We start from the raw sequence: 57,671 nt of genomic DNA, 5'->3' as shown, positions 1-57,671 counted from the left end.
GCCGAGCGCGACTGGGGGGACATACGCGGCGCCGCGATCGAGACGGTGCGCGTCATCGTGTCGAATACCGGCGACGCAGGCTATCGCGCCGATCCGCGCGACGCCGCGAACCTGCTGGCCCACCCGGAGCACGCACCGCACGGCTTTCCGGCGAAGCTGCTCGCGCTGCTGCATGCGCGCTGGCAGGTGCGGCCCGAGGACGGCATTTCCGTCCTGCCGTGCGAACTGGTGACGAACAACGGCGACACGCTGCGCGACATCGTGCTGGGCCTCGCGCGCCAGTGGCGGCTGCCCGACGCGTTCGCCGACTATCTGGGTAACCGCTGCACCTGGGTCAACTCGCTCGTCGACCGCATCGTGTCCGAGCCGCTGCATCCGGTCGGCGCGATCGCGGAGCCGTATGCGCTGTGGGCGATCGAACGGCGTGCCGGCATGACGCTGCCGTGCGAGCACGCGCAGATCGACGTCACCGACGATTTGCGCAGCCACGAGCGCCTGAAGCTGTTCTTCCTCAATCTCGGGCATAGCTGGCTCGCGGAGCAGTGGCTCGCGGCCGGGCGCGACGCAGCGGAAACGGTGCTGGACGCGATGAACGATGCGCGACTGCGCGATGGGCTCGAAGCCGTGTGGCGCGAGGAAGTCGCGCCGGTATTCGTGGCGCTGGGCTTGCGCGAAACGGCCGAACGCTACGTCGACAGCGTGCGCGAGCGCTTGCTCAATCCGTTTCTCGCGCATCGCCTCGCCGATATCGCGGTCAACCATCGCGAGAAGGTGGCGCGGCGGATCGCGCCGCTGCTCGCGCTCGCGGATTCGCTCGCGCTGCAGGCCGAACAACCGCGGTTGCGGCAACTCGTCGCTCGCCATGAACGGGCAGCCGGCATCGCAATGACAGGGAGAGAGGCATCGTGAAGCAACCGGCAATCGTGATCCTTCACGGCAACGACAACGTCGCCGTCGCACTCGACGCGCTGGCGCCGGACGTGCCGATCGACGTGCACGGCGCACCGCTGCGGCCGGCGGACGCGATACCGGCCGGCCACAAGGTCGCCACCGCGCCGATCGCGCGCGGCAGCGCGATCGTCAAATGCGGGCAGCCGATCGGCGTCGCGCTGCGCGACATCGCCGCGGGCGAGCACGTGCACGTGCACAACGTCGGGATGCCCGAGCGGCATGCGCATGACGGCGCGCCGGTCGGCGACGCGCATGAGGTCGAGACGGATCGCCGCGATACCTTCGACGGCTTCGTGCGGCCCGACGGCAGCGTGGGGACCCGCAACTACGTCGGCGTGATCGCCAGCGTCAACTGTTCGGCGAGCGTGTGTCATGCGATCGCCGATGCGTACCGGCACGGCGCGCTCGATGCATTCGGCCAGGTCGACGGCGTCGTCGCGATCACCCATCAGAGCGGCTGCGGCATGTCGGCAACCGGGGACGGCATCGAACTGCTGCGGCGCACGCTCGTCGGCTATGCGCGCAACCCGAATTTCGCCGGCGTGCTGCTCGTCGGCCTCGGCTGCGAGGTCAACCAGGTCGGCGCGCTCGCGCAACGGCTCGACGCGGCGGCGCCGGGCACCGTGCGCACGCTGGTGATCCAGGACGAGGGCGGCGTGCGCGACACCGTGGCCAAAGGCGTGTCGATCGTGTGCGAACTGGTGGAGGCGGCCGACGGCGCGCGTCGCAGCGCCGTGCCGGCCTCGCGGCTGACGGTCGGCCTGCAATGCGGCGGATCCGACGGCTACTCGGGCATCACCGCGAACCCGGCGCTCGGCGCGGCCGTCGATCTGCTGGTCCGCAACGGCGGCACCGCGATCCTGTCCGAGACGCCCGAGATCTATGGCGCCGAGCACCTGCTGATCGCGCGGGCGGCCTCGCGCGACGTGGCCGGGCGTTTGCTCGGCCGGTTGCAGTGGTGGGCGCGCTACGTTGCCGACAACGGCGGCGAAATGAACAACAACCCGTCGCCCGGCAACCTCGCCGGCGGCATCACGACGATTCTCGAGAAGTCGCTCGGCGCGGTGTCGAAGGGCGGCCGCTCGCCGCTGCGCGCGGTCTACGATTATGCGGAGCCGGTGCGGCAAGCCGGGCTCGTGTTCATGGATACGCCGGGTTACGACCCGGTGTCGGCCACCGGGCAGATCGCCGGCGGCGCGAATCTCGTGTGCTTCACGACGGGCCGCGGTTCGGTGTTCGGCTCGAAGCCGGTGCCGACGATCAAGATCGCAACGACGACCGGCCTGTTCGAGCGGATGCGATCGGACATGGATTTCGACAGCGGTGGGATCGTCGCCGGTTCGCTCTCGGTCGGCGAAGCGGGCGAGCGGCTGTTCCGGCTGATGCTCGACGTCGCGTCCGGGCGGCCGTCGCGAAGCGAGGAGAACGGTATCGGCGACCGCGAATTCGTGCCCTGGCTGCGCGGCGCGATCATGTGACGCGCGACGCGGTCCATGGCCGCCCCGCGCAATCGGACTGGGAAGGAGATCTTGCGATGGAAACCATCATGCGCAAGCCGGCGACCGGCGAAGCCGGCCGCGGCGATCAGCTGTCGGAACTGGAGAAGGGCCTGCTCGGCGAGGCGCTGCGCTTGCTCGCCGAGACGCGGGCGCGTGCGCTGCAACTCTGTGTCGAGGTGAACCGGCGACAGGGCGGCGCCACGCCGGATGTTCACGATTTCAACCTGCCCACGATCATCGAGTTGCAGCGACGCTTCGGTACGCGGTCTTGCCCGTCGGGCGAAGCCGGCACGGCGGTGCCCGCCAGCTTCGCGTGAACCCAAGCCCAAGCCCAAGCCCAAGCCCAAGCCCAAGCCCAAGCCGCCCTCGTGCGGCCTCGCTACCAGGATCGACGCCCGCTGCGTGCTACGCCGCCGACAGCGTGACCGACACACCCGTCGCGGTATAAACCGGCGTGGCCTTGAACCCGTCGACCGTCACCGTCGCGAACTTCGCGGCGGCCGCCGCGCCGTCGATCAGCGCGATGGTGTCGCCGGCCTTCGGCGTGTAGCCGTTCACGAATTTCACGCGCAGCGTGCCGCCCGTGACGGTGAGCGGGCCGCCCACGCGCAGGCGGCCGCCGCCGTTGCCGTCGATGTCGAGTTCGAGCGTCGTGTTGTCGAGCTGCGTATAGCGGGTCGCGATCGTCACCGGTGCGTTGGCCGCGATCTTCACGCCGCCGCCCGAGCCGACGTACACGTCGCCGTTGCCGAACGCCGTCGCCGACGCGGCCGCGAGCGTGCCGCCGCTCACCTGCGTGCCGCCCGTGTAGCGGTTGTTGCCCGCCAGCGTCAGCGTGCCGCTGCCTTGCAGCGTCAGCTTGCCGGCGCCCGCGACGTCGTTGCGCCACAGGTCGGCCGCATTGAGCCCGCCCTGCGACGCATCCATCGACACGACCACGTTGCCGTTGAACGCGCCGTAGCCGTCGGCGGCCGCGAACAGGTTCAGGCGGCCCCAGCCTTCCGCATCGTCCATGACCGGATAGCCGGACGGCAGTTCGGTCGTCTTCAGCACGACGCGCCGCTGGTCGGCGCTCAGGTACGGGAAGCGCGTCTGCAGCAGGATCTCCGCGCCCTTCGGCACGACCGGCGGCGCGTCCGTCGATTCGAACGCGCCGAAGCCGAACGTCATGCGGCGCAGGAACGCGGCCTTGTTCGTCGTGTAGTCGGCGAACCGGTCGGTCGTCGTCGTGCCGGAGTGGGCAAAGGCGGAGAACGTCGTGGCGCTCGTCCCCGTCAGTTGTTGCAGCGTCTGGTGGGCTTGCGTGTACGCGGCCTGCGCGTCATTGGCGTACGCGGTCAGGTTCGCCGCGCTGACGGCCAGCGCGAGCATGCGGCCGCCGATCACGTCGAGCGGCGAGTGCATGCCGGCGAGGATCCGGTTCTCGCCCAGTTCGAGGCCGCGGCTGACCATTTCCTGGAAGCGCTCGGGCACGAGCCACGCCATCGTCGTCGCATCGCGCACGGCCTCGGCCGTGTGGCCGCTGATGAAGCCGCCGTCGGTCGCGGGCGTCGCGCTTTCCGCCGGCACGAGCGTCGGCGCGACCACCACGCTCGTGCTCCAGCGGTACGGGCGCGCATATTTGAAGAAGCGCTTCGACGGTTCGGTCGACGCGTTGTTGCCCATCTCGTTGAGCAGGTCGACGACCTTCCCGAAGCTGGCGTTGCCGCTGCTGCTGCCGACGCCGACGTTGTTGCCCGAGTCGTTGTACAGCACGGTCGTCGCATCGGCGGGCACGCTGGTGATGCTGGTCGTCTGCTGGGCCGCGGTGCGCCACGCGGCGGTGAGCGGGCCCATGCCGTCGGTCACGCTGTATCCCTTGCCGCGCCGGTCGTCGTAGTACGCGGCATCGGCCTGCTGCGGCGTGCGGGCGGTCGTTGCGTTGACCACGTACTGCACGTTGGCCGACAGCACCGCATCGTTCAGGATCGTGCCGCACGACACGCCGCTGTTCGGCAGCCCGGAGCAGGTCGACGGCGAGATCGCCGGGAACGCGCCATTTGCCGGCGCGCTCACGCCCGCGTCGACCAGCATCGTCGCCGGTTGCCAGAGATCGAGGAAACGGCTCACCACGCGCACCGCGGCATTGGTCGACAGCGTCGCATAGCGTGCGTCGCCACGCTGGTTGGTCGCGATGGTGTCGACGAACGCGGGCACGCTCGGGAGCGGTGCGCTGTCGACGAAGCCGGGGTCGGCGGGCGGCGCGGGAACGGCCGCCGCCAGGGTGCTGGTCGACGCGACATCATCGCCGCCGCCGCAGGCAGCCAGCACGATCGCACTCGACAAGGCTGCGACGTGCAGCGGGAAACGGCTTCGTGACGCAAACATGCAAGACTCCATCCTGATGGTCGAAGATGGCGAATTGTGGTGATGAATCGTTACGCGGCCGTTACGGATTTGTTTCGCGTCGGATTCAATGCGCGCGAATTCCCACTATCTGGTTAATTCCGAATGCTGAGCATGTCGGGCGCCGGATTCGATGCGTCCATCGAGGGCACGCGCGCGGCGGGAGGCTATGCGCCGCCCGCCCGCGTGTCGAGCCGGAACAGCGATACCGCCTCGGCAAGCCGGCCGCCCTGTTCCTCGAGCGACTTCGATGCGGCGGCGGCCTGTTCGACGAGCGCCGCGTTCTGCTGGGTGACTTCATCCATTTGCGTCATGGCCAGATTGACCTGCTCGATGCCGCGGCTCTGCTCGTTCGACGCGGCCGCGATCTCGCCCATGATGTCGGTTACGCGCGTAATCGCATGCGTGACCTGGGTCATCGTCTCGCCCGCGTTGTTCGCGATCTGCGAGCCGTCCTGGATTTTCCGGACCGATTCCGAGATCAGCTCGCGAATTTCCTTCGCGGCGCTCGACGAGCGCTGCGCGAGACTGCGGACTTCGCTGGCCACCACGGCAAAGCCGCGGCCCTGTTCGCCGGCGCGGGCGGCCTCCACGGCCGCGTTGAGCGCGAGGATGTTGGTCTGGAAGGCGATCCCTTCGATGATCGCGGTGATCTCGGCGATCTTGGCGGAGCTGGCGCTGATGTCCGTCATCGTGTCGACCATCAGGCCGACTGCCGTGCTGCCGCGCTGGGCGACTTCCGATGCGTTGTTGGCCAGCCCGCTCGCCTGCTGCGCATTGTCGGCGTTCAGGCGCACGGTGGAGGTCAGTTGCTCCATGCTCGATGCGGTCTCCTGCAACGAGGCGGCCTGCTGTTCCGTGCGGGAGGAGAGGTCCTGGTTGCCGGACGCGATTTCGCCGGCGCCGGTCGCGACATTGCCGGATGCCATGCGGACTTCCGAGATCAGGCGGGTCAGGTTCGCCTGCATGTCGCGCATGGAAGCCAGTACGCTGCCGGCCGGCGCGGCACCGGTCGACGATTCCATGCCAAGATCGCCGGCCGCGATACGGCGCGCGATGTCGCTGAGCGCGGCAGGCTCCGTGCCGAGCGCGCGCAGCAGCCCGCGGGTGATGAAGACGCCCAGGATCGCGGCGGCGGCTGCCGCCGCGATACACATGACGATCAGCATCAGTCGTCGCGATGCATAGCGGTCGGCCGATTCCGTCACGCGTTGCGCGCCCCGCGTGCGGGCGTACGTCGCATAGGCGTCGGTGGCGGCGACGAGCCTGGCCAGCAGCGGCCGACACTGTTCGTTGATCATCGTGATGGCTTGATCCCGGCGGTTGTTCGCCGCCGCGTCGACGATGGCGCGCGCCACGGGGCCGTACTGCGCTTCGACCGCGCCGATTTGCCGGACCAGTTCGCGGGACTTGTCGGATGCGCCGCTCCCCTCGCGGACCGCATTCGTCAGTTCGCCGAGCAGCGCGCCGACCTCGCGGTCGGCCTGCAGCGCCGCTTCCTTCTCGAGGTCCGCGTCGCGTGGCGCGGTCGCAAGCACCTGGTTGCGGGCGGCGATCGCGCGCCGGTCGACCGCGACGCGGACCTTGTCCGCCAGGGTTGCGCGGGTGTTGGTGCCGTTGACGTAATTTTCGAATGCCGCGTTCGCATTGCCGAGCGAGACGACGCCGAGAATGGAGACGAGCAGAACCATGCACGTCAGGAGGCTGAAAGCCAGGGTCAGCTTCGTGCGAACCGTTAATCGTTGATCATTCATGTGAGAAGTCCAGTGCATTGAGATCGAGTAGTTTTCCTTATTATCGGAACGGTGCATGAACAATTGAGGACTGGCGTATTACGCAATCGTTTGCGGGTCGCCGGCCGCCGAAAAAAAGCAGACCCGACCCGTGCCCGGTCAAGCCACGCGAACGTGTTGCTCGATTTCCGCGCAACACACGCGATTCCTGCCTTCGCGCTTCGCACGGTAAAGCGCCATGTCCGCCTGATGCGACAGCGCGTGCACGGACGGGGGGCGTGCGCGATGGCCGGTCGCGCAGCCGATGCTGACGGTGAAGGCCGGCACGGTTTCCGCGAACCCGTCGAGCCGGTTGCGTTCGACTTCGCGGCGAATCGCCTCCGCGACCTGCGCGGCACCGCTTTCGTCCGTATCCGGCAGCACCGCGACGAACTCCTCGCCGCCGTAGCGCGCGGCGAGATCGCCGCGCCGTCGCGTGTGGGCGCGGATGCATTCGGCGAGAAAACGCAGTGCCGTGTCGCCCATCGCATGGCCGTGCCGGTCGTTGTACTGCTTGAAGTGGTCGGCATCGATGAACAGGATCGACAAGCTGCCGTTGCTGCCCCGCTGCAGTCGTTCCCATTCGTCGCCCAGCGCGATATCGAGCGCGCGGCGGTTGCACAGGCCCGTCAGCGGATCGGTCCGGGTGAGGTCCATGAGCAGCGTCTGCTTGCGCAGGTTGTCCCGCAGCGCAAACGCGAGCAGCCAGACCACCGCGCAGAAGAGTGCGCTGATCACGGTGGCGGATACGCCGACCGTCCACGACAGGCGCGTGATGCTCGCCAGCACGTCGCGCTCGGCCGGCGCGACGACGGCGATCAGCGGCGTGCCCGGCACACGCTGGTACGTATACAGCCGCATGGTGCCGTCGATGGTCGAACGCGCGGGGTAGAAGCCCGATTCGCTGTGCACCATCCGGTCGAAGGCTTTCGAGCGGCGCAGGTGGTTCATCTGGTTGTCGTTCAACGACGGATTTCTCGCGAGGATCGTGCCGTCCGCGCGCAGGATCGCGCTGACCCCGTTCGGCCCGACATCGAGACCGGACAGGAGCTGCTCGAAATAGGCAATGTCGAGGGCGACCACCGCGATGCCGTTGAACGTATGGTCCGGCCGGTCGATGCGCCGCGACAGCGCGATCGATTCCTTGCCGCCGCGCGAGCGCGCGCGATAGGCCTCGGACACGTAGAGGCCGACGTTGTCGGCATCGCGATGGACCTTGAAGTAGTCGCGATCGCTGAAATCCCAACGATGGGTCGTGCCGCAGCAGCCGTCGATCAACTGGCCGTGCCGGTCGGTCACGCCCATGCCGGTCACGTATTGCGCGGCGGTGCGCTCGAACAGCAGGTCATGCCGCAGCCCGGCATCCATGCGCCGCACCGCGGGCTTGCCGAGATCGGACGCGAGCGCGACCAGCGCGTTGTTCGACGTTTCGACGGTGCGCGCGATCTGGCTCACCAGCACGGCGGCGACGTTGCGCGACGTCTCGTGGGCGTGGTCGATCACTTCGCTGCGCCCGATCCACAGGGTCGCCGCGCTGATCCCGAGCGCCGCCAGCGACATCAACGTGCCCAATGCGCCGACGACAAGATGGTTGCGTCCGGCCCAGTCGGCGATTTTCTCGATCGAGGTGGTTGCGGCCATGCTCGTGCTCGTGTGGGATGCCGGCGGCAGTGGGGCCGGCGCGGGTCAAACCTGGGTTAACGGCACGGTTAACAGAAAATCGAGGCCCTGCAGGGCGCGCCCGTGGGCGCGAGCGATCGCACACGGGAGCGCAAACGTGTGCGAGGCCGCCCGGCTGTTCCTGTCAAGCCCTGCATCGGGCGTTCGCCGCACGCGGAACGAAACGATGCGCGGCGACACGCGCCGCCGGTACGTCGATTGATAACCCATCGACATCAATCCTTCCAAAAATTGCACTTATCGTTTGCCCGGCGACGAGCGAACATGCCGGAAAACGACAATCGATCCACCCCTCCCGCCTATTTCCGGATTTTCAGGAGACACCCGATGCACCCCTCGTCCAGCCTTCCGAACGCCCGTTCGAAGGCCGCTGCGGTTTTCCGCGTCACCGCCGGGAATTTTCTCGAGCAGTTCGACTTCTTCCTGTTCGGCTTCTACGCCACGCAGATCGCCAACGTTTTCTTTCCCGCGCAAAGCGAGTTCGCGTCGCTGATGATGACCTTCGCCGTGTTCGGCGCCGGCTTCCTGATGCGGCCGCTGGGCGCCATCGTGCTGGGCGCGTACATCGACGACGTCGGCCGCCGCAAGGGCCTGATCGTCACGCTGTCCATCATGGCGAGCGGCACCATCCTGATCGCGTTCGTGCCGGGCTATGCGACGATCGGCCTGCTGGCGCCCGCGCTCGTGCTGCTCGGGCGCCTGCTGCAGGGCTTCTCCGCCGGCGCGGAACTGGGCGGCGTCTCGGTGTATCTCGCCGAACTGGCGACGCCTGGCCGCAAGGGCTTTTTCACGAGCTGGCAATCCGCCAGCCAGCAGGTCGCGATCGTCGTCGCGGCGGGCCTGGGCTTTGCACTCAATCAATGGTTGAGCGCGTCGGCCATCGCCGCATGGGGATGGCGCGTGCCGTTCTTCGTCGGCTGCATGATCGTGCCGTTCATCTTCATGCTGCGCCGTAACCTCGAGGAAACCCAGGAATTCAAGGCGCGCAAGCATCGCCCGGGCATGAAGGAAGTGTTCGGGACGCTGGTGCAGAACTGGGGCGTCGTGGTAGCCGGCATGATGCTGGTCGCGATGACCACCACGAGCTTCTATCTGATCACGGTCTACGCGCCGACCTTCGGCAAGACGGTGCTGCACCTGAGCACCGCCGACAGCCTGCTCGTGACGCTCTGCGTCGGCGTGTCGAACTTCGTGTGGCTGCCGATCGGCGGCGCGCTGTCCGACCGGATCGGCCGCCGGCCGCTGCTGGTCGGCATGACGGTGCTCACCGTCGTGACCGCCTACCCGGCGCTGTCGTTGCTTGCTCACGCGCCGTCGTTCGTCAACATGCTGCTCGTCCTCCTGTGGCTCTCGTTCATGTACGGGATCTATAACGGTGCGATGGTCGTCGCGCTCACGGAAGTGATGCCGGTGCAGGTGCGCGTCGCGGGCTTCTCGCTCGCGTACAGCCTCGCGACGGCCGTGTTCGGCGGCTTCACGCCCGCGATCTCGACCGCGCTCATTCATGCGACGGGCGACAAGGCCGCACCGGGCTACTGGATGAGCTTTGCCGCGGTGTGTGCGCTGCTTGCGACGTTCGCGCTCTATCGTCGCCGCACGGCGACGCTGACGCCGGCGCATTGATGCCCGGTCCATCCGGAATGCTTGCCAACACAGACGAATCCGCACGACCACGACCACGACCATGATCATGAGAAACCTGCTCCCGAAATTTTGCGCGGCCGCGCTCGTCCTGGCCACGGCAGTGGCCGCCAACGTGCAGGCCGCCGAACTGCACGTGATGAGCTCGGGCGGCTTCACCGCCGCCTACAAGCTGCTGGGCCCCCGGTTTGCCGCCACGACGGGTAACACGCTCGCTACCGCGCTCGGCCCGTCGATGGGCAAGTCGCCCGAGGCGATTCCGAACCGGCTCGCGCGCGGCGAGCCCGCCGACGTAGTCATCATGGTCGGCTATGCGCTGGACGACCTGATCAAGCAGGGCAAGGTCATCCCCGGATCGCGCGTCGAACTGGCCGACTCGCGCATCGGCGCGGTCGTGCGCGACGGCTCGGCAAAACCCGACGTCGGTTCCCCCGAAGGTCTCAAGCAGGCGCTGCTGCACGCGAAGTCGATCGCCTACTCGGACAGCGCGAGCGGCGTGTATATCGAACGCGAGTTGTTCAGGAAGCTCGGCATCGAGGACGAGGTGAAGTCGAAGGCGAAGATGATTCCGCGGATTCCGGTGGCATCGGTCGTCGCGAACGGCGACTACGAGATCGGCTTCCAGCAGGTGAGCGAGCTGCTGCCGGTCAAGGGGGCGACCTTCGTCGGCAAGATCCCCGAATCGCTGCAGTCGGTCACGCGCTTCGCGGCCGGCATCCCCGTCGGCGCGCAGCATCCGGCGGAAGCGAAGGCGCTGCTCGACTATCTTGCGTCGCCCGACGTGCAGGCCGACGTGAAATCGACCGGGCTGGATTCCGTCTCCGCTCATTGAGCCTGATCGACGGGAAGGTTGGCGTCAGACCGCCTTCCCGTCGCCGTCACCCTTGCCGCCGGCCTTCGTGGCGGCACGGTCCGCATCGACCCCGTTCGGGGCGACCGGCCCCCCGGCAGCGAGCCGCTGCACAAGGCGCGTGCGATCGCATGCGCGTTCCCACATCGACACGAAGATCACCGCGCACGCATTGCTGATCACGCTCGTCAGCGCACGCGCCTCGGACATGAAGCGATCGATGCCGACCAGCAGTGCCACGCCGGCGACGGGCAGGTCGCGCATGACGGCGAGCGTGGCGACCAGCGCCACCAGCCCGCTGCCGGAAACACCGGCCGCGCCCTTCGACGTGAGCAGCATCACGGCGAGCATCACGGCGATCTGCGACGCGGAAAGGGGCACGTCGCATGCCTGCGCGATGAACAAGGCCGCGAGCGTCAGATAGATCGCGGTGCCGTCCAGATTGAACGAATAACCCGCCGGCAGCACGAGCCCCACGACGCCCTTGTCGCACCCGAGCGATTCCAGCTTGACGATCAGGCGCGGCAGCACGGGCTCCGACGACGACGTCGCGAGGACGATGAGCAACTCTTCGCGCAGGTAGCGCAACAGCCGCCACAGCGCGAAGCCGTGCAGGCGCGCGAGCGGCGCGAGCACCAGCGCGACGAACAGCGCGCAGGCCGCATAGAAGGACACCACCAGCTTCGCGAGCGAGCCGACCGAACCGATCCCGAAGCGACCCACCGTGAAGGCCATCGCGCCGAACGCACCGAGCGGGGCGAGCCGCATGATCATCGCGAGCGCGCGAAAGACCACCTGGGCGACCCCGTCGATCAGCGCAAGCACGGGCTGGCCGGCCCGCCGGTGCGCATTCAGCGAGAAGCCGAACAGCAGCGACAGCAGCAGCACCGGCAACACCTCGCCTTGCTGGAACGCGCCGAGCATCGTCTCGGGGATCACGCTCAGCCCGAATGCCACGAGCCCGCGCGGCTGTGCGTCCTTCGCGTACTGCGCGAGGATGCTCGCATCGAGATGGTGAACGTCGATGTGCAGGCCGGCGCCGGGGCGCAGCACGAACGCGATGACGAGCCCGACGGCGAGCGCGACGGCGGTCAGCAGATAGAAGAGCGCCAGCGCCCGAACGATCGTGCGGCCGATGGCTTTCCCGTTCGCCAGTGACGTGATGCCCGAGACGATCGTGCAAAAGACGATCGGCGCGATGGTCATCCGCACGAGGCCGACGAACGCGTCGCTGAGGGGTTTGAGCATCGCGCCTGCGGCCGGCCATACGTGACCGACGGTCACGCCGAGCAGCATCGCGAGCAGAACCTGCACGTAAAGCGATTTGAGCAGCCTGGCCAACCTCACGGAACGGTCTTCCTTCGTGTCGCTTGTGTTGTTGTCACGCCGAGGCATCGGTGCTTGCGATGCCATCACGCTTCGCGTCGACGATCATCCGGTGAAAGGCTTCGGCGGCCGGCGTGAGCGGCCGTCCGCGCCGCTTGACGATGCCTACGCGCCGTTTGACGACCGGCTCGACGAGCGGCACGCTCGTGAGAATGGGGTGGTCGTGCCCGGGCATAGCCATCGAGGGCACCGCGGCGACGCCGAGCCCCGCCTCGATCAAGCCGAGCAGGGTCGTCACGTGGCGCGCTTCGCACACGCTCGGCCCACGCGGCGCCACGGCGGCCAGCGCCTGGTCGAGCAACAGGCGGTTCCCGGAAGTCTTGTCCACCGACACGTAATCGTGCTCGTACAGTTCGTTCCAGGTGACGCGCTTCTTGCGCGCGAGCGGATGATCGCGGCGGCACGCGGCGACGAACCGCTCCTGGAGCAGCATCTTGAACTCGATCTCGGCTTCCTGGCTGCCCATGAAGCTCACGCCGAAATCGGCCTCGCCGCTGATGACGGCGCCCAGCACCTCGTTCGCGCTCGCGTCCAGCAGCTTGACCCGGATGCGCGGAAAGCGCCGATGATAGCGCGCGATGATGGCCGGCAGAAAGTAGTAGGCGACCGAGGGCACGCACGCGATGGTCACATGGCCGAGGCGGCTCGACGACACGTCGCGAATGCCGAGCAGCGCCGCGTCGAGATCGTCGAGCAGCTGTTCGGCGCTCTGCGCGAACACGCGGCCGACCGTGGTGAGCGCGACGCGACGCGTGGTGCGCTCGAACAGGCGCACGCCGAGCGCTTCCTCGAGCTTGTCGATCCGGCGGCTCAACGCGGGCTGGGAAATGCTGACCGATTCCGCGGCCTTTCGGAAGCTGCCCGTTTCCACGACCGCGCGAAACGCCTGCAAGTCGTTCAAGTCGAAGTTGATCCCCACGGGCGCGTCTCCGCATCTCAGATGGGGCGTATTTTGCATGATTTCGCCGGGCGGCCGCATCGGCGCGGCACGCATCCGCGCCACCCTTGATCGCGACCGCGTGCGTGCGTGAGCGTGCGGCCTGGCCGTCGATCCGCCGCGCGTCGATGTCGATGGGGGCGTCGCGGCCCCGGGCGTTACGGTGCAAGCAGGCCGCGTGCGGCCAGGTTCGCATACAGCGCGCGCACGCCGAAGGTCCACGGCGCGATCTCGGTGCACAGCCGCACGGTGTTGACGAGTGCGCCGAGCGCCGGCGTGGAGATCGTGACGCGGTCACCCAGGTGATGCGTGAATCCGCCGCCGGGCGCGTCGCGGTCCTGGATCGGCGAAAACATCGTGCCGAGGAACAGCATGAAGCCGTCCGGATACTGGTGATGTGCGCCGCAGGTCTGCGCGACGAGGTCGAGCGGGTCGCGGCTGATCTCGCGCATGTGGCTGATGCCGTCGAGGACGAAGCCGTCGTCCGCGCCTTCGACGCGCAGCGACACGCTGGCCTGCCGGACATCGTCCAGCGTGAAGCCGTCGTCGAACAGCCGCACGAACGGGCCGATTGCGCACGAGCCGTTGTTGTCCTTGCATTTGCCGAGCAGCAGCGCCGAGCGGCCTTCGATGTCGCGCAGGTTTACGTCGTTGCCGAGCGTCGCGCCCACCGGCCGGCCGTCGCTGGCAACCGCGAGCACGATCTCCGGTTCGGGGTTGTTCCAGACCGATACCGGCAGCAGCCCCACGTCCGCGCCGAAGCCCACCGCCGACATCGGCTGCGCCTTCGAGAACACCTCGGCATCGGGGCCGATGCCGACTTCCATGTATTGCGACCACGCGCCGCGGCGCTCGAGTTCCGCCTTCAGCCGCAGCGCGGCGTCCGAGCCCGGCACGATCTTCGACAGATCGGTGCCGATGGTGGCCGCGATGGTCGCGCGCACGTCCGCCGCTTTCACGGGGTCGCCGCCGGCCTGTTCCTCGATCACGCGCTCGATCAGGCTGACGGCGAAGGTCACGCCGCAGGCCTTGATGGCCTGCACGTCGCACGGTGCGAGCAGGTGCGTGGCCCCGGGCGCGCCATCCAGCGCCGCCTGCAGCAGCGGCTCGACGCGGCCGAGCGATTCGCCGGGCGTCGTGCGCGCGAGGGCGGCGGCGTCGGGGCGGTCGAACAGGTCCGCGGTGGTCGGTACGGTGCGCGTGATGTCGATCACCTCGCCGTCGCGCACGGCAACGACGCTCGGGCCCGCATGGGCGCCGTCGTGCCGCCACACACGGCCGATCAGCAGCGCTTGCGCCAGGTCGTGCGGCAGGCAGTCGGAAACGGAAAGAGTACGCATGGTCAGCTCGGCAAGGGTCGTGGGCGGGGAGGGTCAGTGCGAATGGCGCGGGTTGCCGCGTTGTTCGATCACTTTCAGGTACAGCGTGGCCGGTTCGAGGCAGCCGCCGGTGGACAGCTGGCCGACGAACTGGCGATAGAGTGCCTGCCATGGCGTTTGCGCCTGCGGCACCGTGCAGCTCGCCGTCTCGCGACGGCGCGCGAGTTCATCCTCGTCCACGAGCACGTCGACGCTGCGGCGATTCAGGTCCACGCGAATGCGGTCGTTCGTGCGCAGCAGCGCGAGGCCGCCGCCGACCGCCGCCTCGGGCGACACGTTCAGGATCGACGGGCTGGCCGACGTACCGCTCTGGCGTCCGTCGCCCAGGCAGGGCAGCGAGCTCACGCCGCGTTTCACGAGTTCGGCCGGCGGCGCCATGTTGACGACTTCCGCGCTGCCCGGATAGCCGACCGTGCCGCAGCCGCGAATCACGAGGATGCAGCGCTCGTCGATGTTCAGCGCGGGGTCGTTGATGCGCGCGTGGTAGTCCTCGGGGCCTTCGAACACGATCGCGCGGGCCTCGAACGTGTTCTCCGCACCCGGCTCGGCCAGATAGGTCCGGCGGAACGCTTCACCGACCACCGACATCTTCATGATCGCGCTGTCGAAGAAGTTGCCCGACAGCACCATGAAGCCCGCGCCATGCTTGAGCGGTGCTTCGGGCGTATGGATCACGTCGCGGTCGGCGTCCTGCGCCGTGTCGGCGATCTCACCGATCGCGCGGCCGGACACGGTCGCGCAGTCGCGCCGCAGCAGGCCGGCCGCATCGAGCTGGCGCAGCACCGCAGGCACACCGCCGGCGCGGTGGAAGCTCTCGCCGAGGTATTCGCCTGCCGGCATGCAATTCACGAGCAGCGGCACGGATTCACCGAGGCGCTGCCAGTCGTCCAGGCTCAGTTCGACGCCCATGTGGCGCGCGATCGCGATCAGGTGCGGCGGGCAGTTGGTCGACGCGCCGAGCGCGGACGCGACGACGATCGCATTCTCGAACGCCGCGCGCGTCATGATCGTCGACGGCCGCAGGTCTTCCCGAACGAGCTCGACCGCGCGCTTGCCGGTGGCGTACGCCATCTGGCCGCGCTCGCGATAGGCGGCGGGAATGCTCGCACACCCTGGCAGCGACATGCCCAGCGCCTCGGCCAGGCTGTTCATCGACAGCGCGGTGCCCATGGTGTTGCAATGGCCGATCGACGGCGACGAAGCCGTGGTCAGCTGCATGAAGCCTTCGTAGTCGATCTCGCCGGCAGCCAGCAGGTTGCGGGCATGCCAGATCACGGTGCCCGAGCCGACGCGCTTGCCGTCGTGCCAGCCGTCGAGCATCGGGCCGCCCGACAGCACGATCGCCGGCAGGTCGACGGTTGCGGCCGCCATCAGGCAGGCGGGCGTGGTCTTGTCGCAGCCGGTGGTCAGCACCACGCCGTCCAGCGGGAAGCCGTGCAGCACTTCCACCAGCCCGAGGTAGGCCAGGTTGCGGTCGAGCGCGGCGGTCGGCCGGCGGCTTTGCTCGGCCAGCGGATGCACGGGGAATTCCATCGGAATGCCGCCCGCGTCGCGGATGCCCGCCTTCGTGCGCTCGGCCAGTTCGATGTGGTGGCGGTTGCACGGCGCGAGGTCGCTGCCCGTCTGCGCAATGCCGATCACGGGGCGGCCCGACTGCAACTCCTCGCGCGTCAATCCGTAGTTCATGAAGCGCTCGACATAGAGCGCGGTCATGTCCGCATGCGCGGGATCGTCGAACCATTCCTGGCTGCGCAGGCGGCGCGGGGGCTGTGACATGGCGGGCTGTCTCCGAAGGGCCTCGTTCATTATTGCGTACCGGATTGGTACCGGTAACATCGAGCGGATGTTAGCACGGGGTTTTTGCGCGGCGGAAGGGAATTTTGTGTGCGGGTGGCGCAGGGGACGGAGCAAGCGCTGCGCGCGATGCTCCGGTTTCCATCCAGTCGAACGGCCCGTATCGACGCGCATCGGCCGTCAACCCGGCCTTTCGTTCATGCGATGGCGGGGCGGCGTAAGGGCAGGGGGGCGGTACGCAATCGCGTGGTTCGCGAGCGCCTCGAGCGCACGCCGGTTCTCGCCGGGCGCGACCGGCCCGGTCGCCGGCCCGTCACGCGCTTTCCCGCGCGACGATCGTGTAGTCGATACGGATGCTTTGCGAATCGACCGGCTCGCCGCCGTCGCGCGCCTGCAGTGCCGCCAGCAGCGCCTCGCCGGTGCGCAGGCCGATGCCGTATGCGTCGACCGATACGGTCGTGATGGCAGGGTGGCAGCACGTCGCCACTTCGAAATTCCCGAAGCCGGCCACCGCGATGTCCTCGGGCACGGACAGGCCGCGCCGGTGGCATTCCATGATCGCGCCGAATGCCGACATGTCGCTGACGCACATCACGGCATCGGTGTCCGGCCACTGCGCGAGCAGGGCCGCCATCGCGGGCCCGCCGTGGCTCATGGTGATCGGCGATTCGCCGAGCCGCACGATGCGCGGCTCACCCAGCTTCAGCGCCTTGATCTCCGCCTGGTATCCCTTGAGCCGGTCGAGGCCGCGCCGATCCAGCTCGCTCGCGCCGCCCAGAAAACCGATGCGCCGGTAGCCGCGCTCGGCCAGGTGCCGCACCATCGCTCGTGCGGCGCGCACGTTCGAGAAGCCGACGGCGGTGTCGATCGGATGCGTGGGCAGGTCCCACATCTCGACCACGGGAATAGCCGAGCGTTCCAGCACCTTGCGTGTCGCATCGGTGTGCTGCGCACCGGTCAGCGCGATGCAGCGCGGCTGGTGACGCAGCATCGAACGGACCAGGCGCTCCTCGCGTTCCAGGTCGTAATCGGTGTCGCCGAGCAACAGTTGCAGGCCATGCGGTTCGAGCGCATCGGTCAGGCCGCGCACGGTGTCGGAGAAGTTGGAGCTCGACAGCGACGGCACCAGCACCGCGACGAATTCCGATCGCCCGGACGACAGCGCGCCGGCCGCCGCGTCCGCCACGTAGCCGAGCTGGTCGATCGCCGCGCAGACCCGCGCGCGCGTCTCGGCGGCCACGCTGTGGCCGGCGAGCACGCGCGACACCGTCATCTTCGATACGCCGGCGAGGCGTGCTACGTCGGACATGCGGGGCGGCCCGGCAGGCCGGACGGCGGTGGGACTGGGCATCGGAATCGCGAGCGGACGAAAGCTGGAAAGGCTACATCATACCGGTGCCGCATCCGCGTTCATGCGTGCCGCGGTGCCCCGTCGCGGCGATGCGCGTACTAGGGAAACCACGTGTTCGACGGCACTGTACGCGCCTGTTGACGCGTGCTACCTTCCGATTCGTTACCGGTATCAGTGTGCCGATTGCTCCCGCTGCCTCGTCGGCGTTTTTTTTGCCACGGAATGTTATCGGTAACATCGATGTGTCGAAGAACCCGCCGGTACGAAGAAGACCTACACAATCAGGAGACAGACCGATGCCATCCATTACGCAGGCCGCTGCCGCCCCGGCCGCGGCCGATTCGTCCGACGACGCCCTGTATCGCAAGGTGATGCGGCGCATCCTGCCGTTGCTGCTGCTCTGTTACGTCGTAGCCTACCTGGATCGCGTGAACGTCGGCTTCGCGAAGCTGCAGATGCTCGACGACCTGAGCCTGAGCGACGGCGTCTATGCGCTCGGCGCCAGCATTTTCTTCTGGGGCTATTTCCTGTTCGAGATGCCCAGCAACCTGTTGCTGCACCGCTACGGCGCGCGCTTCTGGATCGCGCGGATCATGATCACGTGGGGCATCGTGTCGTCGTCGATGGCGTTCATCGTGCCGCTCGCGCAGTTCTTCCACGTGCAGACGACCACCATGTTCTACACGCTGCGCTTCCTGCTGGGCCTGTGTGAAGCCGGCTTTTTCCCGGGCGTCATCCTGTACCTGAACTACTGGTTCCCGGCGCGTCGCCAGAGCGTGGCCATGTCGGGATTCCTGGTGGCGATCCCGCTGAGCCTCACGCTCGGCAGCGTGGTCTCCGGCTGGCTGATGGAGCAGACGCACGGTTTGTCGGGCATGAGCGGCTGGCAATGGATGCTGCTGCTCGAAGGGCTGCCGTCGATCGTGGTGGCGTTCATCGTGCTGGCCTGCCTCGGCGACGGCCCGCAGTCGGCGAAGTGGCTGTCCGCGGACGAAAAGGCGCGGCTGGCGCGCAACCTCGAAACCGAAGCCGCGCACAAGTCGCACAGCATCGGCGCCGCGCTGCGCAGCCCGCGCGTCTGGCTGCTCACCTTCATCCTGCTTACCTTCAATACCGGCTTCTACGGGCTGGCGTTCTGGCTGCCGTCGATCATTCGCGCGTCGGGCGTGCAGAGCCCGCTGCATATCGGTGTCCTGACCGCCATTCCGTACCTGACGGCCATCTTCGCGATGGTGTGGAACGCGTCGCACTCGCGCAAGACCGGCGAGCGCCGCCTGCACGCGGCGATTCCCGCGCTGATCGGCGGGGTCGGCCTGATTGCGAGCGCGGCGCTGGCGCACAACGTCGCGCTGTCGATCGTATTCCTGACCATCGCGACGTGCGGCATCCTCGCGCTGATGCCGATCTACTGGACCTTTCCGGGGCAGATCCTGTCAGGCACCGCGGCGGCGGCCGGCATTGCGCTGATCAACTCGGTGGGCAACCTGTCCGGGTTCACGGGCTCGATGATCACCGGCATCGCCAAGCAGATGACCGGCGACATCAACAACGGCACCTATGCACTGGGCGCGTGCCTGCTGATCAGCTGCGCGCTGATCGCGGCAATTCCGCGCGACATCCTGCAGCCGCCGGCAGGGCGGTAGGGCGTTCGGCCGGGGCCGGGCATCGCGCTGCCCGGCGTCGGATGTCTCACGGCACGTGGATCGTCACAAGCGGGGCTTTCGGCAAAAGCAGGATCTCGCGTGAGTTCGCTCGACCCTCACACGCGGCATGCCGGATGCCTCGAGCCACGGACACCTGGCGCACGACCCGGCTGTCTCGTAGGCGGCCGTCATGCGTCCTCCAGTGCGACACGCACCTTGTTTCCGAGCGTGCGCAACCGTTCGACCGGTTCGTTCGAGAACACGAAACGGACGTACTGCTCGCCGTGTGCGACGCCCCATCCGGTCATCGCCGTCGCACATACGCCGCGGCGCAGCAGCCGCTCCGACATCTGCGATCCGGTCAGGCCGAAGTCGGAGACACGCAGCAGCATCGACCAGCCGCCCGCCGGCATGCCGAACGGGAGCCCGGACAGTTCGGCGGCGATCGTGTCACGCCGCCTTTCGAGTTCGCTCACGTAGCCGGGCAGATCGGACGCGGAATGTTCGAGCGCAACCGCCGCAGCCTCCTGGGCAATGCCGACCGGTACCACGACATTGGCGAGCGACACGGCCACCAGATCGGGAATCAGCCATTCCGGCGCGACGATCCAGCCGACCCGCCAGCCAATCATGCGCAGCTCCTTCGACGCCGCGCCGACCGTCACCGTGCGCTCGGCCATGCCGGGCAGGCCGGCGGGATGGATGACCGTGCGTCCATCGAACAGCAGCCGCTCCATCGCGTTGTCGAGGATCAGCAGCAGATCGTTCCGTACACACAGGCTCGCGATCAGTTGCCAGTCCGAAGCATCGAAGACACCGCCCGAAGGCATCGACGGCGACATCAGCAGCATGGCCCGCGTTTTCGGGCCGATTGCCGCCTGCAGCGCGGCCTGGTCGAGCCTCCATTCGCCGCCCGGCGTGAAGGCGAACGGGACTTGCCGCGGCACGCCGCCCGCCAGGCGGACGCGGTTCAGCAGGCCCGCGTAGGTCGGATCGGTGACGATCACTTCGTCGCCGGTCTCGACGGTGGCAAGCAGCGTGTTCAGAATGCCGGAGAGCCCGCCCGCCGACACCACCACCTGGTCGGCCGTGAAGCGCTGCCCCGAAAGCGCCGACACGTGGGCGGCGGCGCTCGCGCGCAGCCGATCCTGACCGACGAACGGCAAATAGGAGTTGGCCGAGTCTCGCTCGATGGCCTCCCGGGTGAAGGCGAGCGCCTCCGCAGTGGGCGGGATGTCGGTATCGAGATTTTCGAGCCGCAACAGGTCGACGTCGGCATGATCGGCGATCGAACCCATGCGATCGACCCCGATGCCGGCAATGTGCTGCAGACGCACAGGACGGTGGTGGCGCATCGAGCCTCCGGTTTTGTTACAATTTAATAGATAATATATGCATGGTGGTCGGCATGAACTTTGAAGTCAAGGAAGATCGCTCGCTGGCCGATCGGATCGCTGCCGCCTTGGCGGACCGGATCATCTCGGGCGTCATCGCGCCGGGGGAGTGGCTGCGCCAGGACCACATCGCCGCCGAATTCGGCGCGAGCCATGTGCCGGTACGCGAGGCGTTCAGACGGCTGGAAGCGCAAGGGCTGGCCGTGGTGGAACCGCGAAGGGGCGTGCGGGCGGCGCCGCTCGAGCCGGCGGGCGTGCTTGAATTGGCAAAGATGCGCGCTGCTTTCGAGGCGCTGGCGCTGCGCGAGGCGATTCCCGCTCTCGACTCACGTGCGCTGGAGGAACTCGATGCGATCCTCGATCAGGAGTCGGCGGCGCGTGGCATCGCCGTGCTCGGCACGCTGAATCTCAGGTTTCATCGCGCATTGACCGCGCGGTGCGGGATGCCGCGGCTCATCGACGCAATCGGCGACATGCATCGGGCCAGTTCGCGGCATTTGTACGCGACGTGGCAGCAACTCGACTGGCAGGATCGCTCGAACGACGAGCACCGAAACATCGTCCGGGCGATACGCGACGGCGATGTGGACGCAGCGTGTGCGGCGCTGTCCGCGCATATTCTGGCTGCGGGAGATGCGCTGGCTCAGGCGTTGGGTAGTCGGTAGGCATGCGGCTGCGACTCGGTCGCCGCTCGCCGCTACCGATAAACAGCCCGTGGTTGCACTGACGGGGCGACAACGAAATTGACGCGAGCAGAATCATGCGCCTAGCTAACTGTGCGTCACGCCACGAGCAGACAAACGGCAGCGTGTACCTTAGACTCTTGCCGCAATGACCATCGAGTGGCTGGAGGCTTCGTCAACGAGCGCATCCGGGAGACGCATCCGGTTCAGGGACGACATCGCCTTTGTCCATGTGATCAGCATCCGAGCGAGTCCCGAAAGGTTGGGCAACCGTATGGAAGCGTTGCTGCGGCAAAGCCGCTCGGCCGACGCGGTGAAGCCTGTAAAGGATGGAAGTATCTAAGGATGCTGTATGGCGACCAAGCTGTCATTTGAAGTTCTCGAAGTTTTGGATGCAATTGACCGGACCGGTACATTCGCCGATGCGGCCGAGTGGTTGCATAGAGTTCCGTCGACGCTCACTTACCTCGTGCAAAAGCTGGAAAGCGACATGGATGTCGAGCTGTTCGATCGCAGCGGCAGACGGGCGAGACTCACGGAGGCGGGTCGTGCTGTTGTGGAAGATGGGCGTCGACTTTTAGACGCGGCTCGACGCTTGGAGGTCAAAGCAAAAGGTACTCGAGACAGTTGGGAATCGGAGCTTCGACTGTGCGTCGATGCAATCTTGCCGATCCAGTCCTTATGGCCGTATGTCCATGGCTTCTACGACCTGGAGATGAATACCCAGCTCAGTCTTTCCACCGAGGTGCTTGGGGGCGTGTGGGATGCCCTCGTTACGCGGCGTGCCGATCTCGCGATAGGGGCGTTCGGCGAGCCGCCGCATGCCGCCAATATTGCGGCCCGGCCAATCGGAACCCTCCGGCACGTTTTTGTCGTGGCACCGGACCATCCACTCGCCCGCATGCCCGAGCCGTTGGAGAGCGAAACGATCGCAAGATATCGAGGTGTCGTCATCAGTGACACTTCTCGCGAACTGCAACCCCAATCTGTGGCTACCCGTGACGGACAGCCTCTGATCATCGTGCCGACGCTCGCAGCTAAATTGCAAGCACTGTGCGAAGGTATCGCTGTCGGGATGCTGCCCGATCTCGTCGCGAAAGAACCGATACACGAAGGCAGGCTGGTCGCGCGTCGCATTGTGGGTGTGCGCGAGTTCACGAATGGCTACCTCGCTTGGCGCGAGGACAAGGTAGGGAACGCTTTGAACTGGTGGATTGCGCAACTGGACAGCGCCGATCTGCTCGAACGGCTCCTGACGCCGCGTCAAGAGAGTAAAGGGCCGCCCGGGGCGCCCGGATCTGGTGACAATCTCAGCCGTTCTGCTTGTTTAGCCACGTAGATCCGCGATGAATCTCAACGAAAGATTAATCGAAATGGCCCGACAGTCGGCTTGGTGTATGTCTGCGCTGTCGGCGGCACGTGCAATGGACCTGAAATCCTGGTGCATTGGTGCAGGGGCCATTCGTAATTTGGTCTGGGACTCGCTTCACGGATATGTGATACCGACACGCCTGGCCGACGTCGATTTGGCCTACTTCGACCCGTCCGATTTGTCGTCGATTCGCGATGCCGAAATCCAGCGCAGCCTCACGGCGCAATGTCCCGAAATTCCGTGGGAGGTCACAAATCAGGCCGCTGTTCATCTCTGGTTCGAGAGCACCTTTGGGCATCCGGTGCCCCCCTTCAGTTCACTGGCTCAAGCCGTTGCGTCGTGGCCGGAGTACGCGACGACGGTAGGACTAACTTTGCTGAGTGACGGGACAATTGATGTCTGCGCACCATACGGGCTCGACGACCTTTTTTCCATGGTGGTACGACGCAATCCGGCGCGTGTCAGCATTGATACCTATCTTCAGCGAATCCAGCAGAAAAGATACGAGGACCGCTGGCCCCGTGTGACCGTCATCGTTTAGAAATGCCGCGGGCAGCCAACGGGCGTGTTGCCGACGGAAGTCGACCATAACTGCAGCCACGGTGACGGCGACGGCGCCCCGTGGCGTGCATCTTCATCTCGATCGACGGCTCACGACGCGCTGCGTCGCCCCCGCCGCAACTGCAGCCACAGTGCCGATATCAGGAAATAGGCGGCGCCTACCGCCGCGTAGCCCGCGATCTTCACGATGGCGGGCGGCATGGACGCGTGACTTTGCGCGATGAACAGCACGCCGGCGAGCGCGGATTGCGCGCCGCTCAGGATCATCGCCCACTGCGCGCCGACCTGTTTCCAGCGGCGCAGCGACGTGCCGAGCTGCAGCAAGCCGGAAAGAATCGCCCAGATGCCGAACACCGTGAGCACCGCCTGCATGCCGGCATTCAACGCAGGAAAAACCGCCAGCGTCGTGGCCGCGCTGATCGCGACGTTGACCGCCTGGGTGCGGTTCGTCGCCGCTCCGCCGCTGCGGGTGAGGTCGGCGAAATTGGCGAGCGCATCCCACGCCGGATAAACGATCAGCAGGATCGCCGCGCCGGCCGCGCTCTGCCGGCCGACGGAAAATGCCAGCGCGACCCAGAGCAGCGAGAATATCGCCCGGGAAAAGTAGTACCGTTTCAGCCATTGTGCGTCGGCGGGGGCACGGAATTCGGGGAAGTGGTCAGCCATTTGCATTCCTTCGTAAATCGGATCGTCGTTCCGGCCGGCGTGCAGCGTGTCCGCCGTGCGGAGGTCGTGCCGACCGGATCTCCAGTGCACCGAGTATCGCCATCGTGACGGCCGCCCGCCATCGGTCGGATGTCCGATGGCGAAGGCGCGCCCGTCACGCGCACGGGTAGCAGCCGACATCGCCTCGGGCCGCGTGCGGCGCGCAGCCGATCCGCACGCGCATGCACGGCGCGACGTCGTCGCGTATGATCGTTTTCCCGTTCTCGTGAATGCCCGCACCCCATCCGATGCCCGACGCCGAAGCCCGTCACACCCCGTTGCGCAGATTCGACGCCGTCCGCGCGCTGGCCTTCATCGGCGATCTCAGCATGGGGCAGCCGACCGATCATTCGCTGCGCACCGGCTGGCTGGCGGCACAGCTCGCGCACGCGGCGGGATTCGACGCGTCGGTGTGCGACACGGCCCGCGAAGTGGCGCTGTTGCGCTGGTCAGGCTGTACCGCGAACGCCGCGGGTTTCGCTCAGGCGTTCGGCGACGATGTCGCGATCCGCGCCGCCATGCTCGAGAACCGGCCCGGCCTCGCCGAAGCGGTCGGCCGCGTCGGCGCCGCGATGATCCCGCTCGCGCAAATCCATTGCGAAGTGTCGGGCGAAGTCGCGCGAATACTGGGCCTCTCCCACGCCACGGAAACCGCGCTGCGGCACATTTTCGAAAGCTGGGACGGCAACGGGCTGCCCGCGCGGCTCGCGCGGGAACAGGTGCCGGCCGCCGTATCGATCGTCACGCTCGCGGGCGATCTCGATGTATTCAGCCGCACGTACGGCATCGAGCAGGCCATCGAATGGATCGGGCAACGCGCGGGCGCACGCTATCCGAGCGTGCTCGTCGAGGCGGCCGCGCACGACGCCGCGCGCTGGCTCGCGGCGCTCGATCACCTGTCGCCCGACGGTCTCGATGCCGCATTGGCCACGCCCGATATGCAAGGCGCGACCTGCGCCGAATTGATCGCGGACGTCATCGATCTGAAACTGCCATGGATGACCGGGTTCTCGCGCTCGGTCGCCGTGACGGCGGCCGCGTGTTACGAGCGCCTGTCACCAGATGCGGCCGCGCGCGAACGCGTCTACCGCGCCGGGCTGATTCATGGCATCGGCAGGGCCGCGGTGCCGAACGACGTGTGGAACCTGCCGACGCGCCTGCCTGCAAGCGCATGGGAAAAAGTGCGGCTCGTGCCGTACTGGACGGAGCGCGCCGGCAGGCAGACCGGCGCGCTCGGTGAAGCGGCGGTGCTTGCGTCGTATGCGTACGAGCGGCAGGACGGTTCGGGATATTTTCGCGGCGTGCGCGATGCGGCGCTGACGCTGGAAGCGCGCGTACTCGCGGCATCCCTGGCGTGGGTCGCGTTGCGCTCGGCCCGCCCGTGGCGGGCGGCGCTCGACGATGCGGCCGCCGCCGGCCAATTGCAGGAAGAAGCGGCGCGCGGCCGGCTATGCGGCGACGTGGTCGCGGCGCTCGTCACGGGTGGCGCGCCCGCGGCCCGGCGCATGGCCGCTCGCGCGTCGCACGACGGCCCGCGCCTGTCGCCACGGGAAATCGACGTCCTGCGGGCCATCTCTCGAGGGGCGAGCAACAAGCAGGTCGCGCAGGCGCTCTCGATGAGTCCGAGCACGGTGCGCACCCATGTCGAGAAGGCGTTTCGCAAGCTCGAATGCTCGACACGCGCCGCAGCGACGCTCAAGGCATCGGCGATGGGGTTGCTCTGACGCGACGCACGAAGCACGAAGCACGAAGCACGAAGCACGAAGCATGGCGCATGGCGCGCGATGCGCATCCGTGGATGCATCGACGCACGACCGGGCCGACATGAGGTTCAAGGTTTGCCGGTCCTGCCGTGTACGTCGTGAATCGAAAAATCGCGTTGCGCCATTCAGGTAGGCCAGTCGTTCGTCGGCCCCCCGCGACCGGCGGCATTCACTCAACGCGCGAGAACACATCCGTGATGTAGCGATCGGGCGTGATGTCGGTGAACGCGTCGATATCGGCCATGATGTCCGCCGTCTCCGCGGACGCGAACGCGGCGTCGAGCGCTGCCCGATCCGCGAAGCGGCACATGGCCACGACGGCCACCTCGCTGTCCTGCCGTGCGGGGAAAAACGCATCGACGTATTCGAGCCCGTACGGTTTCCACGCCTTTTCCACCAGAGGAATGTGCTGCTCGACGTAGTAGCGGGCATCGAATCGCGCACCCACGGCGCGGCGATAGGAAACGACGAAAACCATGAGAAACCTCCGCGTTGGACGGATGCAACGTTGAATGTCGATACGGGCGATCACGGTCGTTTGCGCGCCGGGCCGAAGGCCGGCTGGCCGGCGGAGCGCACCGACGACGGCGCGGCCGGTGCACGTGCCAGCGAGATGCCCAGCGCGGCGCCGACGGCGAGGAACACCGAGATCGACAGGAGTGCGACGATAAACGCGTGCGCAATGGCAGCCGGATCCTGGCGCGCGCCGAGAACCGTATAGAAAATCCCGCCGATGATCGCGACGCTGAGCGACGTGCTGACCTGCAGCGTCGAGCTGGCGATACCGGCGATCATCCCCGACACCGCGGGTGCGACGCGCCCCGTCACCATGCGCATCAGCGTCGGCAGCGCGAGGCCTTGTCCGAACCCGATCACGAAGAGCGCGGCGGCGAGCGGCGCGGACGCGAGCGGCATCCCGATCGGCGTCGTGTCGATCAGGCAGGCGAGTCCGACGAGCCCCACGATCTCGAGGCCGATGCCGAGCGGATTCACATAAGCGCCGATTGCACGCGTGCACAAGGGCGTCGACAGCGGGCCGAGCAGAAACCCCACGCCGAACGGCAGGAACACGAGGCCCGCGCTCAACGCGTCGACGTGCAACGCATTCTGCAGATACACCGAAAACAGCAGGAAGAACGCGCCGATCGCGTACAGCAACAGCGCGATCAGCAACGCGCGGCCGAGCCCCGGTGCGCGCAGCGCGGCCGGATCGAGCAGCGGTGCGCCGCCGCGGCGGCCCAGCCGGCTCTCGTAACGCCAGAAGCCCCACGCGAGTGCCGGCGCCGCGATCAGCGATACCCAGGCCCACACGGGCCAGCCCGCCTCGCGCCCTTCGATCAGCGGCACGATCAACGCGCCGAGTGTCAGCATCGACAGCGCGGTGCCGCCGAGGTCGAGCTTGCGCGCATGTTGTGCACGCGTTTCCTTCAACAGCGGAATGCCGAACACGACGACCAGCATCGCCAGCGGCAGGTTGACGAGGAAGATCGTCCGCCAGCCGAGGTTGAACAGGTTCAGCGAGATCAGGATCCCGCCCAGCGCTTGCCCGATGACGGCGGCGAGGCCGAAGACCGCGCCATACAGGCTGAGCGCGAGCGGCTTTTCCGATTCCGGGAAGATCGCCTGGATCGACGCGAGCGCCTGCGGCGCCATGATCGCGGCCGTCACACCCTGCAACGCTCGCCCGGCGATGAGCATCCCCGGCGAACCTGCGAGGCCGCACAGCGTCGAGGCGATGGCAAAACCGATCAACCCGAGGAAAAACACGCGGCCGCGACCGTACAGGTCGCCCAGCCGCCCGCCGGTGATCAGCGTGACTGCGTACAGGCCGGCATACGACGAAATCACCAGTTGCTCGGCGGACGACGACGCGCCCAACTCCGCGCGAATCGACGGCAGCGCGACATTGACGATGAAGAAATCCAGCGGTGGCAGAAACGCGCCGACGAGCAGCACCGCAAACATGGCCCACCGGCGCGGGTCGGGCGATACGGGATCATTCCGTGACATGAACGGCTCTCCATACGGAACCAATCGGTTCCAAAGTGGGTAAAAAAATTTCAATCGAGAACACGCATCGTGCGGTCGACCAGCGCGAGCATGTCGGCCTCGGGCACGCCGGTCTTGCCCAGCACGCGCATGCCCTCGACCTGGCAGACGAGCAAACGCGCCAGCACCTGCTCGTCCTGCTCGGCGATCTCGCCGCTGGCCTGGCCGCGCACGATCGCGCCGGCATAGAGCTGCTGCAAGCGGCGGAACATGCGCCCGGTACGCTCCGCGACATCCGGGTCGCGTGCGGCCAGTTCAGTGGTCATCGCGACCGCGAGACAGCCGCGCCGGCCGGCCTCGCCGACGGACAGGCGCGCATAGCGCAGCAGCGAGTCCCGAATGGCCGTTTTCACCGTGCCGGGTTGCGACAGGATGTCCGCGGTTGCCTTGAGCCCGTCGGCCATATACAGGTCGAGCGCCGCCAGCAGCAGCGCCTTCTTGTCGCCGAAGGCCTTGTACAGGCTGCCGCGCGACAAGCCCGTGCCGGCAATCAGGTCGGGCAGGGACGCGCCTTCGTATCCGTGGTCCCAGAAGACAGCCATCGCGTCGCGCGCGGCATCTTCAAGTTCGAATTCGCGAGGGCGGCCCACGCCGGCAGAATTGGCCATTGATCGGTTTCGCAAACGATGCGGTGTCCAGGAATGGATCGCATTATAAGAACCGATCGGTTCCTATGTCAACGCATGCTTTCGGGCCGGGCAGCGCGAGGCCGCCCTCGCGGACGGCACGCGGTCGCCCCGGTCAATCCAGCCCGCCCTGGCACAGATACTTGATCGACAGGTAGTCGTCGAGCCCGTAGCGCGAGCCTTCGCGGCCGTAGCCCGATTCCTTCACGCCGCCGAACGGCGCGGCCTCGCTCGCGAGCGCGCCTTCGTTGATGCCGACGATGCCCGTTTCGAGCCGCGCCGACACACGCGCGATGCGCCGCACGTCCTGCGTGTAGAAATACGCGGCGAGGCCGAACGGCGTGTCGTTCGCGGCGTCGACGGCGTCGTCCTCGGTGTCGAACCGGAACAGCGCCGCCACCGGGCCGAACGTTTCCTCGCACGTGAGCTGCATGTCGGCGCTCGCGTCGGCGAGCACCGTCGGCGCGTAGAAGTTCGGCCCCAGCTCGGTGAGGCGCTTGCCGCCCGTCAGCACGCGTGCGCCGCGCTCGACGGCATCGCCGACGTGCCGCGCGATCTTGTCCACCGCGCGCGCGTTGATCATCGGGCCGATCTGCGCGGCCGGGTCGGTCGCCGGCGCGACCTTCAGCGCGGCGACGCGCGCCGCGAGCTTCGCGGCGAACGCGTCGTACACGCCGGCCTGCACGTAGATGCGGTTCGGCGATACGCATGTCTGCCCGCCATTGCGGAACTTCGCGGCCATCAGCCCGTCGACCGCGGCGTCGAGCTCGGCATCGTCGAACACGATGAACGGCGCATTGCCGCCGAGCTCCAGTGACAGCTTCTTCAGCGTCGCGGCCGAATCGCGCGCGAGCAGCTTGCCAACGGCCGTCGAGCCGGTGAACGTGATCTTGCGCACGCGGCTGTCGGCGAGCCAGTCGGCGGCCGCGTCGATGCCGCGCTCGCGCGACGCCGTGATCAGGTTCAGCACGCCCGCCGGCACGCCGGCTTCCTGCGCGAGGAACGCGAGCGCGAGCGCGGTGAGCGGCGTGTCCTCCGCGGGCTTCGCGACGACCGTGCAGCCGGCCGCGAGCGCCGGCGCGATCTTGCGCGCGATCATCGCGAGCGGGAAGTTCCACGGCGTGATCGCCGCGACGACGCCGATCGGCTCCTTCACCGCACTCAGCCGCTTGCCGCGCTGCTGCTGCGGAATGATGTCGCCGTACGTGCGCGTCGCTTCCTCGGCGAACCACAGCACGTAGGACGCGCCGTACGCGACTTCGCCGCGCGCTTCCGCGAGCGGCTTGCCCTGTTCGCGCGACATCAGCTTCGCGAGATCGTCGGTATGCGCGACGATCGCGGCGTGCCAGGCTCGCAGGATCGCCGCGCGGTCGCGAGCGGGCGTCGCGCGCCACGCGGGCAGTGCGCGGACCGCCGCATCGGTCGCCGCGCGCGCATCGGCGGCGCCGCTGTCGGGTGCATGGGCAACGGTGTCGAGCCGTGCCGGATCGGTCACGGGGAAGCGGCTGCCGTCGAGCGCGTCGCGCCACGTGCCGTCGATCAGGTTGGCGGAGCGCAGGAGTTCGGTGCGGGTCAGCGAAAGCGGCATGGCAGGTCCTTGGATGAAGCGGTTCGGCGGCGACGGCGGCGCGGCACGCGCGCGACCGTCCCGTACGGACAGCGACGCTGCCGTATTCGCGGGGGCCGCGCGCGGTGCGTCAGTGACGTTCGCCGAACAGCGATTCGAGCGGGTAGTGCCGTTTGACGAACGGCGATTTGATGATCACGTAACTGAAATACTTCTCGATGCCGATGTTCTGCTCGAGCAGCCCTTCGACGATCGTCTGGTAATGGCTCACGCTGCGCGTGATGAACTTCAGCAGATAGTCGTAGCCGCCGCTCGCGAGGTGGCATTCGACGATCTCGTCGACGTTGCGGATCGCCGCGACGAAACGGTCGAAATCCTCGCGTCGATGGTCGGCCAGCGTGACTTCGGTGAACACGACCTGCACGTCGCCGAGTTTCTCGAGCTGGATGTGCGCGCCGTAGCCGCCGATGTAGCCGGCCTTCTCGAGCCGCTTCACGCGGATCAGGCAGGGACTGGGCGACAGCCCGACCGCATCGGCCAGTTCGACGTTGGTCATGCGGCCGCGCTTCTGCAACTGGGAGAGGATGCGCAGGTCGATGCGATCCAGCTTGCTGTCCGTCATGTTCACGTGAGTCGGGAGTCGGAAAAATGGAATGTCCGGTTACTTTAGAGTCGAAAGATATCCGCTACAAGCCCGGCTTTCCCTTGGCCCGTCAGGCCGGCTGCGCGTGCGCGACATCGAGCGCGCGCTGTACGCCCGAATCGGCCAGCACGTCGTCGAGCGTCTTGCGCACGCGCTCGAACAGCAGGTCGAACTCGCCCGCGGTGAAGCTCAGCGCCGGCGCGAAGCCGAGCACGCCGTCGCCGAACGCGCGGAAGATGATGCCGTTCGCATAGGCGGCCGCCGCGATCTTGTCGGGCACGTTCAGTGCCGCATCGAAGCGCGTCTTGTGCGCCTTGTCGGCCACCAGTTCGAGCGCGCCGAGCAGGCCGACCGAACGCGCGTCGCCGACGAGCGGATGCGCGCGCAGCGCGTCGAGGCCCGCGGCAAAGCGGGGCGCCATCGCCTGGCCGTTCGCGAGCAGCCCGCCGTCGTGATAGAGCTTCAGCACCTCGAGGCCGATCGCCGCGCTCACCGGATGCGCGGAATACGTATGGCCGTGGCCGACCACCGGCGAATCGGCGCGGCTGCCCGCGATCCCTTCGTAGATCTCGTCGGACATCAGCACCGCGCCCATCGGCGCATAGCCGGCGGTCAGGCCCTTCGCGACGGTCATCAGGTCAGGATCGACCTGTTCGGCCTCGCAGGCGAACAGCGGGCCCGTGCGGCCGAAGCCGGTGATCACCTCGTCGGCGACGAACAGGATGCCGAGGCGCCGGCACGCATCGCGCATCGCCTTCAGCCAGCCGGCCGGCGGCACGATCACGCCGCCGGAACCCTGCACGGGCTCGCAGAAGAACGCGGCGACGTTGTCCGCGCCGAGTTCGGCGACCTTCGCTTCGAGCGCGGCGACCGACGCGGCGATCAGCGCCTGCGGATCGTCGCCGAGCGGATGGCGATACGGGTACGGCGACGGAATGTGGTGCTGATCGGCACGCGGCAGGTCGAAATGGCGATGGAACGCCGGCAGCGCGGTGAGGCCGGCACCGATCGACGACGAACCGTGATAGCCGCGCTCCAGCGCGATCATCTGCTTTTTCGACGGGCGGCCGGTCGCGTTGAAATAGTGCGTGATGAAACGGATCGCGGAATCGACCGCGTCCGAGCCGCCGAGCGTGAAGTACACGCGGTTCAGCGACGGCGGCGCGAGCGCCGCGAGCCGTTCGGCGAGTTCGATCGCCGGCTGCGAGCCGAAATGGAAATAGCCGGTTGCATACGGCAGCTTGGCCATCTGGTCGGCGGCGGCTTTCACGATGCTGTCGCGGCCGTAGCCGACGTTCACGCACCACAGACCCGAGAACGCGTCGAGCAGCGTATGGCCGGCGGCATCGCGCAGGAACACGCCGTCCGCGGATTCGAGCACGGTGACGCCGCGCGCTTCGTGCGCACGGTAATTGACGACGGGGTGGATCAGGTGTTGACGATCAGCTTCGATCAGCGCGGCTTGGTTCATGGCAGGCAGGACTCTCGTCAGGTGTCAGCGGTGAGGTCATGCTAACGGGCGAGAAATCCGGATGCGTCTTCAATTTGCGGCCCGAAACGTATGCGCGCGGCGTTTGCACGGGGCGCTTCGGCATTTTCTGCTGCGCGTCCCGTGCGGCCGGACCAGGACGTCAGTAGCCGCGCGCGCGATCGACGACGCCGATCATCGGCTGGCCGGCGCGATGGCGCGCGAGGTTCGCGAGCACCGCGTCGACCGCGGTGTCGGGCCGTGTCGCGCTCGCGATGTGCGGCGTGATGCGGATGCGCGGATGGGCCCAGAACGGATGGCCGGCCGGCAACGGTTCGGGGTCCGTCACGTCGAGGATCGCGCTGTCGACGCGGCCGCTCGTGAGCGCCGCGAGCAGCGCGGCTGCATCGAGCTGCGGGCCGCGCCCGACCTGCACGAGCGACGCGCCGGCGGGCAGCGCATCGAACACGCGTGCGCCGAGCAGCCCGCGCGTGCTGTCGGTCAGCGGCAGCAGGCAGATCAGGATGTCGGTGCGCGCCAGGAAAGCGTCGAGCGCGGCGTCGCCCGCATAGCACTCGATGCCGTCGAGCGAGCGCGGCGTGCGGCTCCAGCCGGCGCACGGGAAACCGAAGCGCCGCAGCGTATCGAGCACGGCCTGGCCGAGCGTGCCGAGCCCGAGCACGCCGACGCGCCGCGATGCCGCCGCGCGCACCGGTTTCTCGTGCCACACCTGCTCGCGCTGCTGCGCGGCATAGTCGAACAGGTCGCGATGGATCGTCAGCACGGCCTGCGTCACGTATTCGACCATCCCTTCGACGATGCCCGGCTCGATCATCCGCACGACGGGGATGTGCGACGGCACGCGCGACAGGTCGAACTGGTCGATGCCGGCGCCGACCGAGAACACGACTTCGAGATTCGGCAACAGCGCGACCGGATCGTCCGGCGGCTGCCAGGCGGCGAGATAGCGAACGGCCGCGGCGTCGCCGAGGTCCGGCCAGATCCGGAACGGCAGATCGGGCGCCTGTTGCGCGAAGCGTGCGGCCCATTGCGCACCGCGCACCGGGTCGGCCTTGTAGAGAAAGCTCATCGTGTGTCCCTTTCAGCCGAGCGCCTGGCTCACGATCGCGAACGCGCGCAGCGCCGGGTCGCGCGCGGGCGTCGTGCCGCGCGCCATCGCGACGACGGTATCGACGCGCGGCAGCCCGAGCCCGTCCAGCCAGTCGGACAGCCCGCTGTCGCTCGGCAGGTCGAGCCGCACGAACATCCCTTCGTTCAACGCGAGCCAGTGACTGATCAGCGCCTGCGCGCGCAGCGCATCCGGCGCGATCACCGGGCCGATCACGTGGCCCGGGCCGAAGCGGCGGAACAGCGCGAAGCCGAGCAGTTCGCCGTCGCGATCGAGCGCGATGCCGTTCGCGACCTCGAGCAGCGCGTCGGTCACCGCGCCGCGTTCGTAGCCGGCCGCGCGCGATGCGAGCGCGGCGAGGCGCGGCCCGTCGTTGGTGCCGAGCGGGCGCAGGCGCTCGCCGGGCGGCAGCGAGATCAGCGGCGGCCGGAACGCCGCGCCCTGATGCTGGTTGATCGTATCGATCGGCTCGAAGCCGAACGCCGCGTACAGCGGCTCGCGCCCCGGCATCGCATGCAGAAACACGGTGCGGGTGCCGAAGCCGTCGAGCGCGCGGGCGAGCAGCTCGCGCTCGATGCCGCCGCCCGCGCGCTCGGGCGACACGATCAGCATGCCGAGCGCCGCGTGCGATTCGCCGAGGCGCCAGCCCAGCGCGGTCCCCACGACGCCGGTTTCGTCTTCGGCCACGATGCCGCCGCCGAGCTGGAGCACGAAGCGCCAGTCCTCGAGCCGGTGCGGCCACTTGACCGCCTCCGACAGCCGATGGGCGGCGGGCAGGTCGGTGTCGGCGAACGGGCGATAGGTGAGCGTGCGGGAAGGGTTGAGGTCGGACACGCCGGACTCCGGATGGGTGGAAATGACGCAGTCACTCTGCCAGCGCGGGTGCGGCGCGGATAGGACGATTCGCCTGTTTTCCGGCGGGGACGGGCCCGCCCGCGAGATCGACGCAAACCCGTTCGATCGACGCGGACGAACGCGCGGATCGTGCCGGCGCGGCCGGTCAATCCCGCCACTCGTGCTGTGCGAACAGCACTACGATGAATGCACGGCGGCGCTGCCGCCTGCCGGCGGGCCGTGCTGACAGGCGCGCCCGCTGCGGCAGCGCGGCGCCCACCGGCCGGCCCTGCCGCGCCGCGCCCGATCGCGCCGCAGATCGTGCTGCATGGGGCGGGCAACTTGCGGCGATTGTGCGTTTTGAGCGGCGCCGAACGATGCGCGACCGATTTTTTGCCCTGATTCAATTTCGTTGAACCCAGCCCATCCCCGGCCCTCCCGGGGCTTCACACCGACAGGACCTGACCATGATCCAGTTTGAACCGAAGTACATCACCTTCGACTGCTACGGCACGCTGACCCATTTCCGGATGGCCGAGACGGCGCGCGAAATCTACGCGGACCGGCTGTCGCCGGCGACGATGGAGGCCTTCGTGCGCGCGTTCGCCGCCTATCGGCTCGACGAGGTGCTGGGCGCATGGAAGCCGTATCGCGACGTGGTCGTCAACTCGGTCCGTCGTACCTGCGCGCGGCTCGGCGTGACGTTCGACGAAGCCGAGGCCGAGCTGTTCTATCACGCAGTGCCGACCTGGGGCCCGCACCCGGACGTGCCGGCCGGGCTGTCGCGGCTGGCGTCGAAGTACAAGCTGGTGATCCTGTCGAACGCGATGGACGACCAGATCATGAGCAACGTCGACAAGCTCGGCGCGCCGTTCCATGCGGTGTTCACCGCGCAGCAGGCGCAATCGTACAAGCCGCGCATGCAGGGCTTCGAATACATGTTCGACAAGCTCGGCTGCAAGCCGGAGGACGTGCTGCACGTGTCGTCGAGCCTGCGCTACGACCTGATGACGGCCGAGGATCTCGGGATCAGGCACAAGGCGTTCGTGAACCGCGGCCACGAGCCGGGCACGCCGTTCTACAACTATTACGAAGTGTCGGACATCGGCCAGCTCGCGACGCAACTCGGGCTGTAAGGCGCCTGCGCCGGCCGATTCGTCGATCGGCGTGACGGGGCGGGACGGGACGCGGCCGCGATGTCGCCGCGTCCATCGCCACCCGTCGCGCGTTCGATCAGCGTACGAAACGAGGGTAATTACCGATATCGAGTCGTTCAAGGCGGGGCCGCCCGGGCCGATATATGTACCGAACGGTTAACATCTCGAGGCCCCCGCATGAAGTTGTCCACCAAACTGCTGATGCTCGTCGCCGCGGCGCTGCTCGGCGTCGTCCTGCTCGCCGCGTTGTCGCTGCACACGCTGCGCGACGCGCTGATCGACAGCCGTCGCGACGAGATCGTCATGCTGCTGACCAAGGCCGAGCACCTGGTCGATTCGTATCGCGCGATGCAGACGAGCGGCACGCTCACGCAGGAGCAGGCGCAGCAGCAGGCCAAGGCCGCGCTGGCGGCGCTCAACGCGAATTCGAAGAGCTACTTCTGGGTCACGACGGCCGACGGCGTCAACCTCGTCCACCCGAACGCGAAGTTCATCGGCACGCGCGCGAAAGGCAACCGCACGACCAGCGGCCTGACCGACAGCGAGGCGTACCGCGCGGGCATGGCGCAGTCGCATTTCGCGCTCGTCGACGTGCTGATCAAGCGCAGCCCCGACGCGGACCTGGAGCCGAAGCTGCAGGGCGTGGTCGCGATCCCGGACTGGGACTGGTGGATCGGCACGGGATTTTTCTACGACGACATCAACGCGGCGTTTGCCCGGCTCGCGACGGTGCTCGGCGCGATCACGCTCGTCATCGCCGCGGCGCTCGCGGCCATCGCATGGGGCGTGCTGCGCAGTGTCAGGCGCACGCTGGGCGGCGAGCCCGCGCATGCGACGCAGATCGCCGCCCGGATCGCCGCCGGCGAACTGGACGTGCAATTCGATACGGCGCACGCCGCGCCCGGCAGCCTGCTCGTCGCGCTCGGCGACATGAAGGCGCGGCTGACCGACACCATCGCCGAAATCCAGACCACGACCCACTCGATCGCCACCGGCACCGGCGAGATCGCCCAGGGCAACCTGGACCTGTCGCAGCGCACGGAGCAGCAGGCCGCGTCGCTGCAGGAAACGGCCGCGAGCATGGAGCAGATGACGTCCACGGTCAAACAGAACGCGGACAACGCACGCCAGGCGAATGCGCTCGTGGGCCAGGCGAAGGCGGCGACCGAACTCGGCGGCGCCGCCGTGCAGGCGGTCGTCGAAACGATGCGGCAGATTTCGGACGGGTCGGTGCGGATCGCCGACATTACCGTCGTGATCGAAAGCATCGCGTTCCAGACCAACATTCTCGCGCTCAATGCCGCGGTGGAAGCCGCGCGGGCCGGCGAGGAGGGACGCGGGTTCGCCGTCGTCGCATCGGAAGTCCGCTCGCTCGCGCAACGCAGCGCCGCGGCCGCGAAGGACATCAAGGGATTGATCGACGCGTCGGTCGAGCGGGCCGGCAGCGGCAGCCGGCTCGTCGAGACGGCGGGCGAGCGCATGACGGAGATCGTCCGGTCGATCGACCGCGTGGCCGACATCATGGGCGAGATTTCGGCGGCATCGGCCGAGCAGAGCACCGGCATCGAACAGATCGGGCTGGCGGTCGCGCAAATGGACGAAGTCACCCAGCAGAACGCCGCGCTCGTCGAGCAGGCGGCTGCGGCCGCGTCGTCGCTGGACGAGCAGGCGGCGCGCCTGCGGGCCGCCGTATCGGTATTCCGCCTGGCTGCGTGACGGCTTCGCGCCGCCCGCCCGCGGCCGGCGCATCATCCTGCCTGACTGCCTGACTGCCTGACTGCCCGACTGCCCGACTGCCCGACTGCCGTCGGCGCGCCGCGCCGGCATACGCCCGGTGAGCGCGCCGACATGCCGGTGATGGACGCGTCGCCGCCTGGCGGCGCGGTTCCTGACGGCTGCACGGGCCCCGTTTCCGGGCAGTTTCGTCATCCTCCCGTGTTCCCCCAAAGCCGTTCCGATCGAGCGGCATTCTTCCGAACTTTCCCGCGCGACGTGCCGTCGCGATCCCCACCGCCGACGCCCGTGCGTGCGGCGATCTGCCGCAACCAGCCGCTCGTTTCGGCCGTCGTCGGCCGGCGCGCACGCATTCGACACAAACGTGCGGTTTGCGCGAGCCAAACGCGCGCCGGATGCGGAACGGGTAATTTTGTCGGCGCAATCTGCGGCGGCTGCGGCCTTACGATTTCCTGCATCGACACGGGTTGGGCAGACGCCGCGACGCGCCGCCGGGCACACGGCGACACGTGCGCGCACGCAGCAAATCATGCTGCGCAGGCTACCCAAAACGGTCGATTCGTATCGTGCAGGCCGCCCGAATCGCGACAAACCGCATTTTGGCGATGCTTAAATGAATTGCATGGACACGACGCCCCACCCGCTACCAGCAAGCGGGCGCGGCGGGATTGAACAATCACGCTGGACCCTTGGACCCACTTTCCACAGTCAGGAGCAGTTCGGATGAGCGACGATATCGACAATGGCGGCAAGGGCGGCATCACGCGCCGCGACATGATGAAGGTCATGGCGGCGGGCGGCATGATGGCCGCCGGCGCCGGCGGACTGCTGATGACTCCCGGCGCTGCGTTCGCCGCGCCCGCGCCGAAGCGCGGCGGCAAGATCCGGGTCGCGAACGAAGCCGGCTCGACGGCCGATACGCTCGACCCGGCCAAGGGCTCGACGGGTGCGGACTACACGCGCTTCTTCATGTTCTATAGCGGCCTCACGCAGCTCGACGCGAGCCTCACGCCGCAGATGAACCTCGCCGAGTCGCTGCAGACGACCGATGCGAAGACCTGGATCATCAAGCTGCGCAAGGGCGTCACGTTCCACGACGGCAAGCCGGTCGGCCCGGCCGACGTGGTGTTCTCGCTGATGCGCCACAAGAACCCGGCCACCGCGTCGAAGGTCAAGACGCTTGCCGAACAGTTCACGGAGGCGAAGGCGACCGGCCCCGACGAAGTCACGTTGACGCTCGCCAGCGCGAATGCCGATCTGCCGGTGATCCTCGCGACGCCGCAGCTCGTGATCGTCAAGGACGGCACGACCGACTTCTCGACCGGCATCGGCTGCGGCCCGTACAAGCTGAAGTCGTTCAAGCCGGGCGTGTCGACCGTCGGCGTGCGCAACGACAGCTACTTCAAGCCGGGCAAGCCGTATCTCGACGAGATCGAGCTGATCGGCATCAGCGACAGCGCCGCGCGCCTGAACGCGCTGCTGTCGGGCGACGTGCACCTGATCAACGCGATCGATCCGCGCTCGACGCAGCGGGTCTCGTCGACGCCGGGCTATGCGCTGAAGGAAACCAAGTCGGGCCTCTACACCGACCTGATCATGCGCAGCGACAACCCGATCGTCGCGAACCCCGATTTCGTCGAAGGGATGAAGTACCTGTTCGATCGCGAGCAGCTCCGCACGGCGGTGTTCCGCGGCTACTCGGTGATCGGCAACGACCAGCCGATTCCGCCGGGGCACCGCTACTTCAACGCGTCGCTGCCGCAGCGCCCGCACGATCCGGACAAGGCGAAATTCCTGCTGCAGAAGGCCGGTGCGCTGGGCGCCACGCTGCCGCCGATCTATGCGACGTCCGACGCGAACGGGTCGATCGAAATGGCCGTGCTGCTGCAGCAGGCCGGCCAGAAGATCGGACTGAACCTGCAGGTCAACCGCGCGTCGCCCGACGGCTACTGGTCGAACCACTGGATGAAGCACCCGCTCACCTTCGGCAACATCAACCCGCGCTCGAGCGCCGACGTGCTGTTCACGCAGTTCTTCAAGTCGGATGCGCCGTGGAACGAGTCGGGCTGGAAGAACGCGAAGTTCGACCAGTTGCTGCTCGCCGCGCGTTCGGAAACCGACGACGCGAAGCGCAAGCAGATGTACGGCGACATGCAGGTGATCGTGGCGCAGCAGGGGCGGGTCGGCATTCCGGCGTTCATCAGCTTCCTCGACGGCTACGACAAGCGGCTCGCGGGCCTCGGCTCGATCCCCACCGGGCCGATGATGGGCTTCACGTTCGCCGAGAACGTGTGGTGGAACGCATGACGTTGCCGCTGGCCGCCGTCGCGCGGCCGGTGCGGACCACCGCGCCGGCCACGCGCGGTTTTTTCAGGAGTGACGCGCCATGAACCGAATTCTCATCGGCCTGATCGGCCGGCGCATCGCGGTCACCGCGCTGACGCTGCTGATCGTGTCCGCGATCATCTTCACGATCACGAACCTGCTGCCGGGCGACGCCGCGCAGGCCGCGCTCGGCCAGTCGGCGACGCCGGAGACGGTCGCCGCGCTGCGCCAGCAGTTCGGCCTCGACATGCCGGCGCACGTGCGTTACGTGCACTGGCTCACCGGCCTGTTGCACGGCGATTTCGGCCGGTCGCTGTCCGGCGACATGCCGGTGTCGGAGCTGATCGGCGGGCGCCTGCCGAAATCGCTCGCGCTCGCGGCGATCACGACCGCCGTGTCGGTGCCGATCGCGCTGCTGCTCGGCATCCTCGCGGCCGTCAAGCGCGAGTCGGTGGTCGACCGCGTGATCAGCCTCGGCACGCTGTCGCTCGTCGCGACGCCGGAGTTCCTGATCGCGACGGTCGCCGTGCTCGTGTTCGCGGTGAAGCTGCGCTGGCTGTCCGCGTTGTCGTACAGCGGCCCGATCGAAAGCCTGCACGATTTCCTGCGCGCGTATGCGATGCCGGTGCTGACGCTGTGCGCGGTCGTGATCGCGCAGATGGCACGCATGACGCGCGCCGCGGTGATCGAGCAACTGAGCGCGTCGTATGTCGAGATGGCCGTGCTCAAGGGCGCGAGCCCCGCACGCGTCGTACTGCGCCATGCGTTGCCGAACGCGATCGGCCCGATCGCCAATGCGATCGCGCTGAGCCTGTCGTATCTGCTCGGCGGCGTGATCGTCGTCGAGACGATCTTCAACTATCCGGGCCTGGCAAGCCTGATGGTCGACGCCGTCAGCAACCGCGATTTCCCGTTGGTCCAGGCGTGCACGTTGATCTTCTGCGTCGCGTACCTGACGCTCGTGCTGTTCGCCGACCTCTGCTCGATCGTGTCGAACCCGCGACTGCGAACCTGAGCGTTCCGTCCACTTTCCGAGATGCCGCCCATGCACCCGACCGAACCCGTTCAACGCAGCAGCGCGCTGCCGCCATCCGGCGACCCGCCCGTGGGGCGGGGCAGCGTGCCGCCTGCCGCGCCTGCTCCCGACGAGCCGCGCAAGCGCCGCGGCGTACGCATCGCCTTGACCGCCGGCGGCCGCGTCGGCCTGTCGATGGCCGGCCTGATGCTGTTCATCGCCGTGTTCGCGCCGCTGCTCGCGCCGCACGACGTCGGCGCGATCGTCACGCCGGACGTGTTCGCGCCGTTCAGCGCGAAGCTGCCGTTCGGTTCCGACTTCCTCGGCCGCGACATGCTGAGCCGGATCCTGTACGGCACGCGCCTGACCGTGCTGCTCGCGCTCGCCGCGGTGCTGCTCGCCGCGGTGACCGGCACGACGCTCGGGCTGCTCGCGACCGTGTCCGGCCGCGCGGTGGACGAGACGATGAGCCGGCTGCTCGACGCACTCACGTCGATTCCGTCGAAGATGTTCGCGCTGATGTTCGTCGCCGCGTTCGGCTCGTCGCTGCCGCTGCTGGTGCTCACCGCCGCGGTCAGCTACATGCCGGGCTCGTACCGGATCGCACGTGCGCTGGCGGTCAACATCAGCACGCTCGAGTTCGTGCAGGTGGCGAAGGCGCGCGGGGAAAGCGCGCTGTACATCGCATGCGTCGAGATGCTGCCCAACATGATCCATCCGATGCTGGCCGACACCGGGCTGCGCTTCACGTTCGTCGTGCTGCTGCTGAGCGGCCTGAGCTTTCTCGGGCTCGGCGTGCAGCCGCCGTATGCGGATCTCGGCTCGCTCGTGCGCGAGAACATCGCGAGCCTCGGCGACGGCTCGGCCGTCGCGATCATGCCCGCGGTCGCGATCGCGATCCTGACGGTGGGCGTCAACCTGTTGATCGACGGTTTGCCGCATCGCGGCCGCCGCAAGGGCGCGGCTGCCGCCGCGGGAGAACACTGATGCGAGATGAATCGACTCCGGAATCGACTCCGCTCGTCGAGGTGCGCGGGCTGCGCGTGGTCGGCGGCCGGCCGGGCGGCGCGGAAACGACGATCGTCCACGACGTCGACTTCGACATCGGGCGCGGCGAGGTGCTCGCGCTGATCGGCGAATCGGGCTCCGGCAAGACGACGATCGCGCTGTCGCTGATGGGCCACGCACGCGCGGGCTGCCGGATCGCCGGCGGCTCGGTGAAGCTCGGCGGCACGGACGTGTGCACGCTGAGCGCGCAGGCACTGACCGCGCTGCGCGGCCGCAAGGTCGCGTATATCGCGCAGAGCGCCGCCGCCGCGTTCAATCCGTCGCGCACGATTCTCGACCAGGTGATCGAGAGCGCGCTGATCCACAAGACGATGACGAAGCGCGATGCGCAGGCGAAGGCGGTCGAGCTGTTCCGCGCGCTCGCGCTGCCCGAGCCGGAGACGATCGGCAGACGCTATCCGCACCAGGTGTCGGGCGGGCAGTTGCAGCGGCTGATGGCCGCGATGGCGCTGATCACCGATCCGGAACTGGTGATCCTCGACGAGCCGACCACCGCGCTCGACGTGACCACGCAGATCGACGTGCTGCAGGCGTTCAAGAGCGTGATCCGGCGCTGCGGGATGAGCGCGGTGTACGTGTCGCACGATCTGGCCGTGGTCGCGCAGATGGCCGATCGCATCGTCGTGCTGAGCGACGGCGTGATCCGTGAGACGGGCGACACCGAACAGATCCTGCATGCGCCCGCGCACCCGTACACGCAGAGCCTGATCGCGGCAGTCACGCCGAACGACGCCGAGCGCGAGGCGAAAGCGGCGAGCGCCGCGCCGGCGCCGCTGCTCGACGTGCGCGGCGCGGTCGCCGGCTACGGCGGCCGGACCGCGAAGGGCTGGCCCGCGAAGCTGATCCTGCACGAAGTCGACCTGCGCATCGGGCGCGGGCAGACGGTCGGCGTGATCGGCGAATCGGGGTCGGGCAAGACCACGCTCGCGAAGGTGATCGCGGGCCTCGTGCCGGCGACGGCCGGGCAGATCCTGCTCGACGGCGAGCCGCTCGCGCTCGATATCGGCAAGCGCTCGAAGGAGCAGCACCGCCGCGTGCAGATCGTGTTCCAGAACGCCGATACCGCGCTCAACCCCGTGCATACCGTCGAGCGCACGCTGGCGCGGCCGCTCGCGTTCTATCACGGGATCCGCGGTGCGCGGGCCCGGCAGCGCGTCGCGGAACTGCTCGAACTCGTGCGGCTGCCGCAGGCGGTGGCCGGGCGGCGCACCGGGGAATTGTCCGGCGGGCAGAAGCAGCGCGTGAACCTCGCGCGCGCGCTCGCGGCCGAGCCCGACCTGATCCTGTGCGACGAGGTCACGTCGGCGCTCGATACCGTGGTGGGCGCCGCGATCATGGACCTGCTGCGCGACCTGCAGGCGAAGCTCGGCGTGTCGTACGTGTTCATCACGCACGACATCGCGAAGGTGCGCGCGATCAGCGACGACATCGTCGTGCTGTACGCGGGCCGTCGCGTCGAAACCGGCAGCCGCGACGCGCTGTGCGCGCCGCCTTATCACCCGTATTCGCATCTGCTCGTGTCGTCCGCGCCGGAGCTGCGCGCGGGCTGGCTCGACGATGCGGCCGAGCGCTGCCACCGGCCGCTGGTGCCGATCGGCGAGCGCGAGCACGAGGCCGAGCTGTGTCCGTTCCTGTCGCGCTGCGCGATGCGCGTGGACGGTGTGTGCAACCGCACGGCCCCGTCGCTGCGCACGCTCGGGAACGGCGCGCAGGTGCTGTGCCATCGCAGCGAGGAAGATCTCGCGCGGTTCCAGGCGGAGCCGGTGCCGGCCGGCGGAGCGTCGGTGCCGCTGGTGCGTCTGTAATGCGATGCGCGCTGTGCGAATACGTGGCAACTGCGCTTTTCGAAGGTGATTAATTGACGTCTTCTCCTCCCTAAAGGGAGGTGATTCCCACAACCGGCGATGCACGTCCGCATCGGAGAATGTTCAACGCAGCATTGATATCACGATCATGTGTGACACCACAGTTACTGCAAGCCCACTCTCTTATTCGCAGTCCCGCGATACCTTTCGGCCGCGTCGTGCTGTCTTTCGACCCACACGCCGAACAGGACTGGGTAGAACCGTTTTCGTCGACTTCCTCGAACGTGGCTCCGTGCGCCATCGCCTTGTAACGGAGCTTGCTGCGGAAGGACGACCAGGATGCGTCGTAGACGCTCTTCGCCATCCTGGTTCTGGCGAGTTTGACGGCCGACACGTTGCCGACTGCGATGTAGTCAAAGCGCCGCACCAGGTCGAGCGCGAGCTTGTGCTGGAAATCGGCGCGGGCGTTCGTCACCTTTGCGTGCAGCTTCGCGATATGCCGCTTGTGCTTTCTCGCACGTTGGGCTTTCGCCAGCTTTTCCGCTGCGTGTCGGCCAAACCGCTCGTTGGGCAGTTTCTCGCCAGTCGAAAGTGTGGCGAAGTCTTTCAGGCCGAGGTCGATGCCGACGCCCGAACGGATCGGGCGGACCTGAACATCCGGTATCTCGATCGCGATGTTGAGAAACCAGTTACCGCGCGCATCCTGTGCAAAGTTCGTTCCGTCCTTGATCTTGCCTTCAGGAAGCGGTCGACTGTTGAACACGCGAAAGGTGTTGCTCGCGAAGCGAAATGCATCACCCTCGCGCTTCAGGTCGCGCCCCTTCAGCGGCACCCAGCCGAGCGATCTCTTGCCGCGATAGCGCAGGTAAGGGCGTCGATGCTGGCTGCGCGACTTCGCGTATTGCTCGCACGTAGCGTTGATCGTGCCGGAGTGGATACCGAGCTCCTTGCTGCTACCGGTTGTGAGCACATTCAGGTCGAAGCCTGTCGGCCACTTCATGTTCCACTTGAGCGCGTGCTTCTGCGTGTCGTTGCAGAAGTTCCAGACGTAGTTCACCACACGGCTCTGCTTGTTAAGCAGTCCGTTGAGCGACTTCACGCGGTAGCGGTAGACAAGAATCATGCCGGTGATCCTAACCCGTGGGAGAAGCTGCCTGTCAACAGCACTTCTGTCCTTCTCGCCATCCGCCCCGAAGGAAGTCCCCTTGGGAGAAAGGACGCGGTTTCTCGGAGGATCCGATGAAACTGGAATCGTACTGGCTGGATACCCGCCCCGCGTTTCGCGCCGCAAGCGTGGGCCCCGTCGAAGGGCGGGCCGACGTGGTCGTGATCGGCGGCGGTTTCACCGGCTTGTCGGCGGCGCTTGCACTCGCGCAGCGCGGCGTGTCGGTGGTCGTGCTCGAAGCCGCGGAGATCGCCGGCGAAGCGTCCGGCCGCAACGGCGGCCAGTGCAATACCGGTGTCGCGCAGGATTATGCGTCGCTGGCCGCGCGCATCGGCGCCGCGCAGGCGAAGCAGTTTTATCGCGCGTACGAAAGCGCGGTGAAGAGCGTCGAGACGATCGTGACCGAACAGGCGATCGACTGCGATTTCCGGCGCGCGGGCAAGCTCAAACTCGCCGCGAAGCCGCAGCATTTCGCGGGGCTCGAAAAGACCTTCAACGCGTTGCGGCGCGACGTCGATCCGGACATCGAACTGATCGAGCCGTCGCGCATCCGCGACGAAATCGCGTCCGACGGCTTTTACGGTGGGCTCCTGCAGCGCAACGGCGCGCAGATGCACATGGGCAAGTTCGGCGTCGGGCTCGCGCAAGCGGCCGTGCGCGCCGGCGCACGCGTGTACGAGCACGCGGCCGTCACGCAGCTCGACCGGCTGGACGGCGAGCGTCACCGGATCACCAGCGCCCGCGGCACGATCGTCGCCGACCGCGTGCTGGTCGCGACCGGCGCATCGCAGCACGGGCCGTTCGCGTGGTTCCGGCGGCGCATCGCGCCGGTCGGCAGCTTCATCGTCGTGACCGAGCCGCTGCCGGATGCGCAGTTGAACCGGCTGTTTCCGCATCGCCGCGCATACGTGACGTCGCGCCAGATCGGCAACTACTTCCGCGTGACGCCCGACAACCGGCTGCTGTTCGGCGGCCGCGCGCGCTTCGCGATGTCGAGCCCGCGCTCCGATGCGAAAAGCGGCGACGTCCTGCGTGCGGGCATGGCCGGCTATTTCCCGGAACTGGCGAACGTGCGGCTCGACTACTGCTGGGGCGGGCTGGTCGACATCACCGCCGACCGGCTGCCGCGCGCGGGCCAGCACGACGGCCTCTATTACTCGATGGGCTACAGCGGCCACGGCGTGCAGATGTCGGTGCACATGGGCCGCGTGATGGCCGACGTGCTGTATGGGGCGGCCGCGTCCAACCCGTGGCGCGAGCTCGACTGGCCGGCGATACCGGGTCATTTCGGGCACGCGTGGTTCCTGCCGGTCGTCGGCGCGTACTACCGGATGCAGGATTTCCTGCACTGAAGCGAGCGCCCGGGAGAATTCGATATGACAGTGCAATTCATTGGCTCGGCTGGCGCCGTCGGCTCGCCGCGTGTGGCGCGGCCCGTGTCGCCCGCGATCGGCGACGTGCTGCGCACGATCGATGCATCGTTCGCGCAGCCGCTGAACCTGGACACGCTCGCGGCGGTGGCCGGGCTGAGCGTGTCGCGTTTCACCGCGCGCTTTCGCAGCGAAACCGGCCTGTCGCCGCACCGCTATCTGTGTCTCGTGCGGATACGGCGGGCGCAGGACCTGTTGCGCGCCGGTCTCGCGCCGTCGGTCGTCGCGACCGACGTCGGCTTCTTCGATCAGAGCCATCTGTGCCGGCATTTTCGGCGCGTACTCGGGATCACGCCGCGCGATTACGTGGCCGCCCGTACGGGCGGCGCGCCGATGCGAGCGCCATCGACGCGCGTGCACAGCGAACGCCGCGACGCGTCGTGTCACGCGGCGTAAGCGCACGCATGGACGACATGCCCCGCTGACGATGTCCGGCTAAAGCGCCGGCGAACGATGATTTCCGATATCGCGTGACCGCTTTCGAGCGAATCCGTCACGCACCGCACAGGAGCAGAAATGACCGCAGTTTTCGTGTTGCACCGGGCCGACGGCGCACCGTCTTCCACCGCATTCCGCAAGCAGGCGTTCGGCACGAGCGATCCGTTCGCGTCGCATCGCGAGATCGCGTGGGAAGGCCCCGACGCGATGGCCGCGGGGCGGATCGTTTTCGCCGGCGAACTGGACGTGGCGAGCTTTCCGCACATCGAAACCCTGGCCGTCATCCAGGGCGAGCTGACACTCGAAGCGGCCGGGGCCGCACCGCTGGTGGTCGGCCCGGGACAGGGCGCCGTCATCGGCGGCGGCACCGCACTGCGCATCGCCGCACAATCGCCGGTACTGCTGACGTTCTGCGCGGCGGCGTGCGCGCAACCGACGAAACGCGGCGTCTTCGAGCTGCGCGCCGACGCCGACTTCAAGCCGTCCGCCACGCTGCCGGCCGAGGCGCTGCTCGGCCCCGCGCCGCAATGCCGCAGCGACAACGTGTTCACCGACGACGGCGCCGGGTACTGCGCGGGCACCTGGGATTCGACGCCGTATCACCGGATCGTCCGGCCGCATCGCGCGAACGAGTTCATGTTCCTGCTGGACGGCGGCGTCCGGTTCGCGGCGCCCGACGGCAGCGTGCAGTCGCTCGGTACCGGCGACGCGCTGTTCGTGCCGCGCGGCGCGTCGATCGGGTGGGAAAGCAGCGAACGCGTGGCGAAGTTCTACGTGATGCAGAACGTCAAACCTTCCACCGAACGAGACTGAGCATGTCCCCTCCGTTGCGCCATATCGAAACCTTGTCCACGCCGCCGGCCGCGGCCGACGTCGTCGTGATCGGCGGCGGCATCATCGGCGTCTTCACCGCCTACTACCTGGCCCGCCGCGGCATCTCGGTCGCGCTCGTCGAGAAGGGACGCATCGGCGCCGAACAGTCGAGCCGCAACTGGGGCTGGTGCCGGCAGCAGAATCGCGACGAACGCGAGTTGCCGATGGCGAGCAAGAGCATCGATCTGTGGGAACGATTCGCGGCCGAATCCGGAGAAGACACCGGCTTTCATCGCTGCGGGCTGCTGTATCTCAGCAATGACGAAGCCGAATTGTCCCGCTGGGCAAGCTGGGGCGAATTCGCGAAGACGGCGGGCGTGACCACCTACATGCTCGACAGCAAGCAGGCCGCCGAGCGCGGACGGGCAACCGGGCGGCAGTGGAAGGGCGGCGTGTTCTCGCCGACCGACGGCACGGCCGATCCGGGCAAGGCCGCGCCGGCCGTGGCCGCCGCGCTGATGAAGCTGGGCGGCAGCGTCCACCAGCACTGCGCGGCACGCGGCATCGAACTGGAAGGCGGACGCGTCGCGGGCGTCGTCACCGAGGCCGGCGTCATCAAGACCCGAACGGTCGTGATGGCCGGCGGCGCCTGGGCGTCGTCGTTCTGCCGCCAGCTCGGCATCCGCTTTCCGCAAGCGTCGATCCGCCAGTCGATCCTGAGCGTGGCGCCCGTCGACACGCCGCTGCCCGATGCGATGTACACGTCCGGCGTGTCCATCACGCGCCGCAGCGATGGACGCTATGCACTCGCGATCAGCGGCCGCGCGCGGGTGGACCTGACACCGCAGTTCCTGCGCTTCGCGCCGCAATTCGTGCCGATGTTCGCAAAGCGCTGGCGCAACCTGCTGCCGGGCGGCCTCGAAGGCGTGCGCGGCGGCCATGAAACGCTGAAGCGCTGGCGCCTCGACGCGCCGACGCCGATGGAAGCCGTGCGCATTCTGGATCCGAAGCCGGATATGCCGACGGTCACCGAAACGTACCGCCGCGCGGCCGAACTGTTGCCCGAACTGCGCGACGCGAAGATCACGCACGCCTGGGCCGGGTTCGTCGACAGCACGCCGGACGGCGTGCCGGGCATCGGCGAAGTGCCGGGCGTGCCGGGGCTGATTCTCGCGGCGGGGTTTTCGGGGCACGGCTTCGGGATCGGGCCGGGCGCCGGGCACCTGATCGCCGATCTGGCGTCCGGTGCGCAACCGTTCGTGGACCCGGCGCCGTACCGGCCCGGCCGGTTCAGCGAATCCGCCTGGGGCAAGGTCGCCGATTTCTGATGCAACGCCGTCACATGGATGAGAGGCCGCCTGTATATCACGCGCATCGCGCCAAACCGCCCGCGAGCGGCCGGAGCGGTGCGGTGAGCGTTCGCCGGCCCGCCAGTGCGATGCGACAGCTTGGGAGTGCCTGATGCGTTTCAGTTCGTACTGGCTCGATACGTCGGAGCCGTTCGTGAGCCGCTCGCCGGAATTGCCCGACGGCCGTTGCGACGTCGTGGTGGTCGGCGGCGGGATCACGGGTTCGGCCGCCGCGCTGGCGCTGGCCAAGAAAGGCGCGCGCGTGGTCGTCTGCGAGGCGGGCACCGTCGGGCAGGCGGCATCGGGACGCAACGGCGGCATGTGCAACAACGGCTTCGCGCAGGATTACGCGTCGCTGTCGCAGCGCCTCGGCACGGAACTGGCGAACCGCCTCTATCTCGCGTTCGACGCGGGCGTCGACACGGTCGAGCGGCTCGTCAACGAAGAGTCGATCGATTGCCATTTCGCCCGCACCGGCAAGCTGAAGCTCGCGGCAAAACCCGAGCACTACGACAAGCTCGCGCGCAGCCACGCATTGCTCGCGGCGAGCGTGGACCCCGACACGCGCCTCGTGACGAAGGCCGAGCTGCGCGACGAGATCGGCTCGGATCGTTATCACGGCGGGCTGCTGTTCGGCAAAAGTGCGGGAATGCATGTCGGCCGCTATGTGCGCGGCCTCGCGCGCGCCGCGCAAGCCCGCGGCGCGCATATTCTCGAGCAGGCGCCGGTGCTCGGCCTGAAGCGGCAAGCGGGCGGCGCGTACGCGGTGCGCACGCCGCTCGGCGAGATTCGTGCGCGCCAGGTCCTGCTCGCGAGCGGCATTTCGCAGGTCGGGCCGTTCGGCTGGATCCGCCGCAGGGTCGTGCCCGTGGGCGCCTTCATCATCGTCACCGAGCCGTTGCCGCGCGAGTGGCTCGACCGCTTGCTGCCGACGCGCCGGATGGCCACCGACACGAAGAACTTCGTCAACTTCTTCCGCACGACGCCCGATAATCGGCTGCTGTTCGGCGGGCGCGCGCGGTTCGCCACGTCGAACCCACGTTCGGACGAAAAGAGCGGTGCGATCCTGCGGCGTCAACTGGCCGCCGTGTTTCCCGAGCTGGCCCGCGTGCGCATCGACTATTGCTGGGGCGGGATGGTCGACATGACGGCTAACCGGCTGCCGCGCGCGGGCGAGCGGGACGGCGTTTACTACTCGATGGGCTATAGCGGCCACGGCACGCACATGGCTACGCTGATGGGCACGTTGATGGCCGAGATCATGGACGGGCGCGCGGAACTCAACCCGTGGCAAGGCTTCGACTGGCCGGCCATTCCCGGGCATTTCGGCAAACCGTGGTTCCTGCCGTTCGTCGGCGCCTGGTATCGACTCAAGGACAAGCTGCAATGAATTCACCAGTTGTTCACCTGATGCAAGCCGGCAGGCTCGATCGCTTTTTCATCGACGGCGACTGGGTGTTGCCCGACGGCAGCGACCGGTTCGCGGTCGTCTGCCCGTCCACCGAACACACGCTGGGCGAGATCCCGCTCGGCAGCGCACGCGACGCCGACCGCGCGGTGCAGGCCGCGCGCCGCGCGTTCGAGCGCTGGTCCGTGACTTCACCGCGGGAACGCGCCGCGTTGCTCGACCGCGTGCATGCGCTGATGCTCGAGCGCGCCGAGTTGTTCGCCACGGCGCTCGCGATGGAAATGGGCGCGCCGATCGGCTATGCACGCGGCGCGCACATGCCGCTCGCGGCCGAACATATCCGCGTCGCACGCGACAACCTGGCGAACTACGCGTTCGTCAGGCAACGCGGCACGACCGCGGTCGTGCGCGAGCCGATCGGCGTGTGCGCGCTGATCACGCCGTGGAACTGGCCGATCTACCAGATCACCGCGAAGGTCGGGCCGGCGCTCGCGGCCGGCTGCACGGTGGTGCTGAAGCCGAGCGAGCTGTCGCCGCTCAGCGCGCTGCTGTTCGCGGAAGTGATCGCCGATGCAGGCGTGCCCGCCGGCGTATTCAACCTCGTGAGCGGCAGCGGCGAGACGGTCGGCGCCGCGCTGTCGTCGCACCCGGAGGTCGACATGGTGTCGATCACCGGATCGACGCGCGCCGGCGTGCTGGTCGCGCAGGCGGCGGCGCCAACCGTCAAGCGCGTCGCGCAGGAGCTGGGCGGCAAATCGCCGAATATCGTGTTGCCGGATGCGGACCTGTCGCGCGCGATCGCGCCGGGCGTGGCCGCCGCGTTCCGCAACATGGGGCAATCGTGCAGCGCGCCGACCCGCATGATCGTGCCGCGCAACGTGCTCGGCGCGGTCGAGGCGCTGGCCGCGGCAGCAGCGCGCACGCTGGTCGTCGGCGATCCGTTCGCCGAAGCCACGACGCACGGGCCGCTCGCCAACCGCGCGCAGTTCGGGCGGGTCGCGCAGATGATCGACGCGGGCATCGACGAACGCGCGAAGCTGATCGCCGGCGGCCCCGGCCGGCCCGCGGGGCTCGAGCGCGGCTTTTACGCGCGGCCGACGATTTTCTCCGACGTGCGCACCGACATGACGATCGCGCAGCAGGAGATCTTCGGCCCGGTGCTGGCGATCCTTCCGTACGACACCGTCGACGAAGCGGTCGCGATCGCGAACGACACGGTCTACGGGCTCGGCGCGCACGTGCAGGGCACCGACAAGGCGCAGGCTCGCGCTGTGGCTGCCCGCATCCGCGCGGGGCAGGTGCATCTGAACTACCCGGCATGGGACCCCCAGGCGCCGTTCGGCGGCTACAAGCAGTCGGGCAACGGCCGCGAGTACGGGATCGAAGGGATGGAGGAGTATATGGAGATCAAGTCGATCGTCGGCTTTGACGACTGACCCGGCCGCCGCGCGCGGTTCGCGCCGGCGGTACAGTTGGACGCCCGCTACTCTCCGAAGGTGCCGAAATTGGAATTGGATCACCCCGTCATTCCCGACCCGCTGCTGCAAGCACATCACGCGCACTGGGCGAAGCTGCGCCGCGACCTGCATGCGCATCCCGAATTGCGATTCGAAGAACACCGGACGGCCGACGTCGTCGCGAGCGAACTCGAAGCGCTCGGCTATGCGGTGTCGCGCGGGCTGGGCGGCACGGGCGTCGTCGCGAGCCTGCCGGGCGCCGATCCGGCGCGCGGGATCGTGCTGCGCGCCGATCTGGACGCACTGCCGATCCACGAAGCCAACGATTTTGCGCATGCGTCGTGCACGCACGGGATCATGCATGCGTGCGGCCATGACGGCCATACCGTGATGTTGCTCGGCGCCGCACGCGTGCTGAAGGAACTGCCGCAGCTGCCCGGCACCGTCCATTTCGTGTTTCAGCCCGGCGAAGAGGGCGGCGCGGGCGCGCGCAGGATGATCGACGACGGGCTGTTCGACCAGTTCCCGACGGAGGCGGTATTCGGCATGCACAACTGGCCCGGGCTGCCGGCCGGGCATTTCGGGTTGCGCACGGGCCCGATCATGGCGGCCGGCTCGCGCTTCAGGATCACGGTGACGGGCAAGGGCGCGCATGCGGCGCAGCCGCATCTGGGCATCGATCCGGTGCCGCTCGCCTGCTCGATGGTGCTGCAATGTCAGACCATCGCCGCGCGGCACAAGGATCCGGTGGATCCTGCAGTCATCTCCGTCTGCATGTTCCATGCGGGCACGACGGACAACGTGATTCCCGACACCGCCGAGCTGCGCGGCACGATCCGCACGCTGTCGTCGGCTTTGCAGCAGAAGCTGCAGCACGATGTGCGGCTCACTTGCGAGGCGCTGGCGAGTGCCTACGGCGCGCAGGTCGACGTGGAATTTTTTCAGTACTACCCGGCGACGGTCAACACGCCGGCCGAGACGGCGCTGTGCGAAGCGGTGATTCGCGACACGTTCGGCGACGCGCGCGTCGATCGCGACGTGCCGCCGAACATGACGTCCGAGGACTTCGGCTTCATGCTGGAGGAGCGGCCGGGCGCGTACGTGCTGATCGGCAATGCGCAGGACGGCGCGAGCGCACCGGCGCTGCACCACCCGAAATACGACTTCAACGACGAGATCATTCCGGCCGGCGTCCGGTACTGGGTCGCGTTGGCGCAGCATTACTTCGCGCGATCGTCGTGATGCGCGCAGCCGGCATTGAACGCGTGCCGTGGCGCACGACGACACTTTTATAAAGACTGCTTGATGAAACAGGACAACGAGATGAACGATTCCGACACGATGCCGGCGCTTCGCTACCGGCGCTTCACCACCGCGGACGTCCCCGCGGCCCATGCCCTTACCGTCGCGCTTCGCTGGCCGTTCAGGGCGGAAGACTGGCAGTTTTCCGCGGACACGTCGACCGCGTTCGCGGCCGAGGAAAACGGCGTGGTGATCGGCACGGCGATGTGCTGGAAGTACGGTGCCGATCGCGCCGCGATCGGGCATGTGATCGTGTCCGACGCGCATCAGGGGCGAGGCATCGGCCGCAAGCTGATGGAGCTGCTCATCGACGAATTGGGGCCGCGCGTCACGTTCCTGCATGCGACGCCGGCCGGTCGGCCGCTGTACGAGAAGCTGGGTTTCAACGTGTGCGGCTCGCTGGGCCAGTATCAGGGGAACGTCGTTCGTCCTGCGGAGGTGGTTCTGCCCGATGGCGTGCAACTGCGTGCCGGATCGCGGGCCGACTGGCCGCGCCTCGTCGAGCTGGACGCGCGCGCGTCCGGTCTCCAGCGCGATGCGTTGATGGCCGCGCTGTTCCAGCGCGGTGAAAGCGTCGTGCTCGAACGCGATGGCGAGGTGGTCGGGTTTTCGGTGCTGCGGCGCTTCGGGCGCGGCGACGTGATCGGCCCGGTGGCCGCACCGCGCGCAAGCGACGATGCGTATGCGAAGGCGCTCGTCAGTCATTGGCTGACGCAACGGGAAGGCGAGTTCGTCCGCATCGACGTGCCGGACGGGACCAGTCTGCCGGACTGGCTGGCCGAACAGGGTTTGGCGCGGGTCGATACGTGTTCGAAGATGGTGCGCAACGCGCCGGCCGCAGCGCACGAAGGGCCGGCCGATCCGGCCTGCGGACAGTACGCGCTCGTCAGTCAGGCAATGTTGTAGCCCGCGGCTGCGCGCGCGGGATTGCCTCGCGCGCCCGGCCCGGCGTTGCCGGGCCCAGGCGTCGATCGCGTTACTTCACCGGGGTAAGAACCGGCGCGCCCTTGTTCTTGATCAGCACCACGATGAATTTCGCCGGCTTCGTGCTGCTGGCGTTTCGTCCGACCGTGTGCACGTCGTCCGGTCCTTCATGGTACGTGTCGCCGGCATGGAGCGTGACCGTCTTCCCGCCGTTCAGGCCCATCACGATGCTGCCGTCGAGCACGTAGACGAACGCGTGCGCATCGTGGCGATGCACGGGATCGACGGCGCCGGGCGGATAGTCGACGGCGATCATCTCCACTTCCTTGCCCGGATACTCGGGCAACGGCTCCGTGGTCAGTTGCGTCACCGTGGCGTGGGGGGCGGCGGCGGCCGGCTGAACGGCGGCCAGGAGCGACAGCGCGAGCGGTGCAAGCGCGAGCATGAGGCGTTTCATGTCGTTACTCCAGGTTGGCCTTGTCGAGCCCGAACATCTTGTCGAACGAGCCGGGCACGACGCGGAAGGCGACGTTCAGCCGGTTCCAGCAGTTGATGGCGCCCACGAGGAAGGTGAGATCCGACAGTTCCTTCTCGGAATAGTGGCCCCGCACGCGTTCGTAGAGCTCGTCGGGCACGCCGTGCGCCGGGATCTGCGTCAGCGCTTCGGTCCATGCGAGCGCGGCGCGCTCGCGCGGCGAGAACAGCGTCGACTCGCGCCAGATCGCGACGTGATGCAGGCGCAGTTCGCGCTCGCCGTGGATCTTGGCCATCTTGGTGTGCATGTCGACGCAGAACGCGCAGCCGTTGAGCTGCGACGCGCGAATCTCGACGAGCTCGCGGATCGGCGTCTCGATCGTCGTCTTCTGAAACAGGCCGTCGAGTTCGACGAGCTTCTTGGTCAGCTCCGGCGATTGCTGGAAGTAGTTGATACGTTGCGTCATGATCGGTTCTCCTGAAATGTGGAATCGCGACTGCCGGCCCTGCATGTGGCGCCCCACGCACGGCCTGCCTGACAACATCGTAATCGCGGGCCCCGCGGGCCAGTAGTGCCCGGCAGGTGCGCATTCTGTTGCCGCTTCGGCACCAATCCATGTCGGGGGGCGCGGTCGGTCTCAACCGCAGCGGGAAGGCGCACGGTTCGCTACAGCGCGATGACCGTGTCGCCGCACGGCGCGCCCGCGGGTTCCCCGAGCATCGCCTTGAGATCGCGTTCGATCGTGCCGCACAGCGTTGAAATGGGCACGTCGTTCGCGCCGCCCTCGAACGGGTTCTCGGTGCTCTCGCCGACCTGGTCGAGCGAGGTGTACATCCACGACACCGCGACACTGCACGGCACCACCAGCCACACCATGTAGCCGTGCATGAAACCGCTCACGCCGTCGTTCAGCCGGTTGAACTCGTTCAGCAAACCGAACGGCAACGACAGGCAGAAGAATCGGACGAACAGCGAGCTGACGGTCGCGTACTGGCGCGGATACGGGAAATTCTTGAAACGCTCCGCGCGCGACTGGAGGTCGGTGAAATCTCCGATCGTCTTGTGCAGGTCCATGTAGAAGCTCGTCTCGAGGCGGCCGGCCGTGTGCAGCGTCGCGAGCGTGCGGCGTTGCAGGCTCAGCACGAACGTCGCGGTCGACGCGGACGCGCACGCCTGTGCCGCTTCGGAAGGCGACAGGTACGCCGGGAGCAGTTCCCGGATGTCCTGTTCCCACTCCGGCACGCGATAGAACCGGCGGTACTCCGCGTTGTAGCGCTTGTTCGTGCTTTCCCAGACGCGCGGGCGGCGCAAGTCGTAGCGCAGCGCGGTGAGCCACGCAAGGTGGCGATAGACGAGGGTTCGCGCGATCTCTTCGTCGCCGACGAAGTCCTGCACGACCTGGCCCCAGCGACGGCTTTTGCTCAGGATGCCGATCCAGATGTCCAGCGCGTCCGCGGCGCGGTTGTACGTCTGGACATTCTTGAAGCCGACGATGAACGACGTCGCGGTGCCGAGCAGCGCCACGATCGTCAGCGGGATCGACAACCATCTGACCGAAAAGAACGTGTACAGGACGACCGGGACGGCCCCGAAAGCGAGGAGTTCGTAAACTTTCCAGCGCGTCCAGATCAGGAATTCCGCCAGCTTGTAGGATTTTCCGAGATGCATGTCTTTGGCCTCATCGAGGACTCAGCGGGGCGCGAGACGCGCAGCGGCGCGGCCACGCACGAGGTGACGGCGGCGAACGCAGGCGGCGGGCCGGGCGGCGCCGCCGCACGGCGCGCGTCGGGTCAGTCGACGACGGTCACGAGATTGACGGCGCCTTGCCTGGCCATCTTGGCGTACGGACACAGGCGCTCCGCGGCGCGCACCCGCTCTTCGGCGATGCCGCGCTCGACGCCGCGCATCCGGACGCGAACCTCGAAGATCAACGCATGACCGCCGTCCATCGGATCACGGCCGAACGCAACCCGAACCTCCACGACGGTCTCGGCCGGCGCCGTGCCGGCGCGTTGTTCGAGCAGGTTCAGCGCGCCATGGAAGCACGCGGCGTAGCCGGCGGCGAGCAGCTGTTCGGGATTGGTGCCGCCGCCCGGGCCGCCGAGTTCGGCGGGCAGGCGCAGATCGAGGGCAAGGCTGCCGTCGTCGGAGCGGACGACGCCCGATGCGCGGCCGTGTCCCGTCTCGCCGCCGGTCACGGTGACGCTCGTCGTATAGAGCGGCTGAAACGCCTGGCCCCGATACCGGTCGAGGAGGGAAAGCGGAGGGGCCTGGAGCTTCTTGTCGTCCATGATGCGTGCTCGAGTTCAGCGCCGCTTCGATTCCCGGTCAGTCGTGTGTCGAAGCGTGTGGCGAACGGGGCGGCGCGGCCCCGCGCAGATAGCGTCGCCAGGCACGCGTGGCGCGAACGATCGCACGAGCGCTGCGGCGATCTTCCGGTGCGGCGCGATCCCTGGCGGGTCTCCGGGAAAAGACGGCTCCATGCTAGAGGAGCACGATCGGCGGCGGTATGGCCGTCCCGGGCGATTCAATGTTGCCCTTCGGGCACCAATCGGGATCGTGACGCGACGCCCGGCCGTTGCGCGCCGCGCGTCAGCGGTCCAGGCACGCGCGCAGCGTTCGCGCGTGACGTTGCGCTTCGTCCGCGTCGACGATGTTCGCGAACCCGATGACGAGGCCGCGCGGCGTTTGCCGCGTGTGGCTGTTCACGTACCAGATCGACAGCGGCACGACGGCGAGGCCGGCGTCGCGCGCGCGGGCAGCGACGGCGACGTCGTCGACCGGTCCGTCGGGCCCGTCGGTGAACTGCACCGCGAACTGGATGCCGCCCACCGGCAATTCGACGATTAGCCGCTCGCCGAACGCCTGCCGCAGCGCGTGCACGATCAGCATGCGGCGCTCGCCGTACAGCGCGCGCATCCGCTTCAGGTGCCGCGCGAAGTGCCCCTGCTCGATGAAGTCGGCGAGGGCGGCCTGCAGGAGGGGCGGCGAACCGGCATTCATGCTGCACGCCACGCGCTCGACCCGCTCCACCGCGCGCTCGGGCACGACCGCGTAGGCGAGCCGCAGGCCGGGGTACATCGCCTTGCTGAAGGTGCTGCAATAGATCACGTGATCGCGTCGGTCGAGGCTCTTCAGCGCCGGCAGCGGGCGGCCGAGATAACGAAACTCGCTGTCGTAGTCGTCCTCGACGATCCACCCCGACGTCCTGGCGGCCCAGTCCAGCAGCGCGATGCGGCGGGACAGCGACAGCGTATGCCCGAGCGGGCTCTGATGCGACGGCGTCACCAGCGCGAAGCGGGCTTGCGGGTCCAGTTGCATGCCGCGCGCGACGTCGATCCCTTCGTCGTCCACCGGCACGGGGACGAGCTGCACGCCGGTCTCGGACAGGAAGCCGCGGGCGAGCAGGTAGCCGGGATCCTCGAACCACACGCGGTCGTTCGCCCGTGCGAGGCTGCGCAGCATGAGTTCCAGCGTGGCGCGGTAGCCGCCGGTGACGAAGACCTGGTCCGGCACGCAGGTCACGCCGCGCGACAGCGTCAGATAGGTGGCGATGTGTTCGCGCAGCGGCCGGTAGCCGGCCGGATTCGGATAGCCGAGCAGCGCGCGTTCGCCGCTGCGCGCGCGCAGCGACACGAGCCGGTGCCAGACCTTGCGCGGAAACGCGTCGAGCGCCGGGAGCCCGGGCTGCAGCGGGCTCGGCTCGCCGCTCAGCGCGACGGCGATCGGCTGCGGGCGCGGCGG

General features: G+C 67.9%; 48 protein-coding genes (1 of these 48 running past the window's edge). 24 read left to right on the top strand and 24 right to left on the bottom strand.

Annotation, left to right across the window (positions count from 1 at the left end; translation table 11 throughout):
• The 3 genes in view from G3N96_RS10735 to G3N96_RS10725 are tightly spaced (at most 56 nt apart) and all read left to right on the top strand, a layout consistent with a single transcriptional unit that may run on beyond the window.
• Positions 1-909, top strand: partial view of a mannitol dehydrogenase family protein gene (locus G3N96_RS10735; RefSeq protein WP_206137191.1) — the 3' portion only. Its footprint begins 258 nt before the window's first position; 909 of the gene's 1,167 nt are visible here — the last part of the coding sequence; its start codon lies off the left edge, out of view; the stop codon is at positions 907-909.
• Positions 906-2,429: an altronate dehydratase family protein gene (locus tag G3N96_RS10730; RefSeq protein ID WP_206137175.1), complete on the top strand. Its 1,524-nt coding sequence runs from the start codon at positions 906-908 to the stop codon at positions 2,427-2,429. The genes G3N96_RS10735 and G3N96_RS10730 overlap by 4 nt, the downstream gene beginning before the upstream one ends.
• A gap of 56 nt (positions 2,430-2,485) precedes the next feature.
• Positions 2,486-2,767: a hypothetical protein gene (locus G3N96_RS10725; protein WP_206137174.1), complete on the top strand. Its 282-nt coding sequence runs from the start codon at positions 2,486-2,488 to the stop codon at positions 2,765-2,767.
• A gap of 88 nt (positions 2,768-2,855) precedes the next feature.
• Here the strand turns inward: G3N96_RS10725 and G3N96_RS10720 are convergent, their stop codons facing one another.
• The 3 genes from G3N96_RS10720 to G3N96_RS10710 all read right to left on the bottom strand — a co-directional run bounded on the left by G3N96_RS10720 (position 2,856) and on the right by G3N96_RS10710 (position 8,248).
• Positions 2,856-4,817: a phosphatase PAP2 family protein gene (locus G3N96_RS10720; RefSeq protein WP_206137173.1), complete on the bottom strand. Its 1,962-nt coding sequence runs from the start codon at positions 4,815-4,817 to the stop codon at positions 2,856-2,858.
• 185 nt (positions 4,818-5,002) lie between these two features.
• Entirely contained in the window at positions 5,003-6,589 is a 1,587-nt protein-coding gene (locus G3N96_RS10715; RefSeq protein ID WP_206137172.1) for a methyl-accepting chemotaxis protein, read from the bottom strand.
• Between the two features lie 138 nt (positions 6,590-6,727).
• Positions 6,728-8,248, bottom strand: a complete 1,521-nt coding sequence (locus G3N96_RS10710; RefSeq protein WP_206137171.1) for a sensor domain-containing diguanylate cyclase — start codon at positions 8,246-8,248, stop codon at positions 6,728-6,730.
• 366 nt (positions 8,249-8,614) lie between these two features.
• On the opposite strand from G3N96_RS10710, the gene G3N96_RS10705 reads away from it, so the two are divergent.
• Both G3N96_RS10705 and G3N96_RS10700 read left to right on the top strand, forming a co-directional pair.
• Positions 8,615-9,910 carry an MFS transporter gene (locus tag G3N96_RS10705; RefSeq protein WP_206137170.1) on the top strand — a complete coding sequence of 432 codons (1,296 nt, stop codon included), beginning with the start codon at positions 8,615-8,617 and terminating at the stop codon, positions 9,908-9,910.
• Positions 9,911-9,977: 67 nt separating this feature from the next.
• On the top strand, positions 9,978-10,760 hold the full coding sequence (locus G3N96_RS10700; protein ID WP_124579567.1) for a substrate-binding domain-containing protein: 783 nt from the start codon (positions 9,978-9,980) through the stop codon (positions 10,758-10,760).
• Between the two features lie 24 nt (positions 10,761-10,784).
• Here the strand turns inward: G3N96_RS10700 and dctA are convergent, their stop codons facing one another.
• The 5 genes from dctA to G3N96_RS10675 all read right to left on the bottom strand — a co-directional run bounded on the left by dctA (position 10,785) and on the right by G3N96_RS10675 (position 17,625).
• On the bottom strand, positions 10,785-12,125 hold the full coding sequence (dctA, locus tag G3N96_RS10695; protein ID WP_206137169.1) for a C4-dicarboxylate transporter DctA: 1,341 nt from the start codon (positions 12,123-12,125) through the stop codon (positions 10,785-10,787).
• A 34-nt stretch (positions 12,126-12,159) separates the two neighbouring features.
• A complete protein-coding gene (locus G3N96_RS10690) occupies positions 12,160-13,083 on the bottom strand; it encodes a LysR family transcriptional regulator (protein ID WP_206137190.1) in 924 nt (307 codons plus the stop codon).
• Positions 13,084-13,259: 176 nt separating this feature from the next.
• A complete protein-coding gene (locus tag G3N96_RS10685) occupies positions 13,260-14,441 on the bottom strand; it encodes a fumarylacetoacetate hydrolase family protein (RefSeq protein WP_206137168.1) in 1,182 nt (393 codons plus the stop codon).
• A gap of 33 nt (positions 14,442-14,474) precedes the next feature.
• Positions 14,475-16,256, bottom strand: coding sequence for an IlvD/Edd family dehydratase (locus tag G3N96_RS10680; protein WP_206137167.1), 1,782 nt, complete (start codon positions 16,254-16,256; stop codon positions 14,475-14,477).
• Positions 16,257-16,587: 331 nt separating this feature from the next.
• Positions 16,588-17,625: a LacI family DNA-binding transcriptional regulator gene (locus tag G3N96_RS10675; protein WP_206137166.1), complete on the bottom strand. Its 1,038-nt coding sequence runs from the start codon at positions 17,623-17,625 to the stop codon at positions 16,588-16,590.
• Between the two features lie 296 nt (positions 17,626-17,921).
• Between G3N96_RS10675 and G3N96_RS10670 the strand changes: the two genes are divergently transcribed.
• The gene (locus tag G3N96_RS10670) at positions 17,922-19,268 is read left to right on the top strand and encodes an MFS transporter (protein WP_206137165.1); all 1,347 of its coding nucleotides are present in this window, start codon (positions 17,922-17,924) and stop codon (positions 19,266-19,268) included.
• A 188-nt stretch (positions 19,269-19,456) separates the two neighbouring features.
• Here the strand turns inward: G3N96_RS10670 and G3N96_RS10665 are convergent, their stop codons facing one another.
• Positions 19,457-20,623 (bottom strand): pyridoxal phosphate-dependent aminotransferase, encoded by a 1,167-nt coding sequence (locus tag G3N96_RS10665; RefSeq protein WP_206137164.1) that lies wholly within the window; start codon positions 20,621-20,623, stop codon positions 19,457-19,459.
• Between the two features lie 53 nt (positions 20,624-20,676).
• Between G3N96_RS10665 and G3N96_RS10660 the strand changes: the two genes are divergently transcribed.
• The 3 genes from G3N96_RS10660 (at position 20,677) to G3N96_RS10650 (ending at position 23,258) form a co-directional block, all read left to right on the top strand.
• On the top strand, positions 20,677-21,327 hold the full coding sequence (locus G3N96_RS10660) for a GntR family transcriptional regulator (protein WP_241022584.1): 651 nt from the start codon (positions 20,677-20,679) through the stop codon (positions 21,325-21,327).
• A gap of 370 nt (positions 21,328-21,697) precedes the next feature.
• Positions 21,698-22,684 (top strand): LysR family transcriptional regulator, encoded by a 987-nt coding sequence (locus G3N96_RS10655; protein WP_206137162.1) that lies wholly within the window; start codon positions 21,698-21,700, stop codon positions 22,682-22,684.
• Between the two features lie 7 nt (positions 22,685-22,691).
• Positions 22,692-23,258: a nucleotidyltransferase family protein gene (locus G3N96_RS10650; protein ID WP_206137161.1), complete on the top strand. Its 567-nt coding sequence runs from the start codon at positions 22,692-22,694 to the stop codon at positions 23,256-23,258.
• A 110-nt stretch (positions 23,259-23,368) separates the two neighbouring features.
• Here the strand turns inward: G3N96_RS10650 and G3N96_RS10645 are convergent, their stop codons facing one another.
• On the bottom strand, positions 23,369-23,944 hold the full coding sequence (locus tag G3N96_RS10645; RefSeq protein WP_206137189.1) for a DUF308 domain-containing protein: 576 nt from the start codon (positions 23,942-23,944) through the stop codon (positions 23,369-23,371).
• Between the two features lie 287 nt (positions 23,945-24,231).
• Between G3N96_RS10645 and G3N96_RS10640 the strand changes: the two genes are divergently transcribed.
• On the top strand, positions 24,232-25,707 hold the full coding sequence (locus G3N96_RS10640; protein WP_206137188.1) for an HD domain-containing phosphohydrolase: 1,476 nt from the start codon (positions 24,232-24,234) through the stop codon (positions 25,705-25,707).
• Between the two features lie 208 nt (positions 25,708-25,915).
• Here G3N96_RS10640 and G3N96_RS10635 read toward each other — a convergent pair whose 3' ends face one another.
• The 8 genes from G3N96_RS10635 to G3N96_RS10600 all read right to left on the bottom strand — a co-directional run bounded on the left by G3N96_RS10635 (position 25,916) and on the right by G3N96_RS10600 (position 34,062).
• Complete coding sequence (locus G3N96_RS10635) at positions 25,916-26,224, bottom strand: EthD family reductase (RefSeq protein WP_206137187.1); 309 nt, start codon at positions 26,222-26,224, stop codon at positions 25,916-25,918.
• Positions 26,225-26,274: 50 nt separating this feature from the next.
• Complete coding sequence (locus G3N96_RS10630; RefSeq protein WP_206137160.1) at positions 26,275-27,756, bottom strand: MFS transporter; 1,482 nt, start codon at positions 27,754-27,756, stop codon at positions 26,275-26,277.
• A gap of 50 nt (positions 27,757-27,806) precedes the next feature.
• Positions 27,807-28,403 (bottom strand): TetR/AcrR family transcriptional regulator, encoded by a 597-nt coding sequence (locus tag G3N96_RS10625; protein ID WP_206137159.1) that lies wholly within the window; start codon positions 28,401-28,403, stop codon positions 27,807-27,809.
• Positions 28,404-28,536: 133 nt separating this feature from the next.
• The gene (locus tag G3N96_RS10620) at positions 28,537-30,009 is read right to left on the bottom strand and encodes an NAD-dependent succinate-semialdehyde dehydrogenase (protein ID WP_206137158.1); all 1,473 of its coding nucleotides are present in this window, start codon (positions 30,007-30,009) and stop codon (positions 28,537-28,539) included.
• Positions 30,010-30,118: 109 nt separating this feature from the next.
• Positions 30,119-30,610 (bottom strand): winged helix-turn-helix transcriptional regulator, encoded by a 492-nt coding sequence (locus G3N96_RS10615; protein ID WP_006749694.1) that lies wholly within the window; start codon positions 30,608-30,610, stop codon positions 30,119-30,121.
• 91 nt (positions 30,611-30,701) lie between these two features.
• On the bottom strand, positions 30,702-32,102 hold the full coding sequence (locus tag G3N96_RS10610; protein ID WP_206137157.1) for an aspartate aminotransferase family protein: 1,401 nt from the start codon (positions 32,100-32,102) through the stop codon (positions 30,702-30,704).
• A 160-nt stretch (positions 32,103-32,262) separates the two neighbouring features.
• Positions 32,263-33,189 (bottom strand): glyoxylate/hydroxypyruvate reductase A, encoded by a 927-nt coding sequence (locus G3N96_RS10605; RefSeq protein ID WP_206137156.1) that lies wholly within the window; start codon positions 33,187-33,189, stop codon positions 32,263-32,265.
• A gap of 12 nt (positions 33,190-33,201) precedes the next feature.
• A complete protein-coding gene (locus G3N96_RS10600) occupies positions 33,202-34,062 on the bottom strand; it encodes a GNAT family N-acetyltransferase (RefSeq protein WP_206137155.1) in 861 nt (286 codons plus the stop codon).
• Positions 34,063-34,529: 467 nt separating this feature from the next.
• Here G3N96_RS10600 and G3N96_RS10595 point away from each other — a divergent pair, with 467 nt between their 5' ends.
• From G3N96_RS10595 to G3N96_RS10570, 6 genes are all read left to right on the top strand, one after another.
• Positions 34,530-35,198: a haloacid dehalogenase type II gene (locus tag G3N96_RS10595; RefSeq protein ID WP_089429371.1), complete on the top strand. Its 669-nt coding sequence runs from the start codon at positions 34,530-34,532 to the stop codon at positions 35,196-35,198.
• Between the two features lie 198 nt (positions 35,199-35,396).
• Entirely contained in the window at positions 35,397-36,935 is a 1,539-nt protein-coding gene (locus G3N96_RS10590; protein WP_206137154.1) for a methyl-accepting chemotaxis protein, read from the top strand.
• A gap of 741 nt (positions 36,936-37,676) precedes the next feature.
• Positions 37,677-39,260 (top strand): ABC transporter substrate-binding protein, encoded by a 1,584-nt coding sequence (locus G3N96_RS10585; RefSeq protein ID WP_206137153.1) that lies wholly within the window; start codon positions 37,677-37,679, stop codon positions 39,258-39,260.
• A gap of 79 nt (positions 39,261-39,339) precedes the next feature.
• A complete protein-coding gene (locus G3N96_RS10580) occupies positions 39,340-40,293 on the top strand; it encodes an ABC transporter permease (RefSeq protein ID WP_089459918.1) in 954 nt (317 codons plus the stop codon).
• Positions 40,294-40,323: 30 nt separating this feature from the next.
• Positions 40,324-41,280: an ABC transporter permease gene (locus tag G3N96_RS10575; RefSeq protein ID WP_089498403.1), complete on the top strand. Its 957-nt coding sequence runs from the start codon at positions 40,324-40,326 to the stop codon at positions 41,278-41,280.
• Positions 41,280-43,166 carry an ABC transporter ATP-binding protein gene (locus G3N96_RS10570; RefSeq protein ID WP_206137152.1) on the top strand — a complete coding sequence of 629 codons (1,887 nt, stop codon included), beginning with the start codon at positions 41,280-41,282 and terminating at the stop codon, positions 43,164-43,166. The genes G3N96_RS10575 and G3N96_RS10570 overlap by 1 nt, the downstream gene beginning before the upstream one ends.
• Positions 43,167-43,236: 70 nt before the next feature.
• Here the strand turns inward: G3N96_RS10570 and G3N96_RS10565 are convergent, their stop codons facing one another.
• Positions 43,237-44,289 (bottom strand): RNA-guided endonuclease TnpB family protein, encoded by a 1,053-nt coding sequence (locus tag G3N96_RS10565; RefSeq protein WP_206137151.1) that lies wholly within the window; start codon positions 44,287-44,289, stop codon positions 43,237-43,239.
• 116 nt (positions 44,290-44,405) lie between these two features.
• On the opposite strand from G3N96_RS10565, the gene G3N96_RS10560 reads away from it, so the two are divergent.
• The 8 genes from G3N96_RS10560 (at position 44,406) to G3N96_RS10525 (ending at position 53,434) form a co-directional block, all read left to right on the top strand.
• The gene (locus G3N96_RS10560; RefSeq protein ID WP_206137150.1) at positions 44,406-45,683 is read left to right on the top strand and encodes an FAD-binding oxidoreductase; all 1,278 of its coding nucleotides are present in this window, start codon (positions 44,406-44,408) and stop codon (positions 45,681-45,683) included.
• A gap of 24 nt (positions 45,684-45,707) precedes the next feature.
• Positions 45,708-46,157 carry an AraC family transcriptional regulator gene (locus G3N96_RS10555; RefSeq protein ID WP_206137149.1) on the top strand — a complete coding sequence of 150 codons (450 nt, stop codon included), beginning with the start codon at positions 45,708-45,710 and terminating at the stop codon, positions 46,155-46,157.
• Between the two features lie 120 nt (positions 46,158-46,277).
• The gene (locus tag G3N96_RS10550; RefSeq protein WP_206137148.1) at positions 46,278-47,012 is read left to right on the top strand and encodes a cupin domain-containing protein; all 735 of its coding nucleotides are present in this window, start codon (positions 46,278-46,280) and stop codon (positions 47,010-47,012) included.
• A gap of 2 nt (positions 47,013-47,014) precedes the next feature.
• Positions 47,015-48,340, top strand: coding sequence for an FAD-binding oxidoreductase (locus G3N96_RS10545; protein ID WP_206137147.1), 1,326 nt, complete (start codon positions 47,015-47,017; stop codon positions 48,338-48,340).
• Between the two features lie 133 nt (positions 48,341-48,473).
• Entirely contained in the window at positions 48,474-49,751 is a 1,278-nt protein-coding gene (locus tag G3N96_RS10540) for an FAD-binding oxidoreductase (RefSeq protein WP_206137146.1), read from the top strand.
• On the top strand, positions 49,748-51,205 hold the full coding sequence (locus G3N96_RS10535; RefSeq protein WP_206137145.1) for an aldehyde dehydrogenase family protein: 1,458 nt from the start codon (positions 49,748-49,750) through the stop codon (positions 51,203-51,205). The genes G3N96_RS10540 and G3N96_RS10535 overlap by 4 nt, the downstream gene beginning before the upstream one ends.
• A 75-nt stretch (positions 51,206-51,280) precedes the next feature.
• Complete coding sequence (locus G3N96_RS10530) at positions 51,281-52,468, top strand: M20 aminoacylase family protein (protein ID WP_206137144.1); 1,188 nt, start codon at positions 51,281-51,283, stop codon at positions 52,466-52,468.
• 81 nt (positions 52,469-52,549) lie between these two features.
• The gene (locus G3N96_RS10525) at positions 52,550-53,434 is read left to right on the top strand and encodes a GNAT family N-acetyltransferase (RefSeq protein ID WP_241022583.1); all 885 of its coding nucleotides are present in this window, start codon (positions 52,550-52,552) and stop codon (positions 53,432-53,434) included.
• Between the two features lie 70 nt (positions 53,435-53,504).
• Here the strand turns inward: G3N96_RS10525 and G3N96_RS10520 are convergent, their stop codons facing one another.
• The 5 genes from G3N96_RS10520 to G3N96_RS10500 form a co-directional block, all read right to left on the bottom strand.
• Positions 53,505-53,909 carry a cupin domain-containing protein gene (locus tag G3N96_RS10520; RefSeq protein WP_124579500.1) on the bottom strand — a complete coding sequence of 135 codons (405 nt, stop codon included), beginning with the start codon at positions 53,907-53,909 and terminating at the stop codon, positions 53,505-53,507.
• 4 nt (positions 53,910-53,913) lie between these two features.
• Positions 53,914-54,393 carry a carboxymuconolactone decarboxylase family protein gene (locus G3N96_RS10515; protein WP_124579498.1) on the bottom strand — a complete coding sequence of 160 codons (480 nt, stop codon included), beginning with the start codon at positions 54,391-54,393 and terminating at the stop codon, positions 53,914-53,916.
• 200 nt (positions 54,394-54,593) lie between these two features.
• On the bottom strand, positions 54,594-55,595 hold the full coding sequence (locus tag G3N96_RS10510; RefSeq protein WP_124579496.1) for a bestrophin family ion channel: 1,002 nt from the start codon (positions 55,593-55,595) through the stop codon (positions 54,594-54,596).
• 122 nt (positions 55,596-55,717) lie between these two features.
• The gene (locus G3N96_RS10505; RefSeq protein WP_124579494.1) at positions 55,718-56,218 is read right to left on the bottom strand and encodes an Ohr family peroxiredoxin; all 501 of its coding nucleotides are present in this window, start codon (positions 56,216-56,218) and stop codon (positions 55,718-55,720) included.
• Between the two features lie 301 nt (positions 56,219-56,519).
• A partial coding sequence (locus tag G3N96_RS10500) for a PLP-dependent aminotransferase family protein (RefSeq protein WP_206137142.1) occupies positions 56,520-57,671 on the bottom strand: 1,152 nt, incomplete at its 5' end.

The organism is Burkholderia sp. Se-20373 (assembly GCF_017104705.1).
Lineage (GTDB): Bacteria > Pseudomonadota > Gammaproteobacteria > Burkholderiales > Burkholderiaceae > Burkholderia.
The sequence above is the reverse complement of the archived record's forward strand: the minus strand, read 5'-3'. Positions and strand labels throughout refer to the sequence as shown.

Excerpts from the sequence above, each read along its gene's own strand:
- G3N96_RS10570 (WP_206137152.1), top strand. The coding sequence starts at position 41,280 with ATGCGAGATGAATCGACTCCGGAATCGACTCCGCTCGTCGAGGTGCGC.
- G3N96_RS10605 (WP_206137156.1), bottom strand. The coding sequence starts at position 33,189 with ATGAGCTTTCTCTACAAGGCCGACCCGGTGCGCGGTGCGCAATGGGCC.
- G3N96_RS10545 (WP_206137147.1), top strand. The coding sequence starts at position 47,015 with ATGTCCCCTCCGTTGCGCCATATCGAAACCTTGTCCACGCCGCCGGCC.
- G3N96_RS10725 (WP_206137174.1), top strand. The coding sequence starts at position 2,486 with ATGGAAACCATCATGCGCAAGCCGGCGACCGGCGAAGCCGGCCGCGGC.
- G3N96_RS10585 (WP_206137153.1), top strand. The coding sequence starts at position 37,677 with ATGAGCGACGATATCGACAATGGCGGCAAGGGCGGCATCACGCGCCGC.
- G3N96_RS10565 (WP_206137151.1), bottom strand. The coding sequence starts at position 44,289 with ATGATTCTTGTCTACCGCTACCGCGTGAAGTCGCTCAACGGACTGCTT.
- G3N96_RS10665 (WP_206137164.1), bottom strand. The coding sequence starts at position 20,623 with ATGCGCCACCACCGTCCTGTGCGTCTGCAGCACATTGCCGGCATCGGG.
- G3N96_RS10515 (WP_124579498.1), bottom strand. The coding sequence starts at position 54,393 with ATGACGCAACGTATCAACTACTTCCAGCAATCGCCGGAGCTGACCAAG.
- G3N96_RS10540 (WP_206137146.1), top strand. The coding sequence starts at position 48,474 with ATGCGTTTCAGTTCGTACTGGCTCGATACGTCGGAGCCGTTCGTGAGC.
- G3N96_RS10685 (WP_206137168.1), bottom strand. The coding sequence starts at position 14,441 with ATGCGTACTCTTTCCGTTTCCGACTGCCTGCCGCACGACCTGGCGCAA.
- G3N96_RS10505 (WP_124579494.1), bottom strand. The coding sequence starts at position 56,218 with ATGGACGACAAGAAGCTCCAGGCCCCTCCGCTTTCCCTCCTCGACCGG.
- G3N96_RS10550 (WP_206137148.1), top strand. The coding sequence starts at position 46,278 with ATGACCGCAGTTTTCGTGTTGCACCGGGCCGACGGCGCACCGTCTTCC.
- G3N96_RS10595 (WP_089429371.1), top strand. The coding sequence starts at position 34,530 with ATGATCCAGTTTGAACCGAAGTACATCACCTTCGACTGCTACGGCACG.
- G3N96_RS10675 (WP_206137166.1), bottom strand. The coding sequence starts at position 17,625 with ATGCCCAGTCCCACCGCCGTCCGGCCTGCCGGGCCGCCCCGCATGTCC.
- G3N96_RS10620 (WP_206137158.1), bottom strand. The coding sequence starts at position 30,009 with ATGCCGCTTTCGCTGACCCGCACCGAACTCCTGCGCTCCGCCAACCTG.
- G3N96_RS10520 (WP_124579500.1), bottom strand. The coding sequence starts at position 53,909 with ATGAAACGCCTCATGCTCGCGCTTGCACCGCTCGCGCTGTCGCTCCTG.
- G3N96_RS10635 (WP_206137187.1), bottom strand. The coding sequence starts at position 26,224 with ATGGTTTTCGTCGTTTCCTATCGCCGCGCCGTGGGTGCGCGATTCGAT.
- G3N96_RS10655 (WP_206137162.1), top strand. The coding sequence starts at position 21,698 with ATGGCGACCAAGCTGTCATTTGAAGTTCTCGAAGTTTTGGATGCAATT.
- G3N96_RS10660 (WP_241022584.1), top strand. The coding sequence starts at position 20,677 with ATGAACTTTGAAGTCAAGGAAGATCGCTCGCTGGCCGATCGGATCGCT.
- G3N96_RS10575 (WP_089498403.1), top strand. The coding sequence starts at position 40,324 with ATGCACCCGACCGAACCCGTTCAACGCAGCAGCGCGCTGCCGCCATCC.
- G3N96_RS10615 (WP_006749694.1), bottom strand. The coding sequence starts at position 30,610 with ATGACGGACAGCAAGCTGGATCGCATCGACCTGCGCATCCTCTCCCAG.
- G3N96_RS10580 (WP_089459918.1), top strand. The coding sequence starts at position 39,340 with ATGAACCGAATTCTCATCGGCCTGATCGGCCGGCGCATCGCGGTCACC.
- G3N96_RS10510 (WP_124579496.1), bottom strand. The coding sequence starts at position 55,595 with ATGCATCTCGGAAAATCCTACAAGCTGGCGGAATTCCTGATCTGGACG.
- G3N96_RS10715 (WP_206137172.1), bottom strand. The coding sequence starts at position 6,589 with ATGAATGATCAACGATTAACGGTTCGCACGAAGCTGACCCTGGCTTTC.
- G3N96_RS10625 (WP_206137159.1), bottom strand. The coding sequence starts at position 28,403 with ATGGCCAATTCTGCCGGCGTGGGCCGCCCTCGCGAATTCGAACTTGAA.
- G3N96_RS10590 (WP_206137154.1), top strand. The coding sequence starts at position 35,397 with ATGAAGTTGTCCACCAAACTGCTGATGCTCGTCGCCGCGGCGCTGCTC.
- G3N96_RS10610 (WP_206137157.1), bottom strand. The coding sequence starts at position 32,102 with ATGAACCAAGCCGCGCTGATCGAAGCTGATCGTCAACACCTGATCCAC.
- G3N96_RS10640 (WP_206137188.1), top strand. The coding sequence starts at position 24,232 with ATGCCCGACGCCGAAGCCCGTCACACCCCGTTGCGCAGATTCGACGCC.
- G3N96_RS10670 (WP_206137165.1), top strand. The coding sequence starts at position 17,922 with ATGCCATCCATTACGCAGGCCGCTGCCGCCCCGGCCGCGGCCGATTCG.
- G3N96_RS10535 (WP_206137145.1), top strand. The coding sequence starts at position 49,748 with ATGAATTCACCAGTTGTTCACCTGATGCAAGCCGGCAGGCTCGATCGC.
- G3N96_RS10680 (WP_206137167.1), bottom strand. The coding sequence starts at position 16,256 with ATGTCACAGCCCCCGCGCCGCCTGCGCAGCCAGGAATGGTTCGACGAT.
- G3N96_RS10720 (WP_206137173.1), bottom strand. The coding sequence starts at position 4,817 with ATGTTTGCGTCACGAAGCCGTTTCCCGCTGCACGTCGCAGCCTTGTCG.
- G3N96_RS10560 (WP_206137150.1), top strand. The coding sequence starts at position 44,406 with ATGAAACTGGAATCGTACTGGCTGGATACCCGCCCCGCGTTTCGCGCC.
- G3N96_RS10645 (WP_206137189.1), bottom strand. The coding sequence starts at position 23,944 with ATGGCTGACCACTTCCCCGAATTCCGTGCCCCCGCCGACGCACAATGG.
- G3N96_RS10700 (WP_124579567.1), top strand. The coding sequence starts at position 9,978 with ATGAGAAACCTGCTCCCGAAATTTTGCGCGGCCGCGCTCGTCCTGGCC.
- G3N96_RS10555 (WP_206137149.1), top strand. The coding sequence starts at position 45,708 with ATGACAGTGCAATTCATTGGCTCGGCTGGCGCCGTCGGCTCGCCGCGT.
- G3N96_RS10710 (WP_206137171.1), bottom strand. The coding sequence starts at position 8,248 with ATGGCCGCAACCACCTCGATCGAGAAAATCGCCGACTGGGCCGGACGC.
- G3N96_RS10630 (WP_206137160.1), bottom strand. The coding sequence starts at position 27,756 with ATGTCACGGAATGATCCCGTATCGCCCGACCCGCGCCGGTGGGCCATG.
- G3N96_RS10525 (WP_241022583.1), top strand. The coding sequence starts at position 52,550 with ATGAACGATTCCGACACGATGCCGGCGCTTCGCTACCGGCGCTTCACC.
- G3N96_RS10705 (WP_206137170.1), top strand. The coding sequence starts at position 8,615 with ATGCACCCCTCGTCCAGCCTTCCGAACGCCCGTTCGAAGGCCGCTGCG.
- G3N96_RS10650 (WP_206137161.1), top strand. The coding sequence starts at position 22,692 with ATGAATCTCAACGAAAGATTAATCGAAATGGCCCGACAGTCGGCTTGG.